Here is a 57,422-nt window from a genome sequence, read left to right on the forward strand (position 1 = left end):
TCCCCCGACGGCTCCACCGCCAACGGCACCCGCCTGCGGCTGTGGGACTGCAACGGCGCCGCGGCGCAGACGTTCCGGCTGGGTGGCGGCTCCGCCGGGGCCGCGTTCGTCAACGGCCCCGGCGGCAAGTGCGTGGACGTCGCCGCCGACGACGTCGGCGGCAACGGCGCCGCGGTGCAGATGTGGGACTGCCAGCCCCACGCCGTCGACCAGCACTGGACCTGGGACGGCAGGGCGCTGCGCACCCTGGGCCGCTGCCTGGACGTGACCGGCAACGCGACCGCCGCCGGATCACCGCTCCAGCTGTGGGACTGCAACGGCGGCGGCGCCCAGCAGTGGGTGCCCCAGAGCAACGGCACCCTGCTCAACCCCCAGTCCGGCCGCTGCCTCGACTCCCCCGACGGCTCCACCGCCAACGGCACCCGCCTGCGGCTGTGGGACTGCAACGGCGCCGCGGCGCAGACGTTCCGCAGGCAGTAGTCGTCCGTCCGGGGTGCGGGGGCCGCGGCTCCCGCACCCCGTGACGTCGCACGGCGCGGGGTCCGTGAAAGTTTCATCGCACCGCGCGATCCCTGCGGGCTCCTCCCCTCCGATCACGTGCGCCTCTGCCGTGGTGGACCCGCCTCCGGGCCGTCGCCGTCACCGTGCCTTCCCGTCCGCGGGCACGGAAGGACTTCACACGGCCGTAACAATGTGCTTCGATTCGGCGTGGGAAAGCGCTTACCGATAACGGAAAACGTTTTCTCACCTCGTCCGCATGATGCTGCAGAACGGAGCTCCAGGTGCGACAAGCAAGAAGACTCGGCGTCAGGCTGGCGATCACGGTGACCGCCGGCATCATGACGACCGGCGGACTGGTGGCGGTGCTCAGCACCCCCGCCTCCGCGGCCCCCTCCAACGGCAACTACACGCTGGTCAACGGCGGTAGCGGCCTCTGCGCCTCCGTGCCCGGGCAGAGCACCGGCGACGGCGTGCAGCTCGCCCAGTCCGGCTGCTCCAATGCCGCGGGACAGGTCTTCACCCTCGCGGCCTCGGGAAGCGGCTACCGCCTGACGGCGACGCACAGCGGCAAGTGCCTCGGGGTGCGCGACGCCTCCACCAGCGCGGGCAAGGCCGTCCAGCAGGAGTCCTGCACCGGCGCCGCCTCGCAGACCTGGCAGCTCACCGCGTCCGGCAGCACCTACCGGGTCGTCAACGCCAACGGCGGCAAGTGCCTCAACGTCAAGGACAACTCCTCCTCGTCGGGCGCCCTGCTGCAGCAGAACTCCTGCGACTCGGCGGCCACCAAGCAGTGGACGCTGACGCCCGCCGGCGGGGGCGGCAACCCCGACCCCGACCCCACGCCCACCCCCACTCCGACCGTGACCCCCACCGGTGGCACCGGCGGTGACGGCAGCGGCGCCTGGCCCTCGTCCACCGGCAACGTCCACACCCCGACGACCCGCAACGCCGGGACGTTCTTCGACGGCGGCATGAAGCGCTACTACGGCATCGGCGACGGCGGCCAGGGCGAGGGCCAGGACCCGATGTTCACCGTGGCCAACGGCGGCACGATCCAGAACGTCATCCTCGACGCGCCCGCCGGTGACGGCATCCACTGCGAGGGCTCCTGCACCATCCGCAACGTCTGGTGGAACGACGTCGGCGAGGACGCCGCGACGTTCAAGGGCACGAGCTCCTCGGCCACCTACCTGGTGGACGGCGGCGGCGCCAAGTCCGGGTCCGACAAGGTCTTCCAGCACAACGGCGCGGGCACGCTGACCATCCGCAACTTCCAGGTGCACGGCTCGGGCAAGCTCTACCGCGCCTGCGGCAACTGCTCAAGCTCCTACCAGCGCCACGTGGTGATGGACGGCATCACCGCCCGGTCCACCAAGCTGCTGGCCGGGATCAACTCCAACTGGGGCGACACCGCGCGCTTCAGCCGGATCACCGTCTACGGCAGCGCCACGATCTGTGAGCGCTACAAGGGCGTGCCCAAGGGCAGCGAGCCCACCAAGATCGGCTCCGGCCCCGACGGGACGCACTGCCGCTACTCCGAGTCCGACATCACCTACCGGTAGCCACACCCGGTAGGAACCCCTCACGGGAGGGTACGGCCCGGCACCGCCACCGCGGTGCCGGGCCGTACCGCTTCACCGCTCCGCCCGTCCCACCGCTTCTCCCCGCCACCGGGCCGTCGCGGCTTCGGGCGCCGCCGTCCCGGTCGCCATCGCTTCTCCCCGCCATCGGGCCGTCGCGGCTTCGGCCGTCGCCGTCCCGGTCGCCGCCTCAGCCGTCGTCGCGCGGCGTCCCGTTCCGGTACGTCTCCCCGAGCGCCCGGCGCAGGTCGTCCGGGGTGGTGAAGAGGTGCCCGGTCATGCCCAGCCGCTCGGCGGCGTGGATGTTCTCCGCCCTGTCGTCGACGAACACCGTGTCCGAGGCGGGCACGCCCAGCTTCTCCAGGCACCAGGTGTAGGCCCCGGCCTCCGGCTTGGCGTGGCCGATGCGGCAGGAGAACGCGCGCACCTCGAACACGTCCAGCCACGCGTGGTGAAGCCCCTCGACCTGGGCGGCCAGGTCCGAGGGGAGGTTGGACAGCAGGGCGAGCCTGGTGCGACCGCTCATCTCCCGGACGAGGCCGACCATCTCCTCGTCGACCTCGCTCCAGCTCTCCAGGTCCCTGACGATCAGCTCGTCGATCTGGTCGTCGCCGAAACCGGTCTCCGCGGCGCGGGCCACGGTCCGCCAGTACTCCCGCCCCTGCTGGTCGCCACGGTCGTAGGGCGCCCGCAGGTCCCAGTAGGGCCGCCACAGGCGCGGACCCGACAGGCCGGCGGCACGCTCGATGGCCGCGAGGCTCTCCGGGGACTGGTGACGGGCGATGACCCCGAACAGGTCGAAGACCAGGACGGGCGGGACGGGCTCCCTCAAGCGGACTCCCTCGGTATGTCGTCACGGAGGCGGACGCGGCGGGCCGGGAAAGGCGCGCGGACGGCCCGCCCGCCGGCCGATCGGCACACACGCCCCGGCCTGACACGACGGCCCCACCCGGCGCCCCGGCAACCCTACGCCATGGCACCGGGGGCGTCGCGGGACCCCGGTGAACCTGACCACGTGGAGGGCCAGGGCGGCGAACACGCGACGCGCGAGGGATCAGATGGGCGGGCCGGCGGGCATGCGGCTCATGAGAAACCCCTCTGAGCGTGTTCGGATCGTCGTCACGGTCCTGCACGGCCGTTCACCGTGAACGGGGCGACGGGACCACGCCTCACCCCCGTGTCCCCCGCCCTCCATCATGTCCCGCCGCGACCGCCGCCGTGCGGCACGTCGCGATCCCGCGCCGTCCTTCCGGCCGAGGGGGAACGCGGGCGGCCGTACTTTCGGCCGATGATCGGGAACGGGCGGCCGCACGATCATGACGTCCCATGAGACGAAGCATCACGGCCTCCCTCCTGGCGATCGCGGCGGTCCTGCCGTTCGTGGCCGCCGGCGGGGCGGCGTCCGCCGACGGCCCCGCGATCTCCTGGCGGCAGTGCGGCGAGCAGGCCGGAGCCGAGTGCGGAACGGTCGAGGTCCCGCTCGACTGGTCCGCCCCGGCCGGGCCGAGGATCGAACTGTCCGTCGTACGGCGCAGGGCCACCGATCCCGGGGCACGGATCGGCACCCTTCTCTACAACCCGGGCGGTCCGGGCGGCCAGGCCGCGCTGGTCGTCCGCGACTATCCTTCCGCGATCCTCTCGGACGACGTGCGCCGGCGGTTCGACGTCGTCGGCGTCGACCCGCGCGGGGTCGGCGAGAGCGGCGCCGTGCGCTGCGGCCTGCCGGTGTACGGCCCCGGGGTGAGCCGGTTCCCCCGCACCCGGGCCGGGTACGACAGGCTGGTCGCGCACAACAGGGCGGTGGGCGAGAGCTGCCTGGCCGCCACCGGTCCCCTGCTGGGGAACATCGACACCGTGAGCGTCGCCCGTGACCTCGACGCGGTGCGGGCCGCGCTCGGCGAGGAGAAGGTGAGCTTCCTCGGCAAGTCCTACGGCACCATTCTCGGCACCGAGTACGCCGGTCTCTTCCCCGGCCGGGTCCGCACCATGGCGCTGGACGGCGCGGTCGACCACGGGATGAGCTCCCACCGCCTGGTCACCGACGCGTCGAGGGCGGTGGAGGACTCGTTCGAGGGGTTCGTCGCCTGGTGCGACCGTACGGCGAGCTGCCCCCTGCGCGGCAGGGACGTCGCGCGGGTGTGGGACCGGCTCGTCGCCGGAGCGGAGCGCGCGCCCGTCCCGGTGAAGGGCGGGCGGCCGATCACCGCCGAGGAGCTCCGCCACGTGGCCTACACCTTCCTCACGGCGATGCCCGAGTACGCCGGAGGTCTGGCCGCGGGGATCGTCCAGGCGGAGCAGGGCGACGCCGCGATCTTCGCCTCGATGCGGGCGCAGGTGCTCGACGACCCCGCGAGCACCGCCGCCTACCGGTCCGTCATGTGCCTGGACCTCGACCCGCGGATCCGCGGCCACCGGGACCTGCGGGCCCGGCTGGAGCGGGTCCGCGCGCTGTCGCCCCACCTGGGGGGCACCTCGGAGTTCTGGGACATGACGGCCGGCTGCCTCGGCTGGCCCGTGCCCCCGTCCAACCCGCAGCGGCGGGTGGACGTGCGCGGCACCGCGCCGATCCTCGTCGTCGGCACCGCCCACGACCCGGCGACCCCGCTCGCCTGGGCGCGAAGCCTGTCGTCGCGCATCCGCGGCTCCGGCCTGCTGACGTACGCCGGGACGGGCCACACCGCCTACATGAGGTCGGACTGCGCGACGGAGCACGTCGACCGCTACCTGGTCACCGGCCGGCTCCCCCGGGCGGGAACCGTCTGCCCGGCCGCCTGACGTGCCCTGCCGCCCGGCGCCTCCCCGGCCTGGATCGTTCCCGCCTCGGAGCCTTCGAACATCGCCCCGTCATCTCCCGGTACGGCAGGTGGTCCGGCGGCCGGTCGCCCGCCGGGGAGGGGTCAGAGAACGCGTCCGACGGCTCCGAGGATGCCCGGTGCCCCCTCGTCGACCTCCGGGAGCCCCTCGCTGTCCTGCAGCGCGGGGCGCCAGCGCTCGACCCGGACGATGCCGGGCTCCAGCATCTCCATGCCCTCGAACCAGGCCGCGATCTGCTTGGCGTCACGTCCGACCAGCGGCCCGCTGTTGGTCCCGGAGTAGATGGTGACGGCCTTCCGGACCAGCTCGGCGCGATCGCCGGGGAACATCTGGGTGACCACCAGGTAACTTCCCGGCGGCACCTGGCGGCGCACGTGGTCGACGAGGTTCTCGACCTGCTCGTCGGACATGAAGTGCGTGAGGGCGACCAGCAGCACCGCGACCGGCTTCTCCAGGTCCAGGTGAGCCCTCAGCTCGGGGTTGCCGAAGATGCCCTCCGGCTCGCGCGCGTCACCGGTGAGGGCGATCGTGGTGTCGTTCGTGGCCAGCAGCGCCTGGGCGTGGACCGCCACGACGGGGTCGAAGTCCACGTAGACGGTGCGGCTGGCGGGGTCGACCCGCTCGGCGATCTGGTGCACGTTCTCCTGGGTGGGCAGGCCGGCGCCGATGTCGAGGAACTGCCGTATGCCCTCGCCGGCCAGGATGTGCACGACCCGTCGCAGGAAGGCGCGGTTGTTCCTCGCCGCCTGCACCGTGCCGGGTATGCGCATCATCTCCTCGGCCCTGGCCCGGTCGGCGGCGAAGTTGTCCTTGCCGCCGAGGTAGTAGTCGTAGATGCGGGCGACGTTGGGGACGTTCGGATCGAGACCGGGCACCGCCGGGCCGGAGGTGTCGACGGGGGACGCCTGGGGCGTCTTTTCGTCATCCATTGATGTCAGCTCTTCCGTGAGGGGACGGGGAGAGCGCGGCGCACCGGTCCTGCACTCCACCGGGCGAGCGCGTTCCTCCCCTGGACGGGACGGCGACCGCGATGTCCGTGCGGCTCCACCTCTGGCGCGGGGCCCCGAACGGCGCTTCCATGATCGCGAGAAGTCACCGGCCTGTCAACGACGGCCGCCCCGCCGCGCGTACCGGCCGGGTGGTGCGGGCGACGGTACGCGCACCCGGGGGCGGTCCGGCGCACCGGGGATCAGTCCAGCACCGCGGCGGCGACCGTGTCGACGTACCAGCGTTCGAAGCGTTCGGCGGGCCAGCCGCGGCGGCGTACCAGCCAGTCGTAGTTGCGCACGTCCATGGCCAGCCACAGGACGTCGGCGACGCTGCCGGTGTCGTGGCCGGGGCGCACGGCTCCGGTGGCGACGAGCTCGGCGGCGAACATGGCCATGCCGCGCCTGCGGTCCTCGACGTTCTTGTCCCAGATGCGGGCGGCGTCGGCGTCGGCGGTGGCCGCGCCGGCCAGCGCGATCATCACGTCGGCCTGGCGGGCGTGCGTGGCGGTGAGGTGCCGGGCGTAGCGGGCGAGCTTGGCGCGCGGATCGGGCAGGGCCCGGATCTCGGCCGCGAACGGCCGGTCGGGCAGCGCGACCGGCTCGTCGTCCCCGGCGACGGTGACGTCGACGAGCTCGGACAGCAGCCGCTGCTTGCCGCCGAAGGCCGCGTAGATCGTCTGGACCGCCACGCCCGCCTCGGCGGCGACGGCGGTCAGCGAGGTGGACGCGTAGCCGGGGTCGACGAAGAGCCTGGCGGCCGCGTCCAGGATCGCGCGCCGGGTCTGCCGGGCCTGCTCCCGGCGTCGCGGGGACCGGTAGTCCCGCTTGCCGTCCACCCTCGCAGTATAAGGTTCTATTAGATAGAGTGTAACTCTAACCAATAAGGAAGTGATCAAGGTGCCGTTCGGAGTCCTGCAGGAGATGCCCGGCGTGACCGAGGAGGAGTACCGCTCGGTGGAGCGCAACCTGGGCCCGGACCGCCCGCCGGGCCTGCTCGCCCACGTCGCCGGGCCGGTCGAGGGCGGCTGGCGGATCATCAACGTCTGGCAGGACGAGGAGGCGTTCCGGCGCTTCCAGTCCGAGCGGCTCATCCGCGCCGCCGGCCTGGCCGCCCAGGCGGACGGGTTCGACGCGGGCAAGGCCGCGGGCTTCCGGTCCGTGACGGTCGACGGCGCCGAGATGCCCTTCCCGTGAGCGACCTCGCGGGCGTACGTGCCCGCAACGCCACGTTCTGGGCGCGGGCCGCGCCGGGCTGGATACGCCACGCCGACCGTCAGGACGAGTACGGCCGGCCGCTGGGCGCGGTGGCGCTCGACCGGCTGCGCCCCCGGCCCGGGGAGCGGATCCTCGACGTCGGCTGCGGATGCGGCGGCACCAGCGCCGAGCTCGCCGGGGCGGTGGGCCCGGCCGGCACGGTGGTCGGCCTGGACCTGGACGCCTCCATGGTGGAGGCCGCGGCCGCACGGTTCCCCGGCGACCGCCACCCCGGCCTGCGCTTCACCGCCGCCGACATCGAGACCGCGGAAGCCGTGCAGGGAGCCCCCTTCGACGCGGCCTACTCCCGGATGGCCCTCATGCTGGCGGCCGATCCGGTCGCCGCCTGCTCCGCGATCCGGCGGGCGCTGCGGCCGGGCGGGCGCCTGGCCGCCACCGTCTTCCGCGACGGTGCGGCCACCCCCTGGATGCACGCGGTGCTGCTCGGCGCCGCGCCGCACCTGGGACCGCTGCCGCCGATGCCCGTCGGCGACGAGCCGGGCCCGTTCGCGTTCGCCGACCCCGGGCGGGTGACGCGCGTCCTGACCGGGGCCGGTTTCGACGCCGTCGGCGTGGAGCCGTACGACGTCGTCCTGCGCGCCCCCGGCGATCCCGGCGCCGTGGCCGAGTGGCTGATCGAGATCGGCCCCGCCGGGGCCGCCTACCGTGAGGCCGCACCGGAGCGGCGGGCCGCCGCGCGCGCCGGGGTGATCAAGCTCCTGGCCCGCTTCCGCGAGCCCCCGGAGCCCACCGGACCCCCGGAGCCCACCGGGCCCGCGGCGGGTTACCGGCTGCCGGCCGGGATATGGCTCGTCACCGCCGTGGCTCCGGCCGGCACCGCCTGACCCACGGCAACGGCACGGCCGGCGGCACCCGGGTGCCGCCGTCGACCCGCGACGGCGGCGTCGGCCGGTCCTCGCCCGCCGGAAAGGCGCCGGGTACGCCCCGGACGGGGGCGGGGCCCGGCGTCACCAGGACGGCATCATCGCCTCCGGATACCGGGATCCGGCCCCGCCGCGCGGCAGGATCTCCTTGACGCGGGCGAGGTCCTGCGGGGTGAGCGTGACGTGCGCCGCCGCGGCGTTCTCGGCGACGCGCCGCGCGCTGCGGGTGCCCGGGATCGGCACGATGTCGTCGCCCTGGGCCAGCAGCCACGCCAGCGCCAGTTGCGTGACCGTGATCCCCCTGTCCCGCGCGAGCGCGGTCAGCTCGCCGACGGCGGCCAGGTTCCTCTCGTAGTTGCCGGGCTGCCAGCGGTCGTCCCAGCTGCGCATGTCGTCCGCGGGGTAGTCGGCGGCCGGCCGCACCGCGTCGGTGAGGAACCCCCGGCCCAGGGGCGAGTACGGCACGAACCCGATGCCCAGCTCGCGTACGGCCGGCAGCACGTCGGCCTCGACGGCGCGTTCGAACACCGAGTACTCGGTCTGCAGCACCGACACCGGGTGGACGGCGTGGGCGCGGCGGATGACGTCGGGGCCCGCCTCGCTGAGCCCGAGGTAGCGCACCTTGCCCTCGGCGATCAGCTCGCCGACCGTTCCCGCCACGTCCTCGATCGGCACGTCCGGGTCGACGCGATGCTGGTAGAGCACGTCGATGCGGTCGGTGCCGAGGTGGCGCAGGCTGTTCTCGGTGACCTCGCGGATGTGCTCCGGCCGGCTGTCCAGCGCCGCCCCCACGTTCCGCGGGTCGCTCAGGTCGAAGCCGAACTTGGTGGCGATCACGACGTCGTCGCGGAAGTCCCTGACGGCGCGGCCGAGCAGCCGCTCGTTGCTGCCGGTGCCCATGCCGTACAGCTCGGCGGTGTCGTAGAAGGTGACGCCCAGCTCGTACGCCCGGCGGATGGCGGCGATCCCGCCCTCCTCGTCGGGGGCGCCGTAGGCCATGGTCATGCCCATCGTGCCGAGGCCGATCGCGCCGACCTCCAGTCCCTGGGTGCCGAGCGCGCGCTTCGGAAGGTCCTGCTCGTGCTGTGTCATGCTCCCCACCGTAGGGACGCGCCCCCCGCAGGTCATGAGGCCAGGACCGCATAGTATTGCCCGATCCTCTCACCGAAGGAGCGTGGCATGCCGGACGAGCTCGCGGCGGCGATCGCACGGCACAGCGACGGCCTGTGGGCCGAGAGCACGGTGCCCCATCTCACGCTGGTCACGATCGACGAGCCCCTCGACCCCGTCGAGCTGCTGTACGAGCCGATGATCTGTTTCATCGCCGGAGGCGCCAAGCGCACCGTCACCGGCGACCGCAGCCGGGTGGCCGGGAGCGGCGAGATGATGCTGAGCTCGCTGCACGTTCCGGTCACCGCCGTGTTCGAGCGGACGCCGTACCGCGCGGCGGTGCTGCGGCTCGACGGCCGGGCCCTCGCCGGCCTGCTGCTGGAGCTGGAGGAGGCGGGCCCGGTCGCGCCGGGCGGGCCGGGCGGGCCGGGCGGGCCGGGCGGGCCGGGCGCGCCTGGTGGGTCTGGTGGGCCTGGTGGGCCTGGTGGACAGATCATCGCGCCGATGACGCCGGAGCTCGTCGACGCGGTCACCCGGTGGGTGAGGCTGCTCGACACCCCGGACGACATCCGCCCGCTGGCCGCCGGGATCGAGAGCGAGATCCTCTACCGGCTGCTCGGCAGCCCCCTCGGCCCCACCCTGCGCGGGCTGGCGCCGGTCGGCTCGGCCGCCGCCCGGGTGAGCGCGGCGACCGGGTGGATCTGCGCGCACTACGCCGAGCCGATCACCGTCGAGTCGGTCGCGGCGGTGGCGCACATGAGCGCGGCCACGCTGTACCGGCACTTCAGGACCGCGACCGGCATGAGCCCGCTGCGGTTCCAGAAGGACCTGCGGCTGCGGGAGGCGCGGCGGTTGCTGGTCACCGGTGACACCACCGCGGCCCTGGTGGCCGAGACGGTCGGGTACGCGAGCGCGACGCAGTTCAGCCGCGAGTACCGGCGCCGTTACGGCCTGCCTCCCGCCCAGGACGCGGCCCGCCTGCGCGAGCGCCTCACGAACGCCCTGCCCGCGTAGGGGCGGCGCGTACGACCCGGAAAACCGAAGTCCACTGCAAAAATGCAGTGGACTTCGGATTTGCAGTCCACTTAACCTTCTGCCCATGACCGAAGGACTCCGGGAGCAGAAGAAACGCCGGACGCGGCAGCGCCTCCACGACGTGGCCCTCGGCCTGTTCGTGGAGCGTGGCTTCGACCACGTCACGATCGCGGAGGTCGCCGCCGCGGCGGAGGTCTCGGTGAACACCCTCTACAACTACGTCCAGGCCAAGGAGGACCTGGTCCTGGACCCGCAGCGGACGGCCGAGGAGCGGCTCGCCGACATCGTCCGGCGGCGCGGCCCCGGCGAGTCCGCCGCCCGCGCCGTGCTGGACCGCCTGCGTGAGATGGTCCGCCGCCGCGACCGCGCGCTGGGCCTGACCGACGGGTTCGGCCGGGTCTACGAGATGATGCGGGCCGCCCCCACGCTGACCGCCCGGCTGGACGACCTCGGCCGGCAGATGACCGCCGCCCTGGAGGCCGTGCTCGCCGAGGAGACCGGCACCGGCCCCGGCGACCCGCTGCCCCGGGTGGTGGCCGCCCAGATCGGCCTGGCCCACTCGCTGGTCTTCGCCGAGATCGGCCGGCGCACCACGGCCGGGGAGAGCCCGGAGACGATCGCCACGGCGGTGCTGCGCCTCCTCGACGTCGTCGAGGACCTGCTCGGCGAGACCGTCCTCACCTACGCCACCCGAGAGGATCGATGATGTTCAGGGTTCTGATCAGCGGAACGTTCGACGGGCTGGGCGACGACGGCCGCGCCCGCCTGTCGGCCGGGGCCGGCCCGCTGCCGGGCGGCTTCACCGAGGCGGGCACCTTCACCTGCGACTCCAGCCTCTCGTCGTTCACCTTCCGCTGCCAGGTGCGCCCGGAGAAGGACGACGACGAGGGAGGCGTGACCGGGCGGGCCGTGGCGGCGCTGGAGGCGTACGGGTACCCGTACCGGATCCTGCGGGTGGCGGTGACGGACATGCGCGACATCAAGATCCGCCGGAAGGGTCAGGCTCCCCGGTGACCCCGTCACCACCGGTCCCGCCGGGTCCGGCCGGGTCCGGCCGGGTCCCGCCCGGTGGTTCGCTACCGTGCCCGCCGGTCCGCGACGGTGACCGCGAGCAGCGGGAGCACCCGTCCGGGGATCGAGCCGGACGGGGTCGCGCCGATCCGGGTGGCGCCCATGGCGAGGTAGAACGGCTCGGCGTTCGGGTCCGCGTCGATGGTGAGCCGCTCGAAGCCGAGATCGGCCGCCGTGGCGACGGCGTGCTCGAACAGGAGGCGGCCGACGCCCCGGCCGATCGCGTCCGGTTCGACGAAGAGCATGCCCAGGCACCCCTCCGGCGGGTCCCCCTCCAGCGTGGCGAACCCCAGGACGCGGCCGTCGTGCTCGGCCACCGTGGCCCGCAGCCTCGCGACCTCCGACGCCGCGACGGACAGCTCGTCCCGGCAGGCCGCCATGAACGCCTCGTCGTACCCCCAGTGACCCTTGGAGCGGATCGCCAGCTCGCTCAGCGATCCGGCCTCGGCCGGTCGCGCCGCCCTGATCAGCATGCCCGCTCCCCGTCCGCCCGCGCCGCCCTGATCAGCATGCCCGCCCCCTGTCCGCCCGCGCCGCCCTGATCAGCATGGCCGCCCTCGTTCGTGTCGTCGCCGTCGTTCGTGTCGTCGCCGCCTGCCGTTCAGGACAGCCCCCGCAGGATGATGTCGAGCACGTCCTGCAGGTCGCGCTCGAAGGACGGCCTGCTCCAGTCACCGGCGTGCGCGGGATTGTGGAACGGGCTCGTCGCGGTGAGCACCGCGCGGGCCGCCGCGGCCGCGTCCGGGACCCGGAAGGCCCCCTGCCCGGCCCCCGCGGCGATGATGGCGGTCAGGTCGGCGAGAAGCTCGGAGACGTGCGCCTCCACCGCGCCGCTCGACTCTCCCACCAGCGCCACGTAGGTGGCGAACAGCTCAGGATCGCGCAGGGCGCGCTCGCGCTTCTGGTGCGCCAGCACCGTCAGCCACTCCCGCAGGAGCGGCGCGGCCGGGCGGCCGGAACCGGTCCGCACCTCCTCCAGGGGCTGCCGTACGCCGGCCAGCCAGGCACTCGTCACCGCCTCGCGCAGCGCGGTCTTGCTCGGGAAGTGCCGGTAGACCGCGGCGTGGCTCACGCCGAGCGTCCGCGCCACGTCGACGACGGTCGCCTTGGCCGGCCCGAACCGGCGCAGCGTCTCCTCGGCGGCGGCGACGATCCGCTCCGGGGTGAGCGCGTGGTCGGGCATGGCAGGCAACCCTAGCGTTCGCTGTCGAGCGCCGCCATCTGCGCCGACTGGTAGCGGTCGCCGGCCGCGGCGCCGGGCGGCACCGCCCGCTCGATCCGCGCGAGGTCCTCGGCGGACAGGGACACCTCCGTCGCGCCGAGCGCCTCGGCGAGCCGGTCCCGGCGCCGCGCGCCGACCAGCGCCACGATGTCGCCGCCGTCGCCGCCGTCGCCGCCGTCGCCGCCGTCGCCGCCCTGCGCGAGCACCCAGGCGATCGCGATCTGCGCCACCGACACCCCGCGCTCCTCGGCGATCGCGCGCAGCCGCTCGGTCAGCGCCAGGTTGGCGTCGAGGTTCGCGCCGGTGTGGCGCGGGCTGTGCGCGCGGAAGTCGTCGGCGGCGGTCTGCCGCTCCCTGGACCAGTGCCCGCCGATCAGGCCCCGGGCCAGCACCCCGTACGCGGTGACGCCGATGCCCAGCTCCCGGCAGACGGGCAGGATCTCGGCCTCGATGCCGCGCGACAGCAGCGAGTACTCGATCTGCAGGTCGGCGATCGGGTGCGTCGCCGCCGCGCGCCGGAGGGTCTCCGCGCCGACCTCGGACAGGCCGATGTGGCGCACGTACCCGGCGGTGACCAGCTCACCGATCGCACCCACCGTCTCCTCGATCGGCACGTCCGGGTCGAGCCTGGCCGGCCGGTAGACGTCGATGTGGTCGGTGCCCAGCCGCTTGAGCGAGTAGGCGACGAAGGTGCGCACCGCGACCGGGCGCGAGTCGAAGCCGATCCATGCCCCGTCGGGCCCGCGCAGGCTGCCGAACTTGACGCTGATGTCGACCTTGTCCCGGTCGCCGGGCCGGGCGCGCAGCGCGTCCCGGATGAGCAGCTCGTTGGCGCCCATGCCGTAGAAGTCGCCGGTGTCGAGCAGGGTCACCCCGGCGTCGACGGCGGCGTGGATGGTCGCGATGCTCTCGGTCTCGTCCGCCGGGCCGTAGAAGTCGGACATGCCCATGCAGCCGAGCCCGATCGGCGCGCTGGTGAGGCCGTTCCTGCCGAGTGTTCGTGTCGTCATACCCCGACCGTACAGTTACGACTTACAGATTTCAAATTCTGTAACTCCACCTAGGGCGAGATCAGTCGAGGACCTTGATCTTCTTCATGGTGGGCTGGGAGATCACCCGCGCCACACCGGGAATGCCGATGATCTTCTCGGTCTGGAACCTCTCGTAGGCGGCGTAGTCGGCGACCAGGACCCGCAGGTGGTAGTCGGGGGTGGCGAACAGGCGGCGGAACTCGACGACCTCCTCGTAGGCGGCGATGGTCCGCTCCAGCTCCTCCAGCGTCCTCAGGTCGCTCACGCTCACCTCGATCGAGACGATGACCTCCAGCCCGGCACCGAGGACCTGGTGGTCGACGACGGCCCGGTAGCCGGTGATGACGCCCGCCTCCTCCAGGCGCCGCACCCGGCGCAGGCACGGGGGCGGGGTGAGCCCCACCCGCCTGGCCAGCTCGACGTTGGTCAACCGGCCGTCCCGGCGCAGGTGAACTAAAATGTCCCTGTCAATGGCGTCCATGATGTTTTCGTTTCCCATATGGGCATCGTAGAGGTCGAATTGGAAATCATATGAGGTCTGTTCCGGCCTATAATTACTCGCACATCCCCGCTCATCCGCGCCGGTCCCCCGGCGTGGCTCCGCACGGCGGGCCGGAGCACGCGAGAGGCGACGTCTTGACGAACCGCGCCGCACGGGTCGAGAGCTGGCTCGACGAACGAGCCGACGAGATGGCCCGTCTCCTGGAGCGCCTGGTGGCCGTCGACTCCGAGAATCCCCCGGGACGCGCGCTGGGCCGCTGCGCCCGGGTCCTGCACGAGGCGATGGACGGCCTCGGCCTGTCCCCGGAGATCATCGGCGTCCCCGACCCGTCCGGCCGCCTCGACGAGCCCTGCGTCGTGCGCGGCACGGCCGGCGGCGGTGACCCGCTGGTGTACTTCCACGGCCACTTCGACGTGGTGCCCGCCCAGAGCCGCGACCAGTTCACCCCCCTGCGCCGGGACGGGAGGATCGTCGGCCGGGGCACGGCGGACATGAAGGGCGGCATCGTCGCCATGCTCTACGGCGCCGCCGCGGCCCGGGAGCTCGGCCTGCTCGGCACCGGGCGGATCGTCGTCCACCTGGTCTGCGACGAGGAGACCGGCAGCGTCGCGGGCGCCGGCCACCTGCGCGACGCCGGGCTCGTCGACCCGGCCGCCCTGGCGATGATCACCGCCGAGCCCAGCGGCGGCGCCGTCTGGAACGCCGCCCGCGGCGCCCTGTCCCTGCGCGTGGAGGTCCGGGGCCGCGAGGCCCACGTCGGGCAGGCCGACCGCGGCGTCAACGCCTTCCTGCGCATGCTGCACGTCGCCCGCCCGCTCGAACGCCACGCCGCCGAGATGGCCGGCCGGCACACCGCCTTCCCCATGAACGCCGAGGACGCCCGCGGCAGCATGATCGTCGTCGGCGGCCTGTCCGGCAGCGGCGCCTCCTTCAACGTCGTTCCCGGCTCGGCCTTCTTCACCGTCGACGGCCGCTACAACCCCGAGGAGGACCTCGGCGCCGAGCTCGGGCGCCTGACCCGCCTCGTCGAGGACGCCGCCCGCGAGATCGACGCCGAGGTCTCCGTCCGCGTCACCCAGTCACAGCCCCCCGCCGCGACCCCGCGGGACCACCCCGCCGCGGTCGCGCTCGGCCGCGTCGTCGGCGAGGTGCACGGCGCGCCGGCCCGGTTCGAGACGTGCCCGGGCATCCTGGAGACCCGCTGGTACGCCCAGCTCGGCATCCCCGCCTTCGGCCACGGCCCCGGCCTGCTGGAGGTCTCCCACGGCCCCGGCGAGTACGTCGACGAGGCCGCCGTGCGCCGCTGCGCCGCCGTCCACGCCCTCTACGCCGCCGACATGCTGCCCTGACGGAACGGAACGGAACGGGGACGCGGCGGGGAGGACCCGGCCGGGCCGGACGGCCGTCTCAGCGATCGGCCGGGGCCGGGACGAGGCCGTCGGCGACGAGGCCGGCGAGCACCGCCTCCCCCAGGGCGTGGACCGCGGACCGGGGTCGTACCATGACCGTGATCTCCTTGATCAGCCCGGCCTCGTCGAACTGGAGCAGGTCCATGCCGTGGATCTGCCTGCCGCCCGCGACGGCGCGGAACAGCAGCACGGCCGACGGGGCCTCGGCACCGTCCGTGCCGGTCTCGGCGAAGCCCTCCAGGGACCCGACGTAGCGGAAGTCCTCGAAGACGCGCAGCAGGACGCCGAACAGCCCCAGGACCGCGTCCGGCCCCTCGAAGGGGGTGAACGTCACCGGGCTGTGAAGACGGACGTCCCCGGTGAACTGCGCCGCCAGCGCGGGGAGATCGCCCTGCTCGACGGCGGCCCGGAACCGGTCTGCACTTCCCATGGGACACTTCCTTACTCAATAATCTGATTAGTCATATATTTGAGTATCATGACAGGCGTTCGCAGGACAGAGGGAGGAAGGCACCGATGGCGCTACGGCACGCCGTGCTGGCGGCGCTCCTGAACGAGGAGCTCAGCGGATACCAGCTCGCCAAGGCCTTCGACGTCGGCGTGGCCAACTTCTGGCACGCCCTCCCCCAGCAGCTCTACGCCGAACTGGCCGGGCTGGAGCGGGAGGGGCTGGTCTCGGGCCGGGAGGTCGTCCAGGACACCCGTCCCACCAAGCGCCTGTTCACCGTCACCGAGGCCGGTCTCGCCGAGCTGACCCGGTTCGCGGCGACCGCCGACAGGCCGTCTTTCATCCGCGACGACCTCCTCGTCAAGGTCCAGGCCGCCGACCACCTCGACCCCGGCGAGCTCGTCGGGCGGCTCCTCGAACGGGCCGCCCTCGCCGACGCCAAGATCGAGCTCTTCGGCGGGCTCCTGCGGCGGATGCGCGGCGACAGGGACGAGGAGGACTTCCTGCGTCACGGCGACCGCGTCGGCCCCTACCTGACCTGCCTGCGCGGCCTGGCCTTCGAACAGGGCAACCGGGACTGGTGCCACCGGACCGCGGCCGTCCTGCGGGAGAGGCGGGCCGCCCGTGTCCCCCGCTGAGCCCCCGCGCTACGTCGCCCTGGGCGACAGCCAGACCGAAGGACTCGGCGACGGCGACGAGGTCGCCGGCCTGCGCGGATGCGCCGACCGGCTCGCCGAGCACCTGGCCGCCGACGCCCCCGGTCTCCTCTACGCCAACCTCGCCGTACGCGGGCACCTCGCCGCCCAGGTCCGCGCCGGGCAGCTCCCCGCCGCCCTCGCCCTGCGGCCCGACCTCGCCACCGTCGTCGCCGGGGTCAACGACATGCTGCGGCCCCGCTTCGACGCCGACGAGGTCGGCGCCCACCTGGAGGCGATGTTCGCGGCCCTCACCGCGCAGGGCGCCCGCGTGGCGACCGTCACCTTCCCCGACATCACCCGGATCATCCCGGTGGCCCGGCCGCTGTCCCCCCGCGTCGCCGCCCTCAACCACCACATCCGCGCCGCGGCCCGCCGCCACGGCGTCGTCGTCGCCGAGGCCGCCTACCACCCGGTCGTCGTCGACCCGAGGCTGTGGACCGTCGACCGCCTGCACGCCACCCCCCTGGGACACGAGCGGATCGCCGCGGCCATCGCCCACGCGCTCGACCTGCCCGGCAGCAGCGACTCCTGGACGCATCCCCTGCCCGCGCCGCCGGCCGCCCTGTCCCGGTGGGACGCCACCGTCCACGAACTCCGCTGGGCGAGGACCTTCCTGGGCCCCTGGCTCGGCAGGCGCCTGCGCGGCCGCTCCTCCGGCGACGGCCGCATGGCCAAACGCCCGGACCTCGCGCCGTTCCTGCCCGTCCAGGAACCCCGCGCGCAGGGCGGGGGGGAGAACCGGACCGGCACGCGCCACCCCTGACGGGGGCACCTTCGCCCGGGGCCAGCCCGGACGGGCACGTCACCCCCGTCACCCCCGTGACCGCCTCCACTCGTGCAGCAGCAGCCACACCAGGTAGGTGCCGCCCAGGGAGCCCGTCATCACGCCGACGGGAAGCTGGGACGGCTCGATCACGCGTTGCGCCGCCAGGTCGCAGACGAGCAGGAGCGTCGCCCCCATGAGGGCGGAGGCCATCGGCCCCGGCCCGGTGGCGCCGGTGAGCCTGCGGGCGAGCTGCGGCGCGGCCAGCGCGACGAACGGGATGGGGCCGCCCGCGACCGTGGCCATGGCGGTCAGCGCGACCCCGGCCAGCATCAGGGCGAGCTTGGAGCGCTCGACGCGCACGCCCAGGGAGACGGCGGCCTCGTCGCCCATCTCCATCATGCGCAGGCGGCCGCCCAGCCACAGCGTCCACGCCATCAGCGGCACGAGGGTGAGCAGGAGCAGCCACACGTGCTCCCACGAGCGGCCGTTGAGGTTGCCGGTCATCCAGGTGACCGCGATGTGGGCGTCGGCGAACTCGGCGCGGGCGACGAGGTAGGTGTTGGCCGCCACCAGGCCGCCGTTGACGGCGATGCCGACCAGGATCAGCCGGTAGCCCTCGACGCCTCCCCGGAAGGCCAGCAGGTAGACCACGAGCGAGGTGGCGAGCCCGCCGAGCAGCGCGCCGGTCGCGACGGCGACCATGCCGCCGCCCAGCACGATGATCTGGATCAGCGCGCCGGTGGAGGCGCCGGTGGTGAACCCGACGATGTCGGGGCTGCCCAGCGGGTTGCGCGACAGGCTCTGGAAGACGGCGCCCGCGGCCCCCAGGGCGGCCCCGGCCAGCAGCGCGGTCAGCACCCGGGGCAGGCGGAGGGTCTGCACCGCGAACTCCTGCGCGCGGGTGCCCTCACCCAGGAGCGTACGGAGCACGTCGGCCGGGACGATCTCGTAGGTCCCGGTGCCGATCGCGACCACGGCGGCGGCGGCGAGCACGGCGAGCAGCCCCAGGCAGACCGCGACCGTGCGTCGGTCCCAGCGCAGCGCGATCCGCCCGCCCCGGGTGCGCAGCGTCACGCTCCCCGCGGGGGCCCGCCCCTCCGGCGGCGCGGGCCTGCGCGGGGACTCCGGTGAGGGCGCGGGGTCACGCGAGGTGAGGGGTGCCGGGGGAACGCCGGTTCTGCCCCGGCGGGGGGCGGGACTCATAGCTGGGCGATCCTGCGCCGGCGCACCAGCGCGACGAAGACCGGCATGCCGAGGAAGGCGGTGACGATCCCGGCCTCCAGCTCGTCCGGCCACAGCACCAGCCGCCCGGCGATGTCGGCCAGCAGCAGCAGGACCGGCCCCAGCACGAGGCAGTAGGCCAGGATCCACCGGTTGTCGGCGCCGACGAGCAGGCGGGCGGCGTGCGCGACGATCAGCCCGACGAAGCCGATCGGCCCGACCGCGGCGGTGGCCGCCCCGCACAGCAGGGTGACGGCGATCGCGCCGAGGATCCGGACCCGGCCCGGGGAGACGCCGAGCGCCCGGCCGGCCTCCTCGCCGAGGGCCAGCGCGTTGAGCGGCGCGCCGAGCAGCAGGGCGATCGCGATGCCGATCGCCGTGAACGGGGCGATCTTCACCGCGACCGACAGGTCGTGCCCGGCCAGCGCCCCGGTCCCCCAGTGCCGGAACTCCTCGAACGCCTCGGGGTCGAACAGGACCAGCGCCTGGGTGGAGGAGGCCAGCGCCGCGCTGACCGCCGTCCCGGCCAGCGCCAGCCGTACCGGGGTGGCACCGGCCCTGCCGCTCGCGCCGAGCAGGTAGACGACCAGCGCGGCCAGGGCCGAGCCCGCGAAGGAGGGCCAGATGTACCCCTGGAGCGCCGTGACGCCGAAGAGGCCGATGGTCGCCGCGATCGCGATCACCGCGCCCGCCTCCACCCCGAGCAGGCCCGGGTCGGCCAGCGGGTTGCGGGTGAGCGCCTGCATGAGCGCGCCCGCCAGGGCGAGCGAGGCGCCCACGGCGACGGCCAGGAGCGTGCGGGGGATGCGGTGGTCCCAGATGATCACGGCGGCGTCGGAGCCGTCGCCGTGGGCCAGCAGGCGCAGCACGTCGGCCAGGGGGATGCCCTTGGAGCCGACGGCGACGCTCGCGGCCACGGCGACGGCCAGCAGGCCGGTCGCGACCAGCAGGCCGCCGGCCCGCCAGGCGGTGCCGCGCGCCCGTTCCGCGACGGGCCCCGGCGCCGGGGAGACCGGGGAGCGGGTGGGCGCCGGGGGGGCCGGAAGGGCCACGTCAGTCCTCGTCGGGCTCGTCGTGGTGGTCGAGGTTGACGGTGCCGCGCTTCCAGTAGCCGTCGACGTCCATCCAGTCCTTCTCGTGCCCGCTCGCGCGCAGGTGACGGCGGATGGGGGTGAGCACGCCCGCCTCGCCGACGATCCAGACGAACCCGTCGCCGGGCGGGAACTCGACCCCGCGTACGGCCCGCTCCAGCACGTCGGAGGCGCCCGGGGCGGCGCCGTCGCGGTGCAGCCACGTCAGGGTGACGTCGGCGGCGCTGGTGAGGTGCTGCTCCTCGCGGGCGTCGGCGACCTCGGCGAAGGCGATGACCTTCTTCCCCGCGGGCAGGGCCTCCAGCCAGCGGGCCAGCGCGGGCAGGCCGGTCTCGTCGGCGCCCAGCAGGTACCAGTCGAAGTCGTCGGGGACCACGATGGAGCCCCGGGGACCGAGCACGCCGATCTTCTTGCCGGGCTCGGCCCGGGAGGCCCAGGTGGAGGCGGGGCCGTGACCGTGGATCACCATGTCGATGTCGAGCTCGGCGGGCGAGGTGGCGGTGCGGGGCCGGTGGTGGCGGACGGTGTAGTCGCGGAAGGTGGGCCGGGGGGCGCCCGGCGGCAGCTCCCAGCCGTCGGGGCCGATCGTCGGCATGACCGGCAGGTCGGCGCCGTCCTCGGGGAAGAACAGCTTGACGTGGTCCTGGGGCTGCTCGGTGCGGAACCCCTCCAGGGCCTCGCCGACGAGGGTCACGCGCACGGTCGTGGGGGTGATCCGCTCGACGCGGCCGACCTCCAGGACGCGGGGTTCGATGTCGAAGTCGACGATGTGCGTCTCATGCATGGCGGGGATCGTCCTTAGGAGAGCTTCGAGAGGATGGCGTCGAGCTGGCCGACGATCGCCAGCGCGCCCTTGTAGCTGTACTGGTAGCCGTAGCTGATCGGGTACACCCTGCCCTCCTTGGCGGCGGGCAGCAGCTTCCACGAGCCCTGCTCCAGCAGCTTGCCGGTGGCGGGGTCCGGCTTGCCGTCGGGGCCGGCGCCGTAGAGGATGGCGGAGGTGTCCTTGAGGCGGGAGATCTGCTCGAACGACAGGCGCACCCCGCGGTTCTCACGCTCGGCGGTCGCCACCTCGGAGAATTTCAGGCCGGCCTCCTCCATGAACAGGCCGGGCCAGGAGACGGGGGAGTTGGCGACGAACCCCTCGGGGCCGCCCTCGGCGTAGTCCCAGGTGGTCTTGGCCAGCACGTCGGCGTGCCTGCTCTTGATGTCGGCGACCTTGGCCTTGTACTCGGCGATCTTGGCGGTGAGGACGTCCTCCTTGCCGACGGCCTCGGCGATCTTCGGCAGCGCCTCGCGCACCTCGGCCGGGTTGTCGGTGACGATGAAGACCGTGGGGGCGATCTCGCTCAGCTTCTTGTAGCCGAAGTCCTCGTCACGCCGCTGGGTGCTGATGATCAGGTCGGGGTTCAGGGAGAGCAGCTGCTCGTAGTTGATCGCCGTCTCGTTCTCGCCGACGACCGGGATCTTCTGCAGCTCCGCCCAGTCCTCGGGCGCGTAGTCGCTCTCGAACTCCTGGAGCACGCCGACCGGCTTCACGCCGAGCTCCAGCAGCTCGGCGGTGGTGTTGAACAGCGAGACCACGCGCTGGGGGGCGGCGGGGACCTCGACGGCCCCGTTGACGGTCTGCAGGGTCTTCGTCCCGGCGGCGGACGGCGAGGCCGCCGGGGCGGCGCCGCTCGACGCGGGGCCCTCCTGGGCGGGGGCCGAGGATCCGCAGGCGGCGGAGACGGTCATCAGGCCGGCGACGAGCAGGCCGAGGACGCCCCTGCGGAGAAGACGGTCAGGGCGCATGGTGTTACTCCTGGTTTCGGTGACGGGTGTCGGTGACGGTGACGGTGACGGGGGCCGGTGTCGGTGACGGGGGTCGGTGACGGTGTCGGTGACGGTGACGGTGACGGGGGCCGGTGTCGGTGACGGGGGTCGGTGACGGTGTCGGTGTCGGGTGTCGACGGCGGGTCTGGGGGGCGGGAACGGCTTCGGTGACCGGACGCGGGGACGCGGCGAGGCGGGACCGGCGCGGCGGGCCGGGCCGGCCGTCACGGCTCCACCCGGCCCTCGCGCAGCCGTACCAGCCGCGGCAGCAGGTCGATCGTGGAGCGGCGGTGGGCGACGACGATGAGCGTGCGCCCGCGCCGCAGCGAGGCCAGCGCCGTCTCCAGGCGCCGCCCGGTGTCGGGGTCGAGGTCGGCGGTGGCCTCGTCCAGGACCAGTACGGCCGGGTCGACCAGCACCGCCCTGATCAGCCCGAGGATCTGGCGCTGCCCGGCCGACAGGTCCCCGGCCGGGCTGTCGAGGCCGTCGGGCAGGGAGGCGGCGAAGCCGGACAGGCCCAGCACCTCCATCGCCGCCTCGATCTCGTCGCGGCCCGGCTCCCCGGGCATCAGGACGAGGTTGTCGAGCACGCTGCCGGGCACGACGTGGACGTCCTGCGGGATCAGCACGATGCGCCGGCGCAGCTCCGCCGGGCAGACCTCGCGCAGGTCCACGCCGCCGAAGGTGACCCGGCCCCCGTCCGGCGCGTAGAGGCCGGTGAGGATCTTCGACAGGGTGGTCTTGCCCGAGCCGGTCTCTCCCACCAGCCCCACGTGGTCGTGGGCGGCGAAGGCCGCCGACACCCCGTGCAGCACCGGCGTGCCGCGGTCGTAGGCGTAGGTGACGTCCTCGGCGACCAGCTCGCCCCGGGCGGGCAGCCGCGCCGTGCCGCCGGTGGGCGCGCCCGCCGCGAGCAGCTCCAGCAGGCGGGCCATGCCGGTACGGGCGCTCTGGGCCTCGCCGGCGAGCTGGGAGAGCTCCTCGAAGCCCTCGAACAGGGTGCGGCAGGCCAGTACGAACACCACCACCCCGCCGACGCTGAGCCGGTCCTCGGCGACCAGCCAGGCCCCCGCGGCGAGCAGCGCGGCCATGGTGACGCCCTCGGCGACGACCACCGCGCCGAGCCGCGCCTCGACGCGGGTGGCGCGGCGCTGCGCGGCGACGGCGGCCTCGTTGTCGCGGGCGAAGCGGCCCAGCCACGCCGGGAGCCCGCCGACCGAGCGCAGCGCGCCGCGGGCCTGGAGCGTCTCGGCGAACGTGGCGGCCGTGGTGGCCTCGGCCCCGGCGTAGGCGCCGAACGCCGGGCCCGCGCCCCACACGAACCACCGGGTGACGAGCAGCGCGGGCGGCAGGAAGACGGCGGTCACGGCCAGGGCCAGCGGCCAGGAGTAGCCCAGCAGCACGACCGAGGTGAACCCGAGCGTGGCGACGACCCCCAGCAGGTTCGGCAGCGAGTCCCGGACGAAGGTGGCCAGCTCGGCGACCTCCCCGGTCGCCCGCTGCAGCAGCGAGCCGCCCCGGTGGGCCTCCAGGAACCGCAGCGGGGCGGCGGCGAGCCGCTCCACCACGCGCTCGCGCAGGTCCCGTACGACGTGCTCGCCCGCGCTCGTCAGCATGACGGCGGCGAAGCGCGCCAGGACCGCCTGCCCGGCGACCACGCCGGCCAGCAGCGCGACCGCGGTGAGCATGCGGTCGCGGTCCCCGGCCAGCAACGCGTCGGTGGCCATGCCGATGATCGGCGCGACCGCCGCCAGGGCGGCGCTGTCGGCGACGCTCAGCGCCAGCGCGACCGCGATCCGCCCCCGGTGCGCGGCCAGGTACGGCCGGGCGCGCCGCAGCACCCGTGCCTGGTCCGGCTCGTCCGACAGCGTCGTCACCTCGGCCACGGTGTGCCGCCCTTCCGCCGGTTCGCGGCGTTCGTCTCACGTGCGGGCCGTGCGCGCTCACGCATGGGCCACCTCCGCCGGGGCCAGGTCGACGACCCGGTCGGCCGCCTGGAGGACCTGGGGGCGGTGACCGGCGAACACGATCGCCGTACCGGGGTGGCGGGCGCGCAGCCGGGTGACGACCAGGGCCTCGGTGCCGGTGTCCAGGGCGGAGGTCACGTCGTCGAGGAGCAGTACCGGCGGACGCCCGAGCAGGGCCCTGGCCAGCGCGAGCCTCTGTGCCTGCCCGCCGGACAGCGCCGACCCCCGCTCCCCCACCTCGGTCTCCAGCGGCAGGTCGACGGCGGCCGTGTGGCAGGCCTCGCGCAGGTCGGCGTCGTCGAGGTCGCGGCCCAGGCGCAGGTTGTCGGCGATGGTGCCCGAGACCAGCACCGGGCGCTGCGGGACGAGCACCAGGTGGCGGGCGGCGTCGTCCGGGGCGGCCCGCCTGAGGTCGGTGCCGCCGTAGGTGACGGTCCCGGCGCGGGGGTCCTCGGCCCGGCACAGCAGGCGCAGGAGCGTGGACTTGCCCGAGCCGACCGGCCCGGTGACGGCCACGAACTCGCCGGGGGCCACGGTCAGGTCCATCCGCCGCGAGGGCAGCTCCACCCCGGTGGCGACGAGGTCGCCGACCGGCGGCAGGGCCACCGGGACGGCCGGTCCGGGCACAGCGGGCCGCTCGGCGAGCACCTCGGTGATCCGGCCGGCGGCGACGAGCGCCTGCCGCCGGTCGATGAGCCGGTCGACCGACACCCGTACCGCCAGGGTGATAGTGATCATCCACATGGTGAACGCGGTGAGGGCGCCGACGGTGAGGCGGCCCTCCAGCACGGCCAGGCCGCCCAGCCCGACGCCGGCCACCACGGCCAGCCGGGGGACGGCGGGACCCAGCGCCGACCAGGTCGCCGAGACGCGCCCGGCCCTCATCGTGGCCGCGAGCACCGCCGCGCTGTGCCGGTGGTGGCGGCGTACCAGGACGCCCTCCCCGCCGAGGCCGCGCACGGCCGCGCTCGCCGACAGCAGGTCCTCCACGGCGTCCGCCCGGTCGGCGTGCGCTCCGGAGAGCTCCTCCAGCGCCCGGGACAGGCGCCGGGGGAAGGCGACGTTGACCGCGACGAGGAACGGGATCGCGCCGAGCGTCACGTACAGCAGGACCGGGTCGAGCGAGAACAGGGCGGGCAGGACGACCGCGAAGGTGGTGCCGATCACCGCCCAGGTGGGCACCCCGTGGATCCAGACGCGCACCAGGTCGGTGTCGCGGGTGGTGCGCATGACCAGGTCGCCGTGGCCGAGGTCGTCGCGGTCGAGCGTGGCGACGTGCCGGATCAGGCGGGTACGCAGGGCGGCGCCGGCGCGGGCGTCGGCCAGGTTCGCCCACCACGCCCAGCCGGTGAGGCCGGCCCAGTGCGCGAGGGAGAGGGCGGCCACGACCAGCGCCCACCGGACGGTGACGGCGACGTCGCCGTTCCCGATGCCCTCGTCGAGGGCCCGCTGGACGCAGACCGGCACGGCCAGCAGCGCGAGCTGCCGCACGATCGAGGAGGCCGTGGACAACGACAGCGGCCCCCGCTGTTCGAGCAGCGTCCGGCGCAGCAGCGTCCGGGCGGGCGTCGGCCCGGGCGGCGTGACGGTGTCCGGGCCCGTGACGGCGTCCGGGCCCGTCGCGGTGTCCGATTCCTTCGCGGCGGCCGGTCCGGTCGCGGTGCCCGGTCCCGCCGTGGTGCCCGGTCCCGCCGTGGTGCCCGGTCCTGTTGTGGTGCCCGGTCCTGTTGTGGTGCCCGGTTCCCTTGCGGTGTCCGGTCCCGCCGAGGGGGTGTACGGGTCGGCGGGGATCATCGGGGGTTCTCCTCGGTCGGTGCGCCCTCGCGCGGCCCGTGCAGGGCGCGGTCGACGATCGGGCCGATCACGGCCAGGGCGCGCGGTGAGAGCAGTTCGCCGTGCAGGAAGTCCACCGGGTGGTCGTCGATGACGCCGTCCACGTGGGCGGTCCACTGCCGGAACTCCCCCAGGTCGTCGCGCTCGGCGGCGGCGGTGACGAACAGCACGTCCCCCCGGTAGGGGGCGTAGGTGGCGCCCAGCAGCAGGTCCATGCAGGAACGGTGGACGGCCTCGATGGCCGCGACCGTGGCGTCGTCGAAGTCGGCCATGACCCCGGCCGACTCGCGCAGCCCCTCCAGGAAGTCGGCCGTCTCCTGCCTGCTGAGCAGGTCGAGCTCCTCGGGGTCGCGCCCGGCGTCCTGCTCGGCGTCCATCGGGAAGGTGTCGAGCAGGCCGAGGAAGGCGACCTTCTCGCCCTGGGCCTGCAGCGCGGTGGCGACGGCGTAGGCCACCTGCCCGCCGAAGGACCAGCCGAACAGGTGGTAGGGGCCGTTCGGCTGGACGGCGCGGATCCGCGCCGCGTAGTCCCGGCCCAGCTCCTGCATCGTCGCGGGGTGGAAGTCCTCCCCCGACAGGGCCGGGGCCTGGATGCCGTAGACGGGACGGCGGGCGTCCAGGTACGGCAGCAGCCCCCCGTACAGCCAGCCGAACCCGGCGGGCGGGTGCGCGCAGAACAGCGGGGGCAGGTCACCGGAGGCGCGCAGCGCCAGCATGACCTCGAACCCGCCGGGGCCACCCGGGCCGTCGGGACCGCCGCGCGCCAGGTGCTCGGCGAGGGCGGCCACCGTGGGACCGGCCATGACGGTGGCGAGCTTCAGGTCCCCGCCGAGCTCGGCGCGGATCCGGGCGGCCAGGCGCATCGCCAGCAGCGAGTGCCCGCCCAGCTCGAAGAAGCCGTCGTCGACGCCGACCCGGGGCAGCTCCAGCACCTCGGAGAAGATCCGGCACAGGGCCTCCTCGCGGGCGTCGCGCGGCGCCCTGGAGGTGGCCGTGGCGGCGAAGTCGGGTTCGGGCAGCGCGCGCCGGTCGAGCTTGCCGTTGACGGTCAGCGGCAGCGCCTCCAGGACGACGAACGCCGAGGGCACCATGTGGGAGGGGAGCCGCTCCCGCAGCGCCTCCACAAGCTCCCGCGTCCACTCCCGCCCGTCCCGCACCTCTCGCGCACCCTGCACGTCCTGCGCACCCTGCATATCCTGCACGTCCTGCGCACCCTGGGCGTCCTGGGCGTCCTGGGCGTCCTGGGCGCTCCGAGTGTCCCGAGCGCTCTGGGCGTCCCGGGCGCCGGGGACCCCGGCGGGGACGACGTAGGCGACCAGGCGGGGCACCGGACCCGGCAGGGCGACCACCGCGACCTGCCCGACCCCGGGCTCCTCGGAGACGGCCGTCTCGATCTCGCCGAGCTCCACCCGGAACCCGCGGATCTTGACCTGGTCGTCGGTACGGCCCAGGAAGTCCAGGGTGCCGTCGGCGCGCCACCGGACCAGGTCGCCGCTGCGGTACATCCTCTCCCCCGCCTGGAACGGGTCGGCCACGAACCGCTCGGCGGTCAGGTCCGGCCGGTTCAGGTAGCCGCGCGCCAGGCCCACGCCGGTGATGTACAGCTCGCCGGCGACCCCCGGCGGCACCGGCCGGAGCCGCCCGTCGAGCACGTACACGCGGGTGTTCCAGATCGGGCGCCCGACGATCGGGGTGACGCTGTCGCCGGTGCCGCCGCCGAGGGTGTTGATGGTGTACTCGGTCGGCCCGTAGAGGTTGTAGCCCAGCGTGCCCTCGGTGGTCCGCAGCCGCTCCCACAGCGCGGCCGGGACGGCCTCGCCGCCGAGCAGCACCAGCGGCGGCACGTGCCCGGCGTCCAGCAGGCCGTGCTCCAGGAGCTGCAGGCCGTACGACGGCGTCACGTTGATCACGTCGACGAGGTGGGCGTGGCAGTAGTCGGTGAGGATCCGCGCGTCACGGCGCATCTCCTCGTCCAGCACGTGCACCTCGTGGCCCTCGACCAGCCACAGCAGCTCCTCCCACGACATGTCGAAGGAGAACGACACGGTGTGCGCGACGCGCAGCCGCCTGCCGGCCTCGGCGACCACCGGGTCGAAGATCTCGGCGCGGTGGTTGAACTGCATGTTCGTCAGGCCCGCGTAGGGGACGACGACGCCCTTGGGGCGGCCGGTGGAGCCGGAGGTGTAGATCACGTACGCCGGGTGGTCCGGGGAGAACTCCCGGTCCGGGTTCTGGCCGGGGAACCCGCCGAGGCCGGCGAGGTCTGCGGGGGTGAGCACGCACAGCGGCGCGGCGTCGGCGATCATGTGCTCGATCCGGGCGGCGGGCAGGTCCGCGTCCAGCGGCAGGTAGGCCGCCCCGGTCTTGAGGACCGCGAACAGGGCCGCGACCATGTCCGCCGAGCGGGGCAGCGCCAGCGCGACGATCGTCTCCGGGGCCGCGCCGCGCCCGAGCAGCATGTGGGCGATCCGGTTGGCGCGCGCGTTGAGCTCGGCGTAGGTGTGCCGCTCGTCGCCGAAGACCAGGGCGAGCTCGCCGGGGGTGCGCGCCACCTGCTCCTCGAACAGCCGGGCGATCGTCGTGTCCGGCACCTCGTGGGCGGTGGCGTTCCAGCCCTCCACGACCTGGTGCCGCTCGCCCGCGGTGAGCGGGTCCAGCGCGCCGACCCGCACCGACAGGTCGCCGGCGACCTGCTCCAGCAGGCGGGTGAAGCGGGCCAGCATCGCCTCGGCCAGCGTCCGGTCCACCAGGTCTGGCCGGTAGGCCAGCGACACCTTCAGCGTCTCGTCGGGGGTCACCACCAGCGTCAGCGGGTAGTGCGTGCCGTCCACGCCGTCCATCTCGGTGATGCCGTACGCGGCGGTGATCCGCTCGCGTTCCTCCTCGTCGCTGCCGAAGTTGCGCAGCACGTAGAGGGTGTCGAAGAGCCGGCCGAGCCCGGCGGCCCGCTGGATCTCGCTCAGGCCCAGGTGGTCGTGGGCCATGACGGCCGAGCGGTTGCGCTGGATGCGCACCAGCAGCTCCAGCAGCGTCTCGTCCTCGTCGACGGCGACGCGGACGGGCACCGTGTTGAGGAACAGGCCGATGGTGGTCTCCACGCCCTCGATCTCGGCGGGGCGTCCCGACACGGTCGCGCCGAAGACCACGTCCCCGGTGCCGGTGACGGCCGACAGCACCAGCGCCCAGGCGGCGTTGAGCAGCGTGTTCAGGGTGAGCCGGTGCCGGCGCGCCTGGTCGGCCAGGTCGCGGCCCAGCCGTCCCGGCAGTTCCGCCTGCACGTTCCCGGGGACGACCGCGGCCGCCCCCCTGTCGGCGGGCGCCAGCAGCGTCGGCTCGGCGAGCCCCGCCAGCGCGTCCTTCCAGGCCGCGAAGCCGACGGCCCGGTCCTGGCACGACAGCCACTCCAGGTAGGCGCGGTAGGGCGTGACCGGCGCGGGCTCGCGTCCCTCGTAGAGCTCGAACAGCTCCCGCAGGAACAATCCCTCCGACCAGCCGTCCCACAGGATGTGGTGGTGGATCATGACCAGGACGTGGTGGTCGCCGGCCAGCCTGATGAGGGTGAGGCGCATCAGCGGCGGGTCGGCGAGGTCGAAGCGGGCGGCGCGGTCGGCGACGAGGATCTCCTCGACCCTGGCGTCCTGGTCGGCCTCCCCCGACAGGTCGATCTCGGTGAGCGGCGGCTCGGCGTGACGCGGCACGAACTGCACCGGCCGGTCCAGGCCCTCGTGCCAGAACCCGGCTTTCAGGTTGGGGTGCCTGCGCATCAGCGCCCGGCCGGCCTCGCGCAGCCGGCCGGCGTCCATGGGGCGGCGCAGGCACAGGAAGTTCTGCACCGTGTAGACGTCCAGGGCGTTCTCGTCCACGCTCGCGTGGAACAGCAGGCCCTCCTGCAGCGGGGCGAGCGGCAGCACGTCGACCGGGTCGGCGGGCAGGGCGTCGAGCTGTGCCTGGGTCAGCGCGACCAGCGGCACGTCCGACGGCGTGAGCACGTCGGCGCCGGCGAGCTCCCGCAGCGCGCCGGCCCAGTCGGCCGCCAGCTCCGCGAGCCACGCCTGCGGCAGGACCGGCGAGGTCCAGGTGACGCTGAGCGAGGGGCCCTCGGGCCGGTCGTGGGTGACGGCGTCGATCTCCAGCCCGTACGGCGACACGTGCGCCTCGGGCAGCGGCCCGTAGGGCTCGGCGGCGATCGTCCAGTCCTCGGGGCGGTCCACGCCGAAACGGCCCAGGTAGTTGAAGAGGATCTCCGGGCGCGGCGTCGCGGCGAGCGCGGGCGCGGTCTGCGGGTTGAGGTGACGCAGCATCCCGTACCCGAGCCCGTCGCCGGGCACGCTCCTGAGCTGTTCCCTGACCCGCTTGAGCGCGTCCACGGGCGTGCCGGGGCCGCCGTCCAGCAGGACCGGGTACAGCGAGGTGAGCCAGCCGACCGTGCGCGACAGGTCGAGGCGGTCGTGGGCGCGGCCGTGGCCCTCCAGGTCCACGAGGGTCGCGCCGCCGGTCCGCCTGCGCACGGCCCAGGCGAGCGCGGCCAGCAGCAGGTCGTTCATGGTGCTGCGCGACTCCAGCAGCCGGCGGGTGTGCCCGGGCTCCAGCGTCGTCTCCACGACGGCGGGACCGGCCGCGCCGGCCTGTCCGGTCGTGCCGGGCGCACCGGTGGGGGCCGCGGGGCCGGTGAGGATCGCGGGGCCTGCCGGTGTGCCGTACCCCGCAGGGAGGGGAACGGGCGCGGGGCCGGTCAGGCGCGGGACGGGGGGTGAGCCCGCGGGCGGGGTGAGCGTGGCGAACCAGTGGCCGAACTCGGCCAGCCGCTCGGGGCTCTGGGCCTCCTGCGCCACCTGCCGCGCCCACCGGCGCAGCGAGGTGGGGACGGCCTCGGGTGCCGTGCCCGAGATCGCGGTGGCCAGGTCGCCGACGACGATCCGCCAGGAGACGCCGTCCACGACCAGGTGGTGCAGGACGATCAGCAGGCGGCCGGGCTCGCCGGGTCCGAGGTCGAACCAGACGAGCCGGGCCATGACGCCGGCGTCCGGGTCGAGCCCGGCCACGGCCGCACCGTACTCCCGCTCGAGGTCGTCGAGCCCCTCGGCCCGCCGCACCGCCACGGCGGCCTGCTCGGTGTCCTGGACCGAGGTGGTCCAGATCACCGGGTGCGCGCGGGTGAGCTGCAGCCGCAGCCCGTCGTGCCGGTCGAGCACGGCCCGCCAGGCCGCGCCGATGCGCTCGGCGTCCAGGCCCGCCGGTACGCGCAGCAGCCTGGCCTGGTGCACCCTCTCGATCGGTCCGCCCTGCTCGCGCAGCCAGTGCGTGATGGGCAGCAGGGCCGGCGGCCCGGAGTCGTCGTCCGGCTCCTGCGGCGTGCCGGCGCCGGGGCCGGTCTCGGTCGCGGTCGCCGTGGTGGTCGCGACCGAGGCCAGCCCGGCCACGGTGGGGCGTTCGAACACGTCCCGGGCGGTGATCGTCAGCCCGGCGCTCCTGGCCCTCGACACCAGGGTGATCGACATGATGCTGTCGCCGCCGAGGGCGAAGAAGTCGTCGTCGGCTCCCACCGACGCCACTCCCAGCACCTCGGCGAAGACGGCGGCCAGCGCCTCCTGCCGGGGGTCGCGGGGCGGCGCGGCCGGCGCGGCGGGCACGGCGGGTGCGGCCGGGGGTGCGGGCAGGGCCCGGCGGTCCAGCTTGCCGTTGAGCGACAGGGGCAGCGCGTCGAGCTCGACGATCAGTGACGGCACCGCCTGCGCGGGCAGGACGGTGGCCAGGTGCGCGCGGATCGCGGCGACGTCGTCGAGCCGGCCGGCCCCGCCGGTTCCACTGCTGCCACCGCTGCCGGCGGTGTCACCCGTTCCGCCGACGACGTAGCCGACGAGCCTGCCGTCGACGGGGGCGGCGGCGGCCTGACGGACACCGGGGACCGACAGCAGCGCCGCCTCGACCTCGCCCAGTTCGATGCGGAACCCACGGATCTTGACCTGGCCGTCGGTGCGGCCGAGGAACTCCACGGCTCCGTCGTGGCGGCGCCGCGCCAGGTCCCCGGTGCGGTACATCCGCCGCCCGGCCTGGAAGGGGTCGGCGACGAACCGCTCGGCGGTCAGGCCGGGCCGGTTCAGGTAGCCGCGCGCGAGCTGGACGCCCGACAGGTAGAGCTCGCCGGGCACGCCCGCCGGGACGGGGCGCAGCGCGGCGTCGAGCACGTGCAGGCCGGTGTTCCACACCGGATGCCCGATGGGGACGGTCGCGGGCCCGGTGTCGCCGTCGTACTCCCAGAAGGACACGTCCACGGCCGCCTCGGTGGGGCCGTAGAGGTTGTGCAGGGGCGCCGGTGACAGCTCCCGGAACCGGGCGGCCAGCTCCGACGGCAGCGCCTCGCCGCTGCAGAAGACCCTGCGCAGGCTGCGACAGGCCGGGACGTCGGGGTCGGTGAGGAAGGCGCGCAGCATCGACGGCACGAAGTGCAGCGTGGTGATCTCCCGGTCCCGGATGATCCGGGTCAGGTAGGCCGGGTCGCGGTGCCCGTCGGGACGGGCCAGCACCACGGACGCTCCCCGGGTCAGCGCCCAGAAGAACTCCCAGACCGACACGTCGAAGCTCGCCGAGGTCTTCTGCAGCACCCGGTCGCCGCTCTCCAGGCCGTAGTGGTCCTGCATCCAGGCGAGACGGTTGACGATCGCCCGGTGGGAGACGGCCACGCCCTTGGGGCGGCCGGTCGAGCCGGAGGTGTAGATGACGTAGGCGGGGTGCTCGGGCAGGATCTCCACACCCCGCGAGCCCACGCCCCGCGAGCCCGTGCCGTGAGCCGGGTCCGTCGAGCCCGCACCGTTCGAGTTCGTGCCGTTCGAGTTCGTGCCGGGGGCCGCGTCGTACACCGAAACGGAGGCGGGGACGGGCGGCGGGGTCACGGGCTCGCCGTCGCGGGTGACCGTCACCACGGGCACCCCGGTGCCCGTCCCGCCCTGCGCGTCCGCCTCGTGGGCCGCGACCAGGCAGACCGGTGCGGCGTCGGCCAGCATGAGCGCGCGCCGCCCGGCCGGGTAGGCGGGGTCCAGGGGCAGGTAGGCGGCCCCGGTCTTGAGGACGGCGAGCAGGGTGACCATGAGTCCCGCCGAGCGGGGCACGCTCACCGCGACGATCCGCTCGGGCCCGGCGCCCCGCTCGGCCAGCAGCCCGGCCAGCGCCTCGGCGCGCCGCTCCAGCTCGGCGTAGCTCAGCTCGGTGTACCGCAGCCCGGCGTCCTGGGGCCCGGCCTGTCCCGGCCCGCTGTCCCCGTCCTCGGCGACGACCGCCACGGCTCCCGGGGTGCGGCGGGCCTGCTCCTCGATGAGCCCGGTCAGCGTGGCCCCGGGCACCGGGTGCGCGGTCGCGTTCCAGACGCCCTCGAGGAGGGCGCGTTCGGACGGGGCCAGAACGTCGGTCTCCCGCACGGTCAGCGAGGGGTCGGCGGTGACCTGGTCCAGGACGTGCACGAGCCGTTCGGCGATCAGCTCGGCGCTGCCCCGGTCGAACAGGTCCTCGGCGTGGATGACGGTCAGCTCGATCCCGTTCTCGTCCTCGACGGCGTTCACCGCGAGGTCGAAACGGGCGAACACCCGCGCGTCGGGCTGCGGCTCCCCCAGGGAGGGCGGCGCGGCGCGGCGGTGGTACTGCGTCATCACCTGGAACAGCGGGTGCCGCGACAGCGACCGGGCGGGCCCGACCAGCTCGACGAGCCGTTCGAACGGCAGGTCCTGGTGGGCCAGGGCGGCGAGCTCGGTCTCCCTGACGCGCCGCAGCAGACCGGCGAAGGCCGGGTCGCCGGACAGGTCGGCGCGCAGCACGAGGGTGTTGACGAAGAAGCCCATCGCGTCGTCCAGCGCGGCGTCCGACCGGCCCGCGACCGGCACGCCCAGCGGGACGTCCGCGCCGCCGCCGAGCCGGCCCAGCAGCAGCGCGACGGCGGCCTGCAGCACCATGAACGGGGTGGTCCCGGTCTCGCGGGCGAGGCGGGCGACGCCCGCGCCCACCGGCGCGGGCAGCGAGCGCCGTACGAACCCTCCCCGGTAGGAGGGGGCGGGCGGGCGCGGCCGGTCGTAGGGCAGCGCCATCTCGTCGGGGATGCCGGCCAGCGCCCCGGCCCAGTACCGCTCGGCCTCCTCGGCGACCTCGGCGGGCGTCTCGCGCAGCCAGAGCGTGTAGTCGGCGTACTGCAGCGGTTCCGGCAGCCGGGGCGCGTCCCCGGCCAGCCGCGCGGCGTAGGTCTCGGCCAGGTCGCGCAGGAAGACGCCCTCCGACCACTCGTCGCTCGCGATGTGGTGGAAGACCGCCGACAGCAGGTACGTCCCGTCCGGCCGGGTGAACAGGGTGCCGCGCAGCGGGAGCTCGGCGGTCAGGTCGAAGGCGTACTCCTCGGCCCGCGCCACGGCCTCGGTGCTCCAGGGTTCGACGGCCAGCGGCGGGCGTGCGTCGCCGATCTCCTGGTAGGGGGTGCCGTCCACCTCCGGGTAGCGCGTGCGCAGGATCTCGTGCCGGTCGGCCACGTCGTCCCAGGCGCGGCGGAGGGCGGCGACGTCCAGGGGCTCGTCGATCCGCAGCGCGAGCGGGATGTTGTAGACCGGGCTCGGCCCCTGCAGGTGGTCCAGGAACCACAGCCTGTGCTGGGCGGCCGAGAGCGGGATCCGCTCGGGCCGTGCGGCCCGGGAGGGCGCGGGGCGGCCGGGACCGCTCAGGCGCGGCATGAGGCGCGCGGCCGTGCGGGCCTCGAACAGGTCGCGGATCGACACGTCGGCGCCGAGCAGGCTCCGGATGCGGTTGACGGCGCGGGCGGCCAGCAGGGAGTGACCTCCGAGGGCGAAGAAGTCGTCGTCCACGCCGACGCCGGACAGGCCGAGAAGCTCGGCGAACACGCCGGTGACGATCTCCTCGCGCCCGTCGCGGGCGAGACGGCCCCCGGTGGCGGCGGCCGGGTCGGGCAGCGCGGACCGGTCGAGCTTGCCGTGCACGCCGATCGGGAGCGCGTCCATCCGCACGACCGCGGGGACCATGTAGGAGGGCAGCCCGAGCGCGCCCGGGTCGACCTCCCCCTCGGCGACCACGTACGCCACCAGCCGGTCCTCGCGGACGACGACCGCGGCCTGGGTGACGCCCGGCTGGGCGGCGAGCGCCGCCTCGACCTCGCCCAGCTCGATGCGGTAGCCGCGGACCTTGACCTGGTCGTCGGTGCGGCCCAGGAAGTCCAGGGAGCCGTCGTCGCGCCACCGGGCCAGGTCGCCGGTGCGGTACATCCGCTCCCCGGCCCGGAAGGGGTCGGCGACGAACCGCTCGGCGGTCAGGCCGGGCCTGCTGAGGTAGCCGCGCGCCAGCCCGGCGCCCGCGATGTACAGCTCGCCGGGCACGCCAGGGGCGACCGGCCGCAGCCAGGAGTCCAGCACGTGGACGCGGGTGTTGGCGATCGGGCGGCCGATCGACGGCAGCGGGCCGTCGGCCAGCGCGGCGCCCAGCGTGTCGACGGTGTCCTCGGTCGGGCCGTAGTAGTTGTGGCCGATCACCCCGGGGGTGTCGCGGATCCGCCGCCACAGGGGCTCGGGGACGGCCTCCCCGCCGAGCAGGACCAGCAGTGGCCGGTGCGGGCCGTCCAGCAGCCCGCACTCGACGAGCTGCTCGGCGAAGGTGGGGGTGACGTCGAGGGTGTCGATCCGCTCGGCGGCGATGAGCGCGACCACGGCCTCGGCGTCGCGGCGGGTCTCCTCGTCGAGGACGTGCAGCTCGTGGCCGCACAGCAGCCAGATGAGCTGCTCCCAGGAGGAGTCGAAGGAGAACGAGGCGGTGTGGGCCGCGCGGAGCCGCCGCCCGCCCGCCGCGCGGACCGCGTCGGCGAAGACGGTGTCGCGGTGGTCGCGGTAGAGGTTGGTCAGGCCCCGCTGGGTGATCTGCACGCCCTTGGGGCGGCCGGTGGAGCCGGAGGTGTAGATGACCATGGCGAGCCGGTCGGGGTCGTGGGACACGGCGGGGTCGTGCGCGGGCCGTCCGGCCAGGTCGGGCAGCTTGGTCAGGACGAGCACGGGGCGGGCGTCCTGGAGCATCAGCGCGCGCCGCTCCTCGGGGTGGTCGAGGTCGACGGGCAGGTAGGCCGCGCCGGTCTTGAGCACGGCGAGCACCGCGACGACCAGGTCGGCCGAGCGGGGCAGCGCGAGGGCGACGAGCCTCTCCGGGGCGGCGCCGGCGTCGATCAGGGCGTGGGCCAGGCGGTTGGCCCGCTCGTCGAGCTCGGCGAAGGTGAGCGAGAGGTCGCCGCAGACGACGGCCGTCTCGCCGGGGGTGCGGGCGGCCTGCTCCCGGAAGACGTCCGCCACGCCCAGGCCGGGGATCGGCGCCTCGGTGGCGATCCACTCCCCGAGCACCAGGTCCCGCTCTGAGGCCGCACCGCCGTCGATGCCGGTGCCGGAGGTGATGCCGAGGTCGTCGCCGGTGCCTGCGGCCGGCGGGCTCAGCAGGGCGGCCGGGGCGCGGTCGAGCAGGGAGGTGAGGCGCACGGCGGGCGCGAGGGGGTCCTCGGCGAGCCGTACGGCCAGGTGGACCAGGCGGGCGGCCACGGTGCGGGCCCGCTCCTCGTCCAGGACGTCGGGGCGGTACTCCAGCACGAACGCGGGGCCGGAGCCGGAGGCCGGCAGCAGCGGGTTGCCCGCGGGCAGGACGAGCAGCGCCAGCGGGTAGTGCGTGTGGCCGCGGTTGCCCGCTCCCTCGACCCGCAGGCCGCCGGGCCCGCTCACCGTCCCGGCGGCGCCCGCCGGGTAGTTCTCGAAGACGACGAGGCTGTCGAACAGCGTGCCGAGGCCGGTGCCGGACTGGATCTCGGCCAGGCCGAGGTACTGGTGCTCCAGCAGGCGGGCCTGCTCGGCCTGGATCCGGGTCAGCGCCTCCAGCAGCGGCTCGTCCGGGCGGAGCGTGACGCGGACCGGCACGGTGTTGCTGAACAGGCCGATCATCGACTCGACGCCGTCCACCTCGGCCGGGCGGCCGGAGACGGTCGCGCCGAAGACCACGTCGTGGCGGCCGGTCAGGCCGCCGGCCAGCAGCGCCCACAGTCCCTGGACGACCGTGTTGAGGGTCAGTCCGTGTCCCCTGGCCATGCGGGTGAGGGCCTCGCCGGTCCCGGCGGGCAGCGTGAAGGCGACCTCGCGCGGCGGGACGGGGATCCGGGGCGGCTCGGCGCCGCTCAGCAGGGTCGGCCCGGTGACGCCGTCCAGCGCCTCGCGCCAGGCCGCGGCGTCGCCGCCGCCGTCACGGCGGGCCAGCCACGACAGGTAGCCGGCGTAGGGGACGGCCGGTCCCCGGGGGCCGGTGACGAGCTCGCGCAGGAACAGCGGCGTGGACCAGCCGTCCATCACGATGTGGTGGCCGGTGAGCAGCAGCCGGTGCCTGCCGGGGGCCAGGCGGACCAGGACGCAGCGCATGAGCGGCGGCGCCGTCAGGTCGAAGCGCTCGGCGAGCTCGGCGCGTTCGACGTCGGCGAGCTCCTCCTCGCGGCCGGTCAGGTCGATCTCGCGCCAGGGCAGCTCGACACGGCCCGGGATGACCTGGACGGGGCGCGACAGGCCGCGTGAGACGAAGGCGGCGCGCAGGTTGGCGTGCCGTTCCAGGGACGCCTCGACCGCGGCGCGCAGCCCGTCGACCGGCCCGCTCAGGTCGAGGTAGGTCAGCGAGGTGTAGACGTCGACCTCGTCGAAGTCGGCGTGGAAGAGCAGCCCCTCCTGCAGCGGCGACAGGGGCAGCACCTCGCGCAGGCCGGGGAAGCCCTCCTCCAGCAGGTCGGTCTCCTCCTGGGAGAGGGTGACCAGCGGCAGGTCGGCCGGGATCAGCGCGGACCGGTTCCGGGTGAACGCGACGAGCTCGGCCAGCGCGTCGCGCCAGCGGTCGATCAGCGCCTCCAGCGCGCCGTCGGCGAACACGCCGTCGGGCCGCGTCCAGCGCACGTCCAGCTCGGGGCCGGCCGGGCCCGTCGGGTCGTCGTGCACGAAGGCGTTGACCTCCAGCGCGAACGGCTCGGGCAGGTCCGGGTCGCCCTCGGCCTCGAAGGCGTCCCCGGCGGGGAAGCGGCCGAGGTAGTTGAAGAGGATCCGCGGCCGGGGCAGGCCGCCCAGCTCGCCGCGCAGGTGGCGCAGCACGCCGTACCCGATGCCGTCGCCGGGGACCTCGCGCAGGGCCGTCTTGACCCGCTTGAGCGCGTCGGCCGGGGTGCTCGCGCCGCGCAGGGGGAGGCGGACGGGGTACTCGGCGGTGAACCAGCCGACGGTGCGCGACAGGCCCGCGGAGCCCCGGCCGTGCCCCTCGAGCTGCACCAGCAGCTCCTCGCGGCCCACGGCGCGGGCGAGCGCGGTGAGCAGCAGCTCGTTGACGCGGGCGCGGGTACGCCCGGCGGCGGCCAGGAGCTCGCCGGCCTCCAGCCGCGTCGACAGCGTGCGGCGGGCACCGCCGCCACCACGGACGCCACCACCGTCACCGCCGCCGCCGTCGCCGTCGCCGTCGCGCCCGGGAGCGCGCAGGCCCGGCAGCGTCTCGGCCCCGCCCGCGGCACCGCCCGCGGCACCGCCCAGGACGCCCTTCCAGTACGGCAGCTCGTCGCCGGCGTCGTGGCTCAGCAGCCCGGTGGCCCAGGCGCGCAGGGACGTGGTGACCGGCGCGAGGGGCTCGCCGGCCAGGGCCGCCCGCAGGTCGGGCAGCAGGATGCGCCAGGACACGCCGTCCACGGCCGCGTGGTGCACCGTGACCAGGAGCCTGCCCGGCTCGCGCCGGAAGGCGGCCATCCGTCCCGCCCCCGGGTCGACCCGCTCCGACAGCGAGGCCGGGACCGTTCCCCGGGGAAGGACCTCCAGCTCCCAGCCGGAGGTGATCCGCAGGCGCAGGGCGTCGTGGTGGTCGAGCAGGACCTGGATCGCGGCCAGCACCCGGCTGTCGGGGACGTCGCCGGGCAGGTCGATCCCGGCGGTGTGGGTGTAGCCGGCGGCGGGGCCCTGCGGTCCCTCGGCCTCGCGCAGCCAGGCGATCATCGGGGTGATCGGGAGCGGGCCGGTGCCGTCCTCGGCGTGGCGCTCCGCGTCCTCGGTCACCTCGGCGACGGCCGCCAGGGCCGCGACGGTCTTGGCCTCGAACACCTGGCGCGGGGTGATGACCAGCCCGGCCTTGCGTGCCCGGCTGCAGAGCTGGATGGAGGAGATGCTGTCGCCGCCGATGGCGAAGAAGTCGTCGTCGATCCCGGCGCCGGGCAGGCCGAGGACGTCGGAGAAGATGCCCGCCAGCGTGTGCTCGGCCGGGGTGCGCGGGGTCCTGCCGGTCGTGGTGAGGACGGGGGCGGGCAGCGCGCGGCGGTCCAGCTTGCCGCGGGAGGTCAGCGGCAGCTCCTCCAGGACCACCACGGCGGCCGGCACCATGTAGTCCGGCAGCGTCGCGGCCAGGGCCTCGCGGATCCGCGCCGGGTCGGGTGCGGCGCTCCCGTCGCGGGCGGCGGTGACGTAGCCGGCGAGCAGCGCGCCCCGGACCACCACGGCGGCGCGGGCCACGCCGGGCGTACGGGCCAGGGCGGCCTCGATCTCGCCGAGCTCGACGCGGTGACCCCGGATCTTGACCTGCTCGTCGCCGCGGCCGAGGAACTCCAGGGCTCCGTCGGAGCGGCGGCGGGCGCGGTCGCCGGTGCGGTACATCCGCTGCCCGGCGTGGAAGGGGTCGGCGACGAACCGCTCGGCGGTCAGGCCGGGCCGGGCGTGGTAGCCGCGGGCCAGGCCGCCGCCGGCGAGGTAGAGCTCTCCGGCGACGCCCGGCGGGACGGGGGTCAGGCGCGCGTCGAGCACGTAGGCGCGGGCGCCGGTGAGGGGGGTGCCGACGACCGGGATCTCACCGGCGACGGGCGCCGACAGCGCGTCCACGGTGAACTCGCTGGGACCGTAGAGGTTGTACGCGCTCGTGTCGGGCAGGGCGCGGAGCCGGTCCCACAGGACGGCGGGGACGGCCTCCCCGCCCACGATCACCACCTGCGGCGCGTGCGGTCCTTCGAACACGCCCGCGTCGGCGAGTTGCAGGCAGAAGGCGGGGGTGACGTCGAGCACGTCGACGCCGTGGAAGGCCGCCGGGTCGCGGCGGGCGTCCTCGTCGAACAGGTGCAGCTCGTGCCCGGTGATCATCCACAGCAGCGGGTCCCAGGCCGAGTCGAAGGAGAAGGCGTAGGTGTGGGCGACCCGGCGCCGGGGTCCGAGGTGGAGTGTGGCGCGGTGGTGGGCCAGCAGGTTGGCCAGCCCGGCGTGGGTGACGGCGACGGCCTTGGGACGGCCGGTGGAGCCCGAGGTGTAGACGACGTAGGCGAGGTCGCCGGGGCGGACGTCCACCCCGGGGCCCCCGGCGGGGGAGGCGGGGAAGGCGGCGGAGTCGGCGATCTCGCGTTCGGTCACGACGAGCACCGGGTCGGCGTCGGCCAGCATGAAGGCGCGCCGTTCGGCGGGCAGGCCGGGGTCCAGGACCAGGTGGGCGGCGCCCGCCTTGAGCACCGCGAGGACGGCCACCACCAGGCCGGCGTTCCGCGGCAGGTCGATCGCGACGATCCGCTCGGCGGCGGCGCCGCGTGCGACGAGCAGCGCGGCGAGCCGGTCGGCCCGCTCCCGCAGCTCGGCGAAGCTCAGCCTCTCCCCGGCGGAACCGGTCGGATCGGCCGAACCCTCGGAACCCGCGAGACCTCCGGCGTCGAAGCCGCTCGCACCGGCCGAACCGGTCGCGCCGGTCGCGCCGGTCGCGCCGGTCGCGCCGGTCGCGCCGGTCGCGCCGGTCGCGCCGGTCGCGCCGGCGGAACCTTCAGGACCTTCGGAGCCGGAGGGGCGCGGGGCGCCGGAGCGGGTGACGAGCGCCACCGCGTCCGGGGTCTGGGCCGCCTGGGCCTCGAAGGCGGTGACGATCGTGGGCGCGGTGACGGGCGCGCCGGTGGCGTTGCACGCGGTGACGACCCGGTGGCGTTCGGCGGCGGTGATCAGGGGGAGCTCGTCGGCCGGGACGCGGGGGGAGGCCGCGAGCGCCGCGGCGAAGGCGGTGAAGCGCCGCGCGTGGGCGGCCAGCTCGTCCTCGTCGTACTTGCCGGGGTTGGCGTCGAGTTCCAGGACGAAGGTGTCGCCGGGCGTCTTGTAGAAGCCGAACTCCAGGTCGTCGACCGGCCCGGCGGCGAGGTTGACGGTGACGCCCTTCACCCCGGCGAAGTCGAGGGCGTAGTCGAAGGCCTTGATGTTGACCGAGGGGCCGTGCAGGCGGCGCCCGCTGCCGACCAGGTCGAGGTCGCGCTGGAGCTGCTCGCCGCGGTAGTGCTGGTGGGCGCGCGAGGCGGCGATCTCCGCGGCGGCGCGGGCGGTGAGGTCCAGCAGTGTCGACCCGGCGCCGGCGTCCAGCCGCAGCGGCAGCACGTTGACCACCATGGCGGGCACGCGCAGCGCGGCCAGGCCCATCCTCCCGGCGAAGGGCATGCCGAGCAGGACGTCGTCGGCGCCGGTCATCCGCCGCACGTACGCGGCGACCACGCCGGTCAGCGCGTCGGCCCAGGTCGCCCGGACCTCGGCGGCGGCCTTCAGCAGGTCCGCGCCGGGGAACTCCACGCGGTGCCGGACGAAGCCGTACGCCGGGGTGCCGCCCGCGAGCTCGGGCGGGGCCGGGGCGTCGGCGAGCTTGGACGTCCAGTAGTCGCGGTCGGCGGCGAAGCGCTCCGAGTCGCGGTAGGCGGCCTCCTGCTCCAGCACCTGCCGCAGCGGTCCGAACGGGCTGGGGCCGGCCTCGCGCCCGGCCGTCAGCGCGCCGTAGACCTCGGCGACGCGGCGGGCCACCATCGGGAAGCCGTAGCCGTCGAGGACCACGTGGTGGCAGCGCTGGTACCACAGCAGGCGCCGCTCGCCGACGACGTAGAGCACCTGGGCGAACAGCGGGGCCGCCGCCATGTCCACCGGCCGCGCGAGGTCCTCGCGCATCATGCGCAGCGCGTCCGCCTCGGTGGTCTCCACCACTCTGGGAGCCCAGGTCAGCCCGGGGTCGACGACCTGCCAGGGGCCGTCGGCGCCCTCCTCGATGCGCGCGTGCAGCGCGTGCGCCTCGCCGACACCGATGACGACGGCGCGGGTCAGCAGGTCGAGGTCGACGTCGCCGTCGAGCGTCACGTACTGGCCGACGTTGAAGTCCGGGGCGGCGGGGTCGATGCGCTGGGCGTACCAGACCCCGGCCTGGGCGCCGGTCAGCGCGAGCAACTCGGTGGACAAACGACTCAGGGCTCCTTCGGGAAAAGCGGAGTGGCGGCGGGGCGGGAGGCTCAGCCGGTCTCGTCCTGGCGGGCGCTGAGCAGCTGCCACCACTGGGCCAGGGTCGGCCTCTCGGCCAGCTCGACGAAGGTGGTCTCCACGCCGCGGGCGCGCCAGCGTTCCACCAGGCTCATCACCCGGATCGAGTCGAGGCCGCGGTCGAGGAGGTCGTCGTGGTCGTCGATGGCGTCGGCGGGCTCGGCGAGGATCTCGGCGACGTCGGAACGGACGTGTTCGAAGGTCAGCATCGGCCGTTCACCGGTCCCTGGCCGGCGTGGAGCACGGCACCGGTCCCGCGGGGGCCGGTGGCCGGTGTCGCCGCGGTGCCGCGGGGGGCGCGGGCCGGCACCTCGCGGGGCGCTGGGGGGATGGGCACGTCGTTTCCTCTCTCGGCGGTGTCCCGTGGACCCTGCGGACCCCCTCGGGACGTCCCGCGGCCTGCCCGGGGGCGTTCCGGCCGTGCCCGGGGGGCGCGGCCGGGGACACGTCCGGGGCACGGTCGAGGGCACCTCCGAGGGTGTGTCCGGGCATGGTCGAAGGCACGTCCGGGGACATGGCCGGGCGCACGCCGGAGGGCGTGTCGCGAGCAGGTCCCCAGGCGTGCTCCGGGCATGACGGATCAGCCCTGGCCCGGAGGGGCCGGGGTTCGGTGGTGATCGTCATCGGGGTATCTTTAAGGTAAGGCTTACCTAAAGTCCACTGATCCATCCGAAATGTCAAGTGGGCGATTTGGGGTGAAAAATCATTGCTTGTCGCGCCTTGACAGGGGGCCTCGCACCATGGATGGTAAGGCGAGCCTAACCTAAATTGATCAGAATGAGGTGTGTCGTGCCGTCGTCGGACGAACGAGATCTGAACGGCAGGATCGCCTTGGTCACCGGAGCCGGGAGGGGGATCGGCGCCGCCGTCGCCCGCGCGCTGACCGCCGCCGGGGCCACCGTCGCCGGGCTCGACCTGCTGCCCGGCGCGGACTACCGGGCCGACGTCTCCGACCCCGCCCAGGTCGAGGCCGTCGTGGAGAGCGTCGAGCGCGAGCTCGGCCCGATCGGCGTCCTGGTCAACGTCGCCGGGGTGTTCTCCACCGGCTCCGTGGTGGACACCGACGACGCCCGCTGGGAGCGCACGCTGGCGGTGAACGCCGGCGGCGTCTTCACCGTCTCCCGGGCCGTGGTGCGGCGGATGATCGCGCGGCGCTCGGGCACGATCGTCACCGTCGCCTCCAACGCCGCCGGCGTGCCCCGGATGGACATGGCCGCGTACGCCGCCTCCAAGGCCGCGGCGGCGATGTTCACCCGCTGCCTGGGGCTGGAGGTCGCCGCGCACGGCATCCGCTGCAACGTGGTCTCCCCCGGCTCCACCGACACGGCGATGCAGCAGGGGCTGGACCGCGACGCGGTGCTCCGCGGCGACCCGGACACCTTCCGGGTGGGCATACCGCTGCGCCGGGTGGCCGACCCCGGCGACATCGCCGAGGCCGTGCTCTTCCTGGCCTCCGACCGCGCCCGGCACATCACCATGCAGGACCTGTACGTCGACGGCGGCGCCACGCTACGGGCCTGACGACCGCCTTCCCTTCTCATACGAGGTCAGCCTTGACGATCGCATACGAGGCGGTCACCGCCACCGAGCTCCTGCGCGAGTACCGCCCCGGTTCCTCCTTCCTGTTCTCCTCCCCCCAGCACACGCTGCTCGCCTCGGGGCGATCCCGCGCCGTCGCCCCGGCCGCGACGCTGGAACTCCTCGCCGGCCGGGTCCGCGAGGCCGGTGAGTTCGTGGTGGGCGCCCTGCCGTTCGACGACCCCGCCTCGGCCCACCTGGTCGTCCCCGAACGCACCCGCTGGGCCGACCCGTTCCTGTTCGGCCGCCCCTCCTCCCCGGAGCCGTCCGGCGGCGACTGGACGATCACGCCGGTCCCCTCCCCCGAGGGCCACCTGCGCGCCGTGGAGCGGGCCCTGCGGCTGCTGGAGGACGGCGAGCTGGACAAGGTCGTGCTGGCCAGGACGCTGGAGCTGACCGGGGGCGGCCCGGCCGACGTCGGCGCGATGCTGCGCGGCCTCGCCGCCCGCGACCCCAACGGCCACACCTTCGCCGTCCCGCTGCCCGGGGCGCGCACCCTGGTCGGCGCCAGTCCCGAACTCCTCGTCGCCCGCTCCGGCTCCACGGTCACCACCAACCCGATGGCCGGTTCCGCCGCCCGCCACCCCGACCCGGACGAGGACCGCCGCCGCGCCGCCGCGCTGCTGTGCTCGGCCAAGGACCAGCACGAGCACGCCGTCGTCGTCCGGGCCGTCACCGACGCCCTGCGGCCGTACTGCAGGGGGCTGAGCGTGCCGACCCAGCCCTCGCTGATCTGCACCGCCACCATGTGGCACCTGTCCACCAGGATCACCGGACGCCTCGGCGACGAGCGCACCAGCGCCCTGGACCTGGCCGTCGCCCTGCACCCCACCCCGGCCGTCTGCGGCACCCCGGCCGACACCGCCAAGAAGGTCATCGCCGACCTCGAACCCTTCGACCGGGGCTTCTACAGCGGCATGGTCGGCTGGTCGGACGCCTCCGGCGACGGGGAGTGGGCGGTGACGATCCGCTGCGCCGAGGTGGGCACCGACCGGCTGCGGCTGTTCGCGGGGGGCGGCATCGTCGCCGGCTCGCGGCCCGCGGACGAGCTGGCCGAGACCTCCGCCAAGTTCCGGACCCTGCTGCTGGCCCTCGGACTCGACCCGGCCCTGTGACCGGCCCCGTGACCGGCCTCCCCTCCCCCGACCTCTCCCGATCCGCACCGGAGGACGCCATGAGCGACCCGAACGACGCGTTCGTCCCCTACCCGCCGGAGTACGCCGCCCGCTACCGGGCGGCCGGGTACTGGCGCGGCGAGACCTTCGGCGCGCTGCTGCGCGACCGGGCCGCCGAGCACGGCGAGCGGATCGCCCTGGTGGAGGGGGCCGAGCGCTGGAGCTACCGGGAGCTCGACGAACGGGCCGACCGGCTGGCCGCGGGCCTGGCGGGCATCGGCGTCGGCCGCGGCGACCGCGTCGTGGTCCAGCTCCCCAACCGGCTCACCTTCTACGAGGTGTGCTTCGCGCTGTTCCGGATCGGCGCGCTGCCCGTCTTCGCGCTGCCCGCCCACCGCTCCGCCGAGATCGGCGCCTTCCGCAACCTCACCGACGCCGTGGCGCTGGTCGTGCCGGACGTGCACGCCGGCTTCGACCACCGCGAGCTGGCCGCCGGGTTCCCGAACGTGATCGTCGACGGCGACCCGGGGCCGTACCTGGCCCTGGACGCGCTGCGCCGCACGCCGGTGAGCCTGCCGGAGCCCGCCCCCGGCGACGTGGCCTTCCTGCAGCTCTCCGGCGGCAGCACCGGGGTGCCCAAGCTGATCCCCCGCACCCACGACGACTACATCTACAGCCTGCGGGGCAGCGCGGAGATCTGCGAGCTGACCCCCGACAGCGTCTACCTGTGCGCGCTGCCGTGCGCCCACAACTTCCCGATGAGCTCCCCGGGCGTGTTCGGCACCCTGTACGCCGGGGGGCGTTCCGTGCTCGCCCCGCAGCCGACGCCCGACGTGGCCTTCCCGCTGATCGAGGCCGAGGGGGTCACGATCACCGGCCTGGTGCCCCCGCTCGCGCTGGTCTGGCTGGAGGCCGCGGCCCGTACCCCGTGCGACCTGTCCAGTCTCCAACTGCTCCAGGTCGGCGGCGCCAAGCTCGGCGAGGAGGTCGCCCGGCGCGTCCGGCCGGCCCTGGGCTGCACCCTGCAGCAGGTCTTCGGCATGGCCGAGGGCCTGGTCAACTACACGCGGACCGACGACGACGAGGAGACGATCGTCACCACCCAGGGGCTTCCCATCTCCCCCGACGACGAGATCCTCATCGTCGACGACGACGACCGTCCGGTCGCCGAGGGGGAGACCGGCCACCTGCTCACCCGCGGCCCGTACACGATCCGCGGCTACTACCGCAACGCCGACCACGACAAGACGGCCTTCACCGCCGACGGCTTCTACCGCACCGGCGACCTGGTACGGCGCACGCCCACCGGTCACCTGGTCGTCGAGGGCCGCGCCAAGGACCAGATCAACCGCGGCGGGGAGAAGATCGCCGCCGCGGAGGTCGAGAACCACCTGCTGGCCCACCCCGGCGTGCACGACGTGTCCGTGGTCGCCGTCCCCGATCCCTACCTCGGCGAGCGCACCTGCGCCTACGTGGTCCCCCGGGGCGAGCGGCCCACCGCCGGGACGCTCAAGGCGTTCCTGCGGCAACGCGGCCTGGCCGCGTACAAGATCCCCGACCGGGTCGAGATCGTGGACGCGCTGCCGACCACGGCCGTCGGGAAGATCAGCAAGGCCGGGCTCCGGTCCCTCCCCTCCCCCGCAGAAGGGCTCTGACCATGTCCCTCCCCGCCATCGCCCCCTACCCGATGCCCGGTCCCGGCGACCTGCCCGACAACCGCGTCGACTGGCGTCCGGACCCCCGGCGCGCGCTGCTGCTCGTCCACGACATGCAGAACCACTTCGTCAACGCCTTCACCCCCCGGCGGGAGCCGCTGAACGAGCTGATGACCAACATCGGCCTGCTGCGCGCCACCGGCGTCCCGGTGGTGTTCTCCGCGCAGCCCGGCGCGCAGGACCCGGGCCGGCGCGGCCTGCTGAAGGACTTCTGGGGCGCCGGCATCGGCGGCGACGGCCACAGCCAGGCCATCGTGGACGAGCTGGCCCCCGCTCCGGCGGACGTGCTGCTGACCAAGTGGCGCTACAGCGCCTTCCAGCGCACCGAACTGCTGACGATCATGCGCGAGTCCGGACGCGACCAGCTCATCATCTGCGGGATCTACGCGCACATCGGGTGCCTGATGACGGCGTGCGAGGCGTTCATGAGCGACATCCAGACCTTCCTGGTCTCCGACGCGGTCGCCGACTTCTCCGCCGACTACCACCGGATGGCCCTGAGCTACGCGGCGGAGCGGTGCGCGGTGGTCATGCCCACCCACCGCCTGCTCGACGAGCTCGCGGCCACCGGCGCGAGCCACGCGAGCCGCTGACCGGGCCGCCCCTCCCCGCTCAGGCGAGCCCCCCGGCGGCGCGAGCGGCCGGCCGGGCGGAGCCGCCCCCCTCCGGAGCCGCCGGGCGCCGGAGGGAGGGGAGAGGGGGCCGGGGGTCAGCCGGCCGCCTGGAAGGCGCGGCCCGCCGCGGTGGCGGCGCCGTTGCTCCGGAACAGGCCGCTGCCCGGCTCGGTGTCGGAGGAGGGCAGGCCGAACCAGGCGTAGCGCTGCACGTACGGCAGGGAGGCCAGCATCCCGGTGGAGGCCGTGACGAAGGCGGCCTGCTGGGCGTCGGTGGGGAAGCGGACCCCGCCGGAGAAGTCGATCAGGGCGAACTCGGTCAGCCAGATCGGCTTGCGGTAGCGCTCGTGCACCGCCTGGAGGTAGGACCTGAGCTGCCCCACCGCGGCCTCGGTGCGGAAGTCACCGCCGTACCAGTGCAGGGTGACGAAGTCGACGCGGTGCCCCTTCTGGGACGCCCCGGTCATGAACCGGTCCAGCCAGCCGCCAGGGGTGGCGCCACCGTAGGCGACGGCGGGGCTGCCGACCTTCTGGCCGGTCGCGGTCAGCCTCGGCCACAGTGACAGCGCCTTCTCCACGCTCATGTTCGACTGCTCGGCCAGATCGGGCTCGTTGAAGCCGAGCAGGTACGGGCCGGCGGCCTTCGCCCGGGCCAGGTTCTCGTCGGTGACGCTCGCCGCCCCCCAGATCATCGGGACGAACTCCGCCGACCTGGGGGTGGTGACACCGTCGTGGTGCGGCGCCCACGTGTAGTACCAGCTCGCGCCGGAGGCGGCGAGGGCCGCGCTGACACCGGGTGCCTGCCAGACACCCACTCCCTTCTTGGCGGAGGTCTCCGCGGGGACCTCAGGAATCGGGGTGGCCGGGGTGGTCGGGGTGGTCGGGGTGCTCGGGCGGGAGGTCGGCGTCCTGGTCGGGGTGGCGCTCGGGCCGGAGGTGGGCTTCCGGGTCGGGGTCGCGCTCGGCCCTCCGGGCGTCCTGGTCGGGGTGGCGCTCGGGCCGGAGGTGGGCTTCCGGGTCGGGACGGTGCCCGGCTTCGTGGCGGTCGGGGTGGCGCCCGGGGTGGGAGCGGCCGTCCCCTTGCCGAAGACCTGGAACTCCCAGAGCGAGACGCCGTACCGGCTGGATCGCGCCGTGGCGTGGAGCCGCACGTAACGGCCGGTGGCCGACACGTCGAGGGTCCGCACGCCGCCCCTGCCCGCGGTCTCGCGGTGGATCGTCGTCCACCGCCCGCCGCCGGTGGAGGTCTGGATCCGGAACGCGGTGGCGTGGGCGTGCTCCCAGTTCAGCACGATCTTCCTGATCGCGGTGGGCCGGCCCAGGTCCACCTGCAGCCACTGGGGGTCCTCGAACCTGCTGGACCAGCGGGTGTCGCTCCTGCCGTCGACCGCGGCGGCGGCGGACAGGTCACCCCGCTCGGACGAGGAGGCCAGGGCCGCGCGGCCCTGCGACACGGGGGTCTCCGCCGCGCCCGCCGGCAGGGCGGCGCCCGTCACGGACGCGCCCAGAACGGCGGCGAGGACACCGGCGAGCGCGGCCCGGCGCATCCGGCGGCCGGTTCCGCGACCCGCGGCAGTACTGCGCTGAACAGTCGTGATCATACGGATGAAGGCCCTTCGTACGGGGAGTCGAGGCCGGACATCCGTGCGTGTCCGGCCGGCTCGGGCACGCCTCCCCGGCCGGATTCGGCGGCCGGGCGAACGCGTTCCCGTACAGGAGACGGGCGCGGGGCACGAGGACAACGAAAACCCCGGAACCCGGAGGGCTCGCCCGGGCGGTGAGTCCACATCGTGAAGGCGCCCGGCCGGGAGTGGTCCGCCTTTCGGTCCCTCGTTGTTCGAAAAGCACTGTACTTTACATTGTAGATCAGAGAATACGCGCAGTCAGGCCCGGGGCGCGAAGGATCCGGAGATCAGTGCCGGTCGGCGACGGCGGCGACGGCCCGCAGTCCCGCCACCACCTCGGACGCCTTCGGGGCCCGCTCGGGGTCGGTGAGCCACTGCACCATCACCCCCGAGAGCAGGGCCAGCTGCACCGCTCCCAGTGACCGTACGGAGTCGTCCGCGACCGCATCCTCCTCGACGCCCAGCAGGATCGCCGCCAGGCCGCGCCGGCCCTCGTCCTGGGCCCCGGCCAGGTACCGGCGCAGCTCGTCCGAGTGCTCGGCCTGGAGCAGCGCCTCGACCGTGGCGATCCACAGCTTCCGGTGGGTGCCGAACGACTCGACGACCCTCGCCCACATGGCCTCGTACCGCCCGCCGGAGGCTCCCTCGGCGGGGTCGGCCAGGGTGCGCCCGGTCTCCGAGCCCCACTCGTCGATCGCCTCGATGAGCGCCGCGTTCAGCAGGGCCTCCCGCGACCCGAAGTGATAGCCGATGGCCGCCATGCTGACCCCCCCGGAGGCCGCGGCGATGTCACGGACCGTGGTCCGCGCCCACCCCCTCTCCTCCAGGCAACGACGGGCGCCGGCGAGCAGGTCCTCGCGATTTCCCATGCACGGATCGTAGTGGAGGCGTCATGCGAACGTCTTATGCATTCGCATTAGGCAATCGCATTGCGCATATGCCCAAAAATCCCTATGGTCATCCCATCGAACGAACGGAGACACCATGACCGCCACCCGGGCCGCATTCACCGTCGACGGCCGCCGGCTGTCCTACCTGGACTTCGGCGGCACCGGCCGCCCCCTGCTGGCCCTGCACGGCCACATGTCGGAGGCCGCGAGTTTCACCGGCCTGGCCGCCGCCCTGTCCCCCGGATGGCGCCTGATCGCCCTCGACCAGCGAGGGCACGGCCGTTCCGACCGCGCCGCCGACTACTCCCGGGAGGGGTACGTCGCCGACGCCGTGGCCCTCCTGGACCATCTGGGACTCGACCGGGTCGTCGTCCTCGGGCATTCGCTCGGCGGTGTCAACGCCTACCAGCTCGCCGCCCGCCACCCCGCCCGGGTGAGCGCCCTCGTCAACGCCGACGCCCCCGCGTGCCTCGGTCTCGACGGCCACAACCCCCTGGCCTTCGTCCTGGACCTGCCCTACGAGGCCCCCACCCGCCAGGAACTCGTCGACGGCATGGGCCCGATGGCCTCCTTCTTCGGACACCTCCCGCGTGAGCGCCCCGACGGCACCTGGTCCCTGCCCTTCCATCCCCGGGACATCGTCGACTCCGAGGACCTCGTCCACGGTGACCACTGGGACGACTGGCTGGCCGGCACCTGCCCCGCCCTGCTGATCCGTCCCACCCGTGGCGTCATCCCCGCCGACCAGGCGCGGGCCATGGTCGACCGCCGTCCCGGCACCCGCATGGTCGAACTGGACACCGACCACTTCGTGTACGCCGGCGACCCGGACGGCTTCGCCTCGGCGGTCGACGAGTTCCTGACCCATCTCGGGACCGGCGACCTCACGCCCAGGTGACACCGTCCCTGCACCGGACGCCCCGCCCTCCCGGTCATACCGCCACGATGCGGCCCGCGGGATCGCGATCCCGCCGGCGCCGTACCCGGAGGGCACGCGACGATCGTGGCCCTGCCGGGGCCGGTACCGGCGCGGGCCTCCCTCCGCGCCGTCCGATCTGGCACGCTCTCGTCCGCGAGCGCTCACCGGTGGGGGCGGCGTAGGCGCCGGAGTGCCTCGTCCCCGCCCCGGTCCTGGCTCCGATATCGGAAAGGGATCCTTCATGCGTTACCGACTGCTGGGCCGGACCGGGCTGCGCGTGTCCGAGCTGTTCTTCGGCGCGATGTCCTTCTACGAGCGCGGGGACGCCTCGCGGGAGTACCGCGCCATGCTCGACGCCTACGCGGACGCCGGGGGCAACGTCATCGACACGGCGTCGGCGTACGGGGAGAGCGAGAGCGTCCTCGGCGAGCTCCTGGAGGGCCGCCGCGACCGTTTCGTCGTCTGCACCAAGTACACGATCTCCCGTGACCACGGCGACCCGAACGCCGCCGGCAACCACCGCAAGAACCTCGTCCTGTCGCTGGAGGAGAGCCTGCGGCGGCTGCGCACCGACTACGTCGACCTGTACTGGGTGCATCTGTGGGACCGGCACACCCCGGTGGAGGAGACGATGCGCGCGCTGGACGACGCGGTCCGCGCCGGGAAGATCCTGTACGTGGGCGTCTCCGACGCCCCGGCCTGGCTGGTCAGCCGCGCCAACACGCTGGCGGAATGGCGGGACTGGACGCCCTTCGCCGGCCTGCAGGTGCCCTACAACCTGCTCAAGCGCGACGCCGAGCGGGAGCTGCTGCCGATGGCGGAGGCGTTCGGGATGAGCGTGGCCGCCTGGGGTCCGCTCGCCGCCGGGGTACTGTCCGGGAAGTTCACCGCGACCGGGGGCGCCGACGGACCAGAGAGGCCCGGGGGGCCCACCCGGGTCGACCCGGCGACCCTCACCGCCCGCGACCACGCCGTCGCGCGCGCCGTGCGGGAGGTCGCCGGCGAGCTGGGGGCCGGCGCGGCCCAGGTCGCGATCGCCTGGACCCGTGCCCGGTACGGCAACGTCCACCCGATCGTCGGCGCGCGCGACGCCGGGCAGCTCACCGAGAACCTGGGCGCGGCCGGTCTCGTCCTGCCCGAGGAGGCGATCGGCCGGCTGGAGGCGGCGACGGGGTTCGAGGTGGGGTTCCCCGGCGACTTCATCGCCGAGTGCGAGGCGAGCCCGTGGGTGTTCGGCGACGCCGAGGTGACCGGACGCCCCCGGAGCTCCTGATCCCCGGCCTCGTCCTCGACGTGCGGGAAAGGGTTCCGGCCCCCGGGACCGCCGGTCTCCTCGACGAGGCGTGGAACGCCATGAGGGCCGCGCCCGGGAAAACGAGAGCGGGTAGGACCGGTTTTCCCGGCACACCGGGGCGGAACCGTCCACCCGTGTCACAACCGGTCGCGGAGGATGCGCGCGACGTGCGCCATGACCCCCTCGGCTACGGTCGAGGCGATGTCACACCGACGGCGTCACACCGACGGCGTCACACCGACGGCGCCGCGTGCCCATCCGTCCCGGCGAACGACAGGAGACCGACATGCGAGGCACCCGCCCCGGCCGCCGTACGGCGGCGTCGCGCGCGACCGCCCTGACGATCTCCCTCCTGGCGGGCGGCGTCGCCTGTGCGGGCACGGCCCCGGTCGTACCCACACAGGCGACCTCGAAGGCGACGGCGACGACGACGACACCGTCGACGACGGCGACGGCGACGGCGAACCCGGCGCCGGGTGAGGCCCGGGCCAGGAGGGAACTGCGCGCGCTGGAGGCCTCCTTCAAGGGCCGCATCGGCGCGTACGCCGTCGACACCGCGACCGGCAGGACCGTCTCCTACCGGTCGGGGGAACGTTTCCCGCTGCTGTCCACCTTCAAGGCGGTCGCCGCCGCGGCCGTGCTGCACAGGGCCCGCGTCTCCGACCCCGGGCTGATGAAAAAGGTCGTGCGCTGGACGACGGCCGATCTGAAGGAGAACTCCCCGATCACCGCAGAGCACGTGAAGGACGGGATGACCGTGGCCGGACTGTGCGAGGCGGCCGTCACCCACAGCGACAACACCGCGGGCAACCTGCTGCTGAGGCGGATCGGCGGCCCCGCCGGCCTGACCCGGTACTTCCGCGCGTTGAAGGACCCGATCTCCCGGCTGGACCGGTGGGAGACCGAGCTCAACGACTGGAGCCCCGGGGAACGGCGTGACACCACGACGCCCGCGTCCATGGGCCGTGACCTGCGCGCCCTCACGGTCGGGAACGCCCTGGACGCCAGGGACCGGGAGCGGCTGAACGCCTGGCTGACCGCGAGCACGACCGGCGCCGCCCGCATCCGCGCGGGCCTGCCGAAGACGTGGAGGGTCGGCGACAAGACCGGCACGAGTTCGGCGTACGGGGCCGCGAACGACATCGCGGTCGTCCGGCCCGGCGGGCCGGCCGCCCCCGTCGTCATGGCGATCTACACCGACCGCGGCGCCGCCGACGCCCCGGTCGACAACGCGATCGTCGCGGAGACCGCGACCGTCCTGGCCCGCGGCCTCGGCAGGCTCTGAGGTCACGACCGGGCGCCGTGGAAACCGCCTGTGATCTTGTACTGGTCTATCCTGGGTCTAGACAGACTGGACAGGAGGTCTCATGGGCGAGTGGCAGGTTCAGGAGGCGAAGCAACGCTTCAGTGAGGTCGTCAGGCGGGCGATGAGCGAGGGCCCCCAGGTGGTCACCCGGCACGGAGAGGAGGTGGCCGTGGTCATCGACATCGCCGAGTATCGCCGTCTCAAAGGGGAGGCTCCCGACTTCGGGCGGTTTCTTCTCGCCGTCCCCGACTGGGACGACGACATCGAGTTCCAGAGGAACCGCGACCTTCCCCGAGAGGTGAATTTCGACTGATGGGCATCGGTTATCTGCTCGACACGAATGTGGTCTCCGAAGTGCGCAGGCGAAACGGGAGCCCGAACGTCAGGGACTGGATAGGCGAGGCTCACGGACCCACGCTCTACCTCAGCAGCCTGACGGTCGGTGAGATCCGCTGCGGGGTCGAGCGCCGCCGACACAGCGACCCCGTACAAGCGGCGGTTCTGGAGCGCTGGCTCCACGGACTTCACCGGCAGTTCAGCGACCGCATCGTTCCCGTCACCTCCGACATCGCGGAGGAGTGGGGCCGGCTGAACGCCGTCCGCCCCCTTCCCACGGCGGACGGCCTGATCGCCGCGACGGCCAGGGTGAACGGATGGACCCTGGTCAGCAGGAACGTCAAGGATTTCGAAGGGACGGGTGTGTCCGTGGTCAACCCCTTCGAGTTGCCGCATTGACGAAAAGACGCGACGGCCCGGCGATCGATCACGCCTGCCACAGCGGTGTTCGGCGCCGGGCGGAAAGCACGTGGGGCCGCCCGCCTCGCGGAAACCCCCGCCCGGGGTCAGCGGCAGTCTGAGTGGGCTCGCACCGAGCACGCAGGAGTGGTCGCACGGGTGTTCGCGGTAGGGGGGTGTAGCCATCGGACCGGCCTGCGGGCCGGTCTCCCAGGGGCTGGAAGGGGTCCGCGGCGGACGGACGCCCGAGGACTTCGCCGGGTGGGACGTGCCAGGTGGCCCGCCGTGATGTGGGCCCTGCGACCGAGGTCTCCTCCACCTCGGGAACGAGAGAGAAATGGCCGCCGTCCCGAAGCGCCGGCCCCCCGCTCACGGCGAGCATGACAGGATGTCCGACTCCTCGACACTCCCCCAGACCTCCGCCTCGCCGACCAAGCGGATCTCCGCACTCGACGCGCTACGCGGCTTCGCGCTGTGCGGCATCATCTTCGTCAACATCCCCCAGACCCTGGGGATGTTCGCCTACGCCGGCCAGTTACCCGACGTGCTGCGCCTGTTCTTCCTCGGCCGCTTCTATCCCATCTTCTACCTGCTGTTCGGCGTGGGATTCGGCATCTTCCTGCGTTCCGCCGCCAAGCGCTCGGACAGACCCAGGCTGCTCCTGCTGAGGCGCTTCATCGCCCTGGCCGTGCTGGGTGCCGTCCTGCACCTGCTGCAACCCGGTGAGGTGCTGCTGCCGTTCGCGATCACCGGTCTGCTCGTCCTGCTGCCCCTCAGTTATCTCCCCCGCCGCGCGCTGCTCGCCGTGGCCCTGGTCCTGATCGTGGTGGGGGTTCTCGCCGGGGTGGGCGGCCTGGGTCTGCTGCCGGGCCTGTTCGCGCTCGGCTTCGCGCTGGCCGAGATGCGGGTGCCCGAAGCCCTCGGCGACCGTCCCGGCGGTCTGGCCGTCCTGGGCGTGGTGGCACTGGCCGTCTGCGGGCTGACGTTCTGGCTCGTCGGCCGGGGAATGCCCGACGCGGCGCAGATCCGGCTCGGGATGACCCTGTCGCTGGCGACCGCGTCCTGCTACGTCGCCGTTTTCCTTCTGCTGCTCCGCACGCCGGTGGGCCCGGCACTGTCCTGGGTGCTCGCTCCGATGGGCAGGATGGCGCTGACCAACTACTTCGGCGCCGCGCTGCTGTTCGTCCCGATCGGCACCGCCATCGGCCTGACCGGTTCCAAGCGCTGGGCGGCCACGGCGCTTCTGGGGATCGGCATACTGGTCCTCCAGGCCGTCGTCAGCAACCTGTGGTTGCGAAGGTTCGGCTACGGCCCGCTGGAGTGGGCCTGGCGGTGCGTGACGTACTGGCGGCTGCTGCCGATCGGCGGCGCCGCGAACGCCGGAAAGGCTCGCGGAACGGGATGAGCGCGTGGAGCAGGGGAATGGCGCGGCTCGGTGTCCGCACGCCCGGGGGGCGTGACGCGCTGGCCGCCGGGGTCCTCATCGCCCTCAGCTCGGCCCGGCTGCTGCCCGTCGTCCACGGGGACCTGCTGGACGGGTTACCCGTCTGGGCGGTGGGCGTCGGCTTCCTCCTGGCCACCGCCGACCTGGCCACCGTCGCCGTCCGGCGCCGGCACGCCGTCCTCGCGCTCGTCGCCGCCACCGCGATCCCGCTGGTGAGCATCCTGCTGCCCACCCGTCCCGCCCTGATCGGCCTCGGCGTCGTGGTCTGCTCCTACACCGTCGCCAGCCGTCTCCCCCTGTCCAGGGGGCCCCTCGTGATCGCCGCCTGCGCGGCCGTCCACACCCTCGGCGGCCTGCTCGGCACGTCCTCCGGCGGGGACCACGGCGGCCTGCTCACCTTCTGGGGCGTGCTCGCGGGTGACGTGCCCGGCATGGTGGCCGCCGTCGCCGCCGCGTACTTCCTCCCCGCCACCGCCGGTTTCTACGTCCAGGCCACCCGGGCCGCCGCGGCCAGGGAGGCCGCGCGCATCGTCCACGAGCGCGAGGAGCGGGCCAGGACCGCCGTCGCCGAGGAGCGGGCCAGGATCGCCAGGGAGCTGCACGACATCGCCGCGCACGACCTGTCGGCGATCGTCATCCAGGCGGGTGCCGCCGACCGCCTCCTCGATCGTGATCCGGCCGCGGTCAGGGCGACGCTGCGCGCGATCAGATCCCAGGGCCGCGACACTCTCGCCGCGCTGCGCGCCCTGGTGGGGCTCATGCGGGAGACCGACCCCGAATCCGTCGACGGCCGGGCGCCCGTCCTGGCGCGCGTGGAGGAGACCGTCCGCCGTTCCCGCGCCACCGGTATGAGCGTCAAGGTCCACGCCTCGGGCCGGCCACGCCCGTTGCCCGTCACCACCGACCTCGCCGTCTCGCGTCTCGTGCGCGAGGCGCTGACCAACGCCCGCCGTCACGCTCCCGGCGCCGCGATCAGCGTGAGGACGGCGTTCGACGACACCGGCTTCGCGGTGACGGTACGCAACACCAGGCCCACCCGCACGCCTCTCCCCCCGGCCTCGGACGGCGGCTACGGCCTGCTCGGCATGCGCGAGCGGGTGAACCACGCGGGCGGTGAACTCAGCGTCGGCCCCCAGCCCGACGGCGGCTGGCTCGTCAGTGCCTCCTTTCCCGTGAGCCGCCCATGACCGCCCTTCCCGAGGACCGCCCGTGACCGCCTTCCCCGGAGCCGCCGGTGACCGTCTTCCCGGGCCGCCACCCGTGAACGTCTTCGCGGGCGGTCGCCCATGACCGTCACCATTCTGATCGCCGACGACCAGGCCGTGGTCCGGGCCGGTTTCCGCACCATCCTGGAGTCCGAGCCCGACCTGCGGATCGTCGGCGAGGCGTGCGACGGCCAGGAGGCGGTCCGCTTGGCCAGGAGCATCCGGCCCGACCTGGTCCTCATGGACGTGCGCATGCCCGTCCTCGACGGCATAGCCGCGACCGAGCAGCTCGCCGGCCCGGGCGTGGAGGACCCGATCTCCGTCCTCGTCGTGACGACGTTCGACCTCGACGAGTACGTCTTCGCCGCCCTGCGCGGCGGCGCGCACGGTTTCCTGCTCAAGGACGTCGAACCCGACCAGCTCGTGGACGCGGTCCGGGTGGTCGCCTCGGGCCAGGGCCTCGTGGCCCCCGGCGTCACCCGTCGCCTCATCGCCGAGTTCGCCCGCACCTCGAAGCGGCCCCGCCCGCTGAAGCCCCTGCCCGCTCTGACGGGCCGCGAGCACGACACTCTCGTGCTCGTCGCCCGGGGCCTGTCCAACGGGGAGATCGCCCGGGCCCTGACGGTGAGCGTGTCCACCGTCAAGACCCACGTGGCCAACCTGCTGGCCAAGATCGGTTGCCGGGACCGCGTCCAGGCGATCATCTACGCGTACGAGCACGGGGTCGTCGAACCTGGCTCGTGAGGCCCGCCGTCACCGGCCGGCGGGCCTCACGGGTGCCGCTCGGTCAGGCAGCAGTCCCCGCACGTCCCACCGTCGGGGACGCGGTAGTACAGGCAGCAGCTCCGCCGCCGGAACTTCAGGCCGGGCCCGGTGAAGGTGCCGGTGCCGCGCAGGTCGCCGATGTCGAGCAGCCCGGCGGCCAGGGAGATCACCGCCCGGCGTGACCCGGGACGGGCCCGCGCGACGGCATGGGCCGCCCCGGCCAGGGCCGACGCCGCGTTCCCCCGCAGGAGTCCGGGCGCCACCTTGACCCGCAGCCCGGCGGCCAGGACCGCCAGCTGTTCCTCCATCACCAGCCGGTAGACCATCCGCGCGAGGGCCTCACCCCGGGGTGCCCACCAGCCCCGGGCCTCCGGCAGCCACAGGGCGGAGGCGTCCGCCCGCTGCCGGAGGCCGCCGAGGTCGGGGACGACGCCGTGCAGCACGGCACAGCCCAGCACCGGCGACCACAGCCTCGACGCGTGGCCGAGCTGGACCACCGAGGCGGCCACGCGCCGTTCCGACAGGCCGTGGCGGTTCGTGAAGGCCGCGACCAGGTGCGCGAGACCGTCGGCGTAGGCGTCCTCGACGGGCCGCCACACCGCGCCGGGCTCACCGGTCGCCACGGAGAAGAACGGTCCCAGCTCGGCGACCTCGGCCAGGGCC

The 57,422-nt window shown here is 74.3% G+C and carries 43 protein-coding genes (1 of these 43 only partly in view); 23 read left to right on the forward strand and 20 right to left on the reverse strand.

All coding sequences use genetic code 11. The features are described 5' to 3' along the window. Both ACLQ2R_RS25825 and ACLQ2R_RS25830 read left to right on the forward strand, forming a co-directional pair. Nucleotides 1–480 (forward strand): ricin-type beta-trefoil lectin domain protein (locus ACLQ2R_RS25825; RefSeq protein WP_425963167.1); only part of this gene is annotated, 480 nt, incomplete at its 5' end. 302 nt (nucleotides 481–782) lie between these two features. Next, nucleotides 783–2,063: a pectate lyase gene (locus tag ACLQ2R_RS25830; RefSeq protein WP_425963168.1), complete on the forward strand. Its 1,281-nt coding sequence runs from the start codon at nucleotides 783–785 to the stop codon at nucleotides 2,061–2,063. A 208-nt stretch (nucleotides 2,064–2,271) separates the two neighbouring features. Here the strand turns inward: ACLQ2R_RS25830 and ACLQ2R_RS25835 are convergent, their stop codons facing one another. Then, nucleotides 2,272–2,913, reverse strand: a complete 642-nt coding sequence (locus tag ACLQ2R_RS25835) for an HAD family hydrolase (RefSeq protein WP_425963169.1) — start codon at nucleotides 2,911–2,913, stop codon at nucleotides 2,272–2,274. 494 nt (nucleotides 2,914–3,407) lie between these two features. Here ACLQ2R_RS25835 and ACLQ2R_RS25840 point away from each other — a divergent pair, with 494 nt between their 5' ends. Next, nucleotides 3,408–4,856, forward strand: coding sequence for an alpha/beta hydrolase (locus ACLQ2R_RS25840; protein ID WP_425963170.1), 1,449 nt, complete (start codon nucleotides 3,408–3,410; stop codon nucleotides 4,854–4,856). A gap of 122 nt (nucleotides 4,857–4,978) precedes the next feature. Here the strand turns inward: ACLQ2R_RS25840 and ACLQ2R_RS25845 are convergent, their stop codons facing one another. Beyond that, nucleotides 4,979–5,824, reverse strand: a complete 846-nt coding sequence (locus tag ACLQ2R_RS25845; RefSeq protein ID WP_425963171.1) for an SAM-dependent methyltransferase — start codon at nucleotides 5,822–5,824, stop codon at nucleotides 4,979–4,981. Between the two features lie 260 nt (nucleotides 5,825–6,084). After that, nucleotides 6,085–6,720, reverse strand: coding sequence for a TetR/AcrR family transcriptional regulator (locus ACLQ2R_RS25850; RefSeq protein WP_425963172.1), 636 nt, complete (start codon nucleotides 6,718–6,720; stop codon nucleotides 6,085–6,087). 61 nt (nucleotides 6,721–6,781) lie between these two features. On the opposite strand from ACLQ2R_RS25850, the gene ACLQ2R_RS25855 reads away from it, so the two are divergent. Beyond that, nucleotides 6,782–7,078 (forward strand): hypothetical protein, encoded by a 297-nt coding sequence (locus ACLQ2R_RS25855; protein WP_386240624.1) that lies wholly within the window; start codon nucleotides 6,782–6,784, stop codon nucleotides 7,076–7,078. Then, on the forward strand, nucleotides 7,075–7,983 hold the full coding sequence (locus ACLQ2R_RS25860; RefSeq protein ID WP_425963173.1) for a class I SAM-dependent methyltransferase: 909 nt from the start codon (nucleotides 7,075–7,077) through the stop codon (nucleotides 7,981–7,983). The genes ACLQ2R_RS25855 and ACLQ2R_RS25860 overlap by 4 nt, the downstream gene beginning before the upstream one ends. A gap of 123 nt (nucleotides 7,984–8,106) precedes the next feature. On the opposite strand, the gene ACLQ2R_RS25865 is transcribed toward ACLQ2R_RS25860, so the two are convergent. Next, complete coding sequence (locus ACLQ2R_RS25865; RefSeq protein ID WP_425963174.1) at nucleotides 8,107–9,114, reverse strand: aldo/keto reductase; 1,008 nt, start codon at nucleotides 9,112–9,114, stop codon at nucleotides 8,107–8,109. Between the two features lie 87 nt (nucleotides 9,115–9,201). On the opposite strand from ACLQ2R_RS25865, the gene ACLQ2R_RS25870 reads away from it, so the two are divergent. From ACLQ2R_RS25870 to ACLQ2R_RS25880, 3 genes are all read left to right on the forward strand, one after another. Further along, nucleotides 9,202–10,146 carry an AraC family transcriptional regulator N-terminal domain-containing protein gene (locus ACLQ2R_RS25870; protein ID WP_425963175.1) on the forward strand — a complete coding sequence of 315 codons (945 nt, stop codon included), beginning with the start codon at nucleotides 9,202–9,204 and terminating at the stop codon, nucleotides 10,144–10,146. Between the two features lie 85 nt (nucleotides 10,147–10,231). Further along, nucleotides 10,232–10,873 (forward strand): TetR/AcrR family transcriptional regulator, encoded by a 642-nt coding sequence (locus ACLQ2R_RS25875; RefSeq protein ID WP_425963176.1) that lies wholly within the window; start codon nucleotides 10,232–10,234, stop codon nucleotides 10,871–10,873. After that, the gene (locus ACLQ2R_RS25880; RefSeq protein WP_425963177.1) at nucleotides 10,870–11,181 is read left to right on the forward strand and encodes a DUF6204 family protein; all 312 of its coding nucleotides are present in this window, start codon (nucleotides 10,870–10,872) and stop codon (nucleotides 11,179–11,181) included. The genes ACLQ2R_RS25875 and ACLQ2R_RS25880 overlap by 4 nt, the downstream gene beginning before the upstream one ends. 62 nt (nucleotides 11,182–11,243) lie before the next feature. On the opposite strand, the gene ACLQ2R_RS25885 is transcribed toward ACLQ2R_RS25880, so the two are convergent. The 4 genes from ACLQ2R_RS25885 to ACLQ2R_RS25900 form a co-directional block, all read right to left on the reverse strand. Next, nucleotides 11,244–11,711, reverse strand: a complete 468-nt coding sequence (locus ACLQ2R_RS25885) for a GNAT family N-acetyltransferase (protein ID WP_425963178.1) — start codon at nucleotides 11,709–11,711, stop codon at nucleotides 11,244–11,246. Between the two features lie 128 nt (nucleotides 11,712–11,839). Next, a complete protein-coding gene (locus ACLQ2R_RS25890) occupies nucleotides 11,840–12,421 on the reverse strand; it encodes a TetR/AcrR family transcriptional regulator (protein ID WP_425963179.1) in 582 nt (193 codons plus the stop codon). Between the two features lie 11 nt (nucleotides 12,422–12,432). Continuing rightward, entirely contained in the window at nucleotides 12,433–13,470 is a 1,038-nt protein-coding gene (locus ACLQ2R_RS25895; RefSeq protein ID WP_425963180.1) for an aldo/keto reductase, read from the reverse strand. Between the two features lie 61 nt (nucleotides 13,471–13,531). Then, nucleotides 13,532–13,990 carry an Lrp/AsnC family transcriptional regulator gene (locus ACLQ2R_RS25900; protein ID WP_425963181.1) on the reverse strand — a complete coding sequence of 153 codons (459 nt, stop codon included), beginning with the start codon at nucleotides 13,988–13,990 and terminating at the stop codon, nucleotides 13,532–13,534. Between the two features lie 137 nt (nucleotides 13,991–14,127). Here ACLQ2R_RS25900 and ACLQ2R_RS25905 point away from each other — a divergent pair, with 137 nt between their 5' ends. Beyond that, the gene (locus ACLQ2R_RS25905) at nucleotides 14,128–15,342 is read left to right on the forward strand and encodes a M20/M25/M40 family metallo-hydrolase (protein ID WP_425963182.1); all 1,215 of its coding nucleotides are present in this window, start codon (nucleotides 14,128–14,130) and stop codon (nucleotides 15,340–15,342) included. A 58-nt stretch (nucleotides 15,343–15,400) separates the two neighbouring features. On the opposite strand, the gene ACLQ2R_RS25910 is transcribed toward ACLQ2R_RS25905, so the two are convergent. Next, nucleotides 15,401–15,832 carry a nuclear transport factor 2 family protein gene (locus tag ACLQ2R_RS25910; protein ID WP_425963183.1) on the reverse strand — a complete coding sequence of 144 codons (432 nt, stop codon included), beginning with the start codon at nucleotides 15,830–15,832 and terminating at the stop codon, nucleotides 15,401–15,403. 86 nt (nucleotides 15,833–15,918) lie between these two features. Between ACLQ2R_RS25910 and ACLQ2R_RS25915 the strand changes: the two genes are divergently transcribed. Continuing rightward, nucleotides 15,919–16,488, forward strand: coding sequence for a PadR family transcriptional regulator (locus ACLQ2R_RS25915; RefSeq protein ID WP_425963184.1), 570 nt, complete (start codon nucleotides 15,919–15,921; stop codon nucleotides 16,486–16,488). Next, nucleotides 16,475–17,311 carry an SGNH/GDSL hydrolase family protein gene (locus ACLQ2R_RS25920; RefSeq protein ID WP_425963186.1) on the forward strand — a complete coding sequence of 279 codons (837 nt, stop codon included), beginning with the start codon at nucleotides 16,475–16,477 and terminating at the stop codon, nucleotides 17,309–17,311. The genes ACLQ2R_RS25915 and ACLQ2R_RS25920 overlap by 14 nt, the downstream gene beginning before the upstream one ends. 48 nt (nucleotides 17,312–17,359) lie before the next feature. Here ACLQ2R_RS25920 and ACLQ2R_RS25925 read toward each other — a convergent pair whose 3' ends face one another. The 8 genes from ACLQ2R_RS25925 to ACLQ2R_RS25960 all read right to left on the reverse strand — a co-directional run bounded on the left by ACLQ2R_RS25925 (nucleotide 17,360) and on the right by ACLQ2R_RS25960 (nucleotide 41,763). Beyond that, nucleotides 17,360–18,388: a FecCD family ABC transporter permease gene (locus ACLQ2R_RS25925; protein WP_425963187.1), complete on the reverse strand. Its 1,029-nt coding sequence runs from the start codon at nucleotides 18,386–18,388 to the stop codon at nucleotides 17,360–17,362. Between the two features lie 125 nt (nucleotides 18,389–18,513). Next, complete coding sequence (locus tag ACLQ2R_RS25930; protein WP_425963188.1) at nucleotides 18,514–19,587, reverse strand: FecCD family ABC transporter permease; 1,074 nt, start codon at nucleotides 19,585–19,587, stop codon at nucleotides 18,514–18,516. A 1-nt stretch (nucleotide 19,588) separates the two neighbouring features. After that, complete coding sequence (locus ACLQ2R_RS25935; protein WP_425963189.1) at nucleotides 19,589–20,410, reverse strand: siderophore-interacting protein; 822 nt, start codon at nucleotides 20,408–20,410, stop codon at nucleotides 19,589–19,591. 14 nt (nucleotides 20,411–20,424) lie between these two features. Beyond that, nucleotides 20,425–21,420, reverse strand: coding sequence for an ABC transporter substrate-binding protein (locus tag ACLQ2R_RS25940; protein ID WP_425963190.1), 996 nt, complete (start codon nucleotides 21,418–21,420; stop codon nucleotides 20,425–20,427). Nucleotides 21,421–21,665: 245 nt separating this feature from the next. Continuing rightward, nucleotides 21,666–23,318: an ABC transporter ATP-binding protein gene (locus ACLQ2R_RS25945; RefSeq protein ID WP_425963192.1), complete on the reverse strand. Its 1,653-nt coding sequence runs from the start codon at nucleotides 23,316–23,318 to the stop codon at nucleotides 21,666–21,668. Nucleotides 23,319–23,384: 66 nt separating this feature from the next. Further along, a complete protein-coding gene (locus tag ACLQ2R_RS25950) occupies nucleotides 23,385–25,202 on the reverse strand; it encodes an ABC transporter ATP-binding protein (RefSeq protein ID WP_425963193.1) in 1,818 nt (605 codons plus the stop codon). Next, the gene (locus ACLQ2R_RS25955) at nucleotides 25,199–41,476 is read right to left on the reverse strand and encodes an amino acid adenylation domain-containing protein (RefSeq protein ID WP_425963194.1); all 16,278 of its coding nucleotides are present in this window, start codon (nucleotides 41,474–41,476) and stop codon (nucleotides 25,199–25,201) included. The genes ACLQ2R_RS25950 and ACLQ2R_RS25955 overlap by 4 nt, the downstream gene beginning before the upstream one ends. A 50-nt stretch (nucleotides 41,477–41,526) precedes the next feature. Next, complete coding sequence (locus ACLQ2R_RS25960; protein ID WP_386240560.1) at nucleotides 41,527–41,763, reverse strand: phosphopantetheine-binding protein; 237 nt, start codon at nucleotides 41,761–41,763, stop codon at nucleotides 41,527–41,529. Between the two features lie 580 nt (nucleotides 41,764–42,343). Between ACLQ2R_RS25960 and ACLQ2R_RS25965 the strand changes: the two genes are divergently transcribed. The 4 genes from ACLQ2R_RS25965 to ACLQ2R_RS25980 are packed head-to-tail and all read left to right on the forward strand — an operon-like array spanning nucleotide 42,344 to nucleotide 46,555. Continuing rightward, nucleotides 42,344–43,075 carry a 2,3-dihydro-2,3-dihydroxybenzoate dehydrogenase gene (locus ACLQ2R_RS25965; protein ID WP_425963195.1) on the forward strand — a complete coding sequence of 244 codons (732 nt, stop codon included), beginning with the start codon at nucleotides 42,344–42,346 and terminating at the stop codon, nucleotides 43,073–43,075. A gap of 32 nt (nucleotides 43,076–43,107) precedes the next feature. After that, nucleotides 43,108–44,247 (forward strand): isochorismate synthase, encoded by a 1,140-nt coding sequence (locus ACLQ2R_RS25970; RefSeq protein WP_425963196.1) that lies wholly within the window; start codon nucleotides 43,108–43,110, stop codon nucleotides 44,245–44,247. Nucleotides 44,248–44,306: 59 nt separating this feature from the next. Then, nucleotides 44,307–45,902: a (2,3-dihydroxybenzoyl)adenylate synthase gene (locus ACLQ2R_RS25975; RefSeq protein WP_425963197.1), complete on the forward strand. Its 1,596-nt coding sequence runs from the start codon at nucleotides 44,307–44,309 to the stop codon at nucleotides 45,900–45,902. Between the two features lie 2 nt (nucleotides 45,903–45,904). Next, complete coding sequence (locus tag ACLQ2R_RS25980; protein WP_425963198.1) at nucleotides 45,905–46,555, forward strand: isochorismatase family protein; 651 nt, start codon at nucleotides 45,905–45,907, stop codon at nucleotides 46,553–46,555. Between the two features lie 116 nt (nucleotides 46,556–46,671). Here ACLQ2R_RS25980 and ACLQ2R_RS25985 read toward each other — a convergent pair whose 3' ends face one another. Beyond that, on the reverse strand, nucleotides 46,672–48,177 hold the full coding sequence (locus ACLQ2R_RS25985; RefSeq protein WP_425963199.1) for a glycosyl hydrolase: 1,506 nt from the start codon (nucleotides 48,175–48,177) through the stop codon (nucleotides 46,672–46,674). Between the two features lie 311 nt (nucleotides 48,178–48,488). Continuing rightward, nucleotides 48,489–49,070, reverse strand: a complete 582-nt coding sequence (locus ACLQ2R_RS25990; protein ID WP_425963200.1) for a TetR/AcrR family transcriptional regulator — start codon at nucleotides 49,068–49,070, stop codon at nucleotides 48,489–48,491. Between the two features lie 115 nt (nucleotides 49,071–49,185). On the opposite strand from ACLQ2R_RS25990, the gene ACLQ2R_RS25995 reads away from it, so the two are divergent. The 8 genes from ACLQ2R_RS25995 (at nucleotide 49,186) to ACLQ2R_RS26030 (ending at nucleotide 56,738) form a co-directional block, all read left to right on the forward strand. Then, nucleotides 49,186–49,989 carry an alpha/beta fold hydrolase gene (locus ACLQ2R_RS25995; protein ID WP_425963201.1) on the forward strand — a complete coding sequence of 268 codons (804 nt, stop codon included), beginning with the start codon at nucleotides 49,186–49,188 and terminating at the stop codon, nucleotides 49,987–49,989. A 262-nt stretch (nucleotides 49,990–50,251) separates the two neighbouring features. Then, nucleotides 50,252–51,283 (forward strand): aldo/keto reductase, encoded by a 1,032-nt coding sequence (locus tag ACLQ2R_RS26000; protein WP_425963202.1) that lies wholly within the window; start codon nucleotides 50,252–50,254, stop codon nucleotides 51,281–51,283. Between the two features lie 307 nt (nucleotides 51,284–51,590). Next, nucleotides 51,591–52,589, forward strand: coding sequence for a class A beta-lactamase (gene bla, locus ACLQ2R_RS26005; RefSeq protein WP_425963203.1), 999 nt, complete (start codon nucleotides 51,591–51,593; stop codon nucleotides 52,587–52,589). Nucleotides 52,590–52,671: 82 nt separating this feature from the next. Continuing rightward, a complete protein-coding gene (locus tag ACLQ2R_RS26010) occupies nucleotides 52,672–52,923 on the forward strand; it encodes a type II toxin-antitoxin system Phd/YefM family antitoxin (protein WP_425963204.1) in 252 nt (83 codons plus the stop codon). Then, entirely contained in the window at nucleotides 52,923–53,345 is a 423-nt protein-coding gene (locus tag ACLQ2R_RS26015) for a type II toxin-antitoxin system VapC family toxin (protein WP_425963205.1), read from the forward strand. Before ACLQ2R_RS26010 ends, ACLQ2R_RS26015 begins: the two co-directional genes overlap by 1 nt. A gap of 388 nt (nucleotides 53,346–53,733) precedes the next feature. Continuing rightward, nucleotides 53,734–54,750, forward strand: coding sequence for a DUF418 domain-containing protein (locus tag ACLQ2R_RS26020; protein ID WP_425963206.1), 1,017 nt, complete (start codon nucleotides 53,734–53,736; stop codon nucleotides 54,748–54,750). 17 nt (nucleotides 54,751–54,767) lie between these two features. Beyond that, nucleotides 54,768–55,976: a sensor histidine kinase gene (locus tag ACLQ2R_RS26025; protein ID WP_425963208.1), complete on the forward strand. Its 1,209-nt coding sequence runs from the start codon at nucleotides 54,768–54,770 to the stop codon at nucleotides 55,974–55,976. 99 nt (nucleotides 55,977–56,075) lie between these two features. Next, the gene (locus ACLQ2R_RS26030) at nucleotides 56,076–56,738 is read left to right on the forward strand and encodes a response regulator (RefSeq protein WP_425963209.1); all 663 of its coding nucleotides are present in this window, start codon (nucleotides 56,076–56,078) and stop codon (nucleotides 56,736–56,738) included. 26 nt (nucleotides 56,739–56,764) lie between these two features. Here the strand turns inward: ACLQ2R_RS26030 and ACLQ2R_RS26035 are convergent, their stop codons facing one another. After that, nucleotides 56,765–57,422: the 3' portion of a (2Fe-2S)-binding protein gene (locus tag ACLQ2R_RS26035; RefSeq protein WP_425963210.1), read on the reverse strand. It continues 41 nt past the right edge of the window; only the last 658 of its 699 coding nucleotides appear in the window; its start codon lies off the right edge, out of view; the stop codon is at nucleotides 56,765–56,767.

Source organism: Streptosporangium sp. DT93 (genome assembly GCF_049844535.1).
Lineage (GTDB): Bacteria > Actinomycetota > Actinomycetes > Streptosporangiales > Streptosporangiaceae > Streptosporangium.

What these genes read in the sequence shown, in the direction of transcription:
- ACLQ2R_RS25840 (WP_425963170.1), top strand. Translation starts at nt 3,408, where the DNA reads ATGAGACGAAGCATCACGGCCTCCCTCCTGGCGATCGCGGCGGTCCTG.
- ACLQ2R_RS25845 (WP_425963171.1), bottom strand. Translation starts at nt 5,824, where the DNA reads ATGGATGACGAAAAGACGCCCCAGGCGTCCCCCGTCGACACCTCCGGC.
- ACLQ2R_RS25865 (WP_425963174.1), bottom strand. Translation starts at nt 9,114, where the DNA reads ATGACACAGCACGAGCAGGACCTTCCGAAGCGCGCGCTCGGCACCCAG.
- ACLQ2R_RS25870 (WP_425963175.1), top strand. Translation starts at nt 9,202, where the DNA reads ATGCCGGACGAGCTCGCGGCGGCGATCGCACGGCACAGCGACGGCCTG.
- ACLQ2R_RS25875 (WP_425963176.1), top strand. Translation starts at nt 10,232, where the DNA reads ATGACCGAAGGACTCCGGGAGCAGAAGAAACGCCGGACGCGGCAGCGC.
- ACLQ2R_RS25880 (WP_425963177.1), top strand. Translation starts at nt 10,870, where the DNA reads ATGATGTTCAGGGTTCTGATCAGCGGAACGTTCGACGGGCTGGGCGAC.
- ACLQ2R_RS25885 (WP_425963178.1), bottom strand. Translation starts at nt 11,711, where the DNA reads ATGCTGATCAGGGCGGCGCGACCGGCCGAGGCCGGATCGCTGAGCGAG.
- ACLQ2R_RS25890 (WP_425963179.1), bottom strand. Translation starts at nt 12,421, where the DNA reads ATGCCCGACCACGCGCTCACCCCGGAGCGGATCGTCGCCGCCGCCGAG.
- ACLQ2R_RS25895 (WP_425963180.1), bottom strand. Translation starts at nt 13,470, where the DNA reads ATGACGACACGAACACTCGGCAGGAACGGCCTCACCAGCGCGCCGATC.
- ACLQ2R_RS25900 (WP_425963181.1), bottom strand. Translation starts at nt 13,990, where the DNA reads ATGGGAAACGAAAACATCATGGACGCCATTGACAGGGACATTTTAGTT.
- ACLQ2R_RS25910 (WP_425963183.1), bottom strand. Translation starts at nt 15,832, where the DNA reads ATGGGAAGTGCAGACCGGTTCCGGGCCGCCGTCGAGCAGGGCGATCTC.
- ACLQ2R_RS25915 (WP_425963184.1), top strand. Translation starts at nt 15,919, where the DNA reads ATGGCGCTACGGCACGCCGTGCTGGCGGCGCTCCTGAACGAGGAGCTC.
- ACLQ2R_RS25935 (WP_425963189.1), bottom strand. Translation starts at nt 20,410, where the DNA reads ATGCATGAGACGCACATCGTCGACTTCGACATCGAACCCCGCGTCCTG.
- ACLQ2R_RS25940 (WP_425963190.1), bottom strand. Translation starts at nt 21,420, where the DNA reads ATGCGCCCTGACCGTCTTCTCCGCAGGGGCGTCCTCGGCCTGCTCGTC.
- ACLQ2R_RS25950 (WP_425963193.1), bottom strand. Translation starts at nt 25,202, where the DNA reads ATGATCCCCGCCGACCCGTACACCCCCTCGGCGGGACCGGACACCGCA.
- ACLQ2R_RS25960 (WP_386240560.1), bottom strand. Translation starts at nt 41,763, where the DNA reads ATGCTGACCTTCGAACACGTCCGTTCCGACGTCGCCGAGATCCTCGCC.
- ACLQ2R_RS25975 (WP_425963197.1), top strand. Translation starts at nt 44,307, where the DNA reads ATGAGCGACCCGAACGACGCGTTCGTCCCCTACCCGCCGGAGTACGCC.
- ACLQ2R_RS25980 (WP_425963198.1), top strand. Translation starts at nt 45,905, where the DNA reads ATGTCCCTCCCCGCCATCGCCCCCTACCCGATGCCCGGTCCCGGCGAC.
- ACLQ2R_RS25985 (WP_425963199.1), bottom strand. Translation starts at nt 48,177, where the DNA reads ATGATCACGACTGTTCAGCGCAGTACTGCCGCGGGTCGCGGAACCGGC.
- ACLQ2R_RS25990 (WP_425963200.1), bottom strand. Translation starts at nt 49,070, where the DNA reads ATGGGAAATCGCGAGGACCTGCTCGCCGGCGCCCGTCGTTGCCTGGAG.
- ACLQ2R_RS25995 (WP_425963201.1), top strand. Translation starts at nt 49,186, where the DNA reads ATGACCGCCACCCGGGCCGCATTCACCGTCGACGGCCGCCGGCTGTCC.
- ACLQ2R_RS26000 (WP_425963202.1), top strand. Translation starts at nt 50,252, where the DNA reads ATGCGTTACCGACTGCTGGGCCGGACCGGGCTGCGCGTGTCCGAGCTG.
- bla (WP_425963203.1), top strand. Translation starts at nt 51,591, where the DNA reads ATGCGAGGCACCCGCCCCGGCCGCCGTACGGCGGCGTCGCGCGCGACC.
- ACLQ2R_RS26010 (WP_425963204.1), top strand. Translation starts at nt 52,672, where the DNA reads ATGGGCGAGTGGCAGGTTCAGGAGGCGAAGCAACGCTTCAGTGAGGTC.
- ACLQ2R_RS26015 (WP_425963205.1), top strand. Translation starts at nt 52,923, where the DNA reads ATGGGCATCGGTTATCTGCTCGACACGAATGTGGTCTCCGAAGTGCGC.
- ACLQ2R_RS26020 (WP_425963206.1), top strand. Translation starts at nt 53,734, where the DNA reads ATGTCCGACTCCTCGACACTCCCCCAGACCTCCGCCTCGCCGACCAAG.
- ACLQ2R_RS26025 (WP_425963208.1), top strand. Translation starts at nt 54,768, where the DNA reads ATGGCGCGGCTCGGTGTCCGCACGCCCGGGGGGCGTGACGCGCTGGCC.
- ACLQ2R_RS26030 (WP_425963209.1), top strand. Translation starts at nt 56,076, where the DNA reads ATGACCGTCACCATTCTGATCGCCGACGACCAGGCCGTGGTCCGGGCC.